General features: G+C 59.8%; 59 protein-coding genes (2 of these 59 running past the window's edge). 23 read left to right on the top strand and 36 right to left on the bottom strand.

Translation table 11 applies throughout. The features are described from left to right. A protein-coding gene (locus CKW09_RS23920; protein WP_095099855.1) for a YicC/YloC family endoribonuclease crosses the window boundary here: on the bottom strand, positions 1-526 show its 5' portion. 338 nt of this gene lie to the left of the window's left edge; only the first 526 of its 864 coding nucleotides appear in the window; it begins with the start codon at positions 524-526; its stop codon lies beyond the left edge, outside the window. A 125-nt stretch (positions 527-651) separates the two neighbouring features. Here CKW09_RS23920 and rph point away from each other — a divergent pair, with 125 nt between their 5' ends. Further along, positions 652-1,368: a ribonuclease PH gene (gene rph / locus CKW09_RS23915; RefSeq protein ID WP_061799627.1), complete on the top strand. Its 717-nt coding sequence runs from the start codon at positions 652-654 to the stop codon at positions 1,366-1,368. Between the two features lie 93 nt (positions 1,369-1,461). After that, complete coding sequence (gene pyrE / locus CKW09_RS23910; RefSeq protein WP_061799625.1) at positions 1,462-2,103, top strand: orotate phosphoribosyltransferase; 642 nt, start codon at positions 1,462-1,464, stop codon at positions 2,101-2,103. A 34-nt stretch (positions 2,104-2,137) separates the two neighbouring features. Here pyrE and slmA read toward each other — a convergent pair whose 3' ends face one another. From slmA to coaBC, 3 genes are all read right to left on the bottom strand, one after another. Further along, positions 2,138-2,734, bottom strand: a complete 597-nt coding sequence (gene slmA, locus CKW09_RS23905; protein ID WP_061799624.1) for a nucleoid occlusion factor SlmA — start codon at positions 2,732-2,734, stop codon at positions 2,138-2,140. Positions 2,735-2,992: 258 nt separating this feature from the next. Continuing rightward, positions 2,993-3,451: a dUTP diphosphatase gene (dut, locus tag CKW09_RS23900; protein ID WP_061799623.1), complete on the bottom strand. Its 459-nt coding sequence runs from the start codon at positions 3,449-3,451 to the stop codon at positions 2,993-2,995. Next, positions 3,429-4,646, bottom strand: a complete 1,218-nt coding sequence (coaBC, locus tag CKW09_RS23895) for a bifunctional phosphopantothenoylcysteine decarboxylase/phosphopantothenate--cysteine ligase CoaBC (protein WP_161990710.1) — start codon at positions 4,644-4,646, stop codon at positions 3,429-3,431. The genes dut and coaBC overlap by 23 nt, the downstream gene beginning before the upstream one ends. 182 nt (positions 4,647-4,828) lie before the next feature. Between coaBC and radC the strand changes: the two genes are divergently transcribed. The 4 genes from radC to mutM all read left to right on the top strand — a co-directional run bounded on the left by radC (position 4,829) and on the right by mutM (position 7,089). Next, positions 4,829-5,512 (top strand): RadC family protein, encoded by a 684-nt coding sequence (gene radC / locus CKW09_RS23890; RefSeq protein ID WP_061799621.1) that lies wholly within the window; start codon positions 4,829-4,831, stop codon positions 5,510-5,512. Between the two features lie 263 nt (positions 5,513-5,775). Next, positions 5,776-6,012 (top strand): 50S ribosomal protein L28, encoded by a 237-nt coding sequence (gene rpmB / locus CKW09_RS23885; RefSeq protein WP_004931195.1) that lies wholly within the window; start codon positions 5,776-5,778, stop codon positions 6,010-6,012. A gap of 11 nt (positions 6,013-6,023) precedes the next feature. Beyond that, entirely contained in the window at positions 6,024-6,191 is a 168-nt protein-coding gene (gene rpmG, locus CKW09_RS23880) for a 50S ribosomal protein L33 (protein WP_004392084.1), read from the top strand. A gap of 82 nt (positions 6,192-6,273) precedes the next feature. Next, on the top strand, positions 6,274-7,089 hold the full coding sequence (gene mutM, locus CKW09_RS23875; protein WP_061799619.1) for a bifunctional DNA-formamidopyrimidine glycosylase/DNA-(apurinic or apyrimidinic site) lyase: 816 nt from the start codon (positions 6,274-6,276) through the stop codon (positions 7,087-7,089). A 5-nt stretch (positions 7,090-7,094) separates the two neighbouring features. Here mutM and coaD read toward each other — a convergent pair whose 3' ends face one another. From coaD to waaA, 3 genes are read right to left on the bottom strand one after another with little or no spacing between them, the layout of a single operon-like run. After that, the gene (gene coaD / locus CKW09_RS23870) at positions 7,095-7,580 is read right to left on the bottom strand and encodes a pantetheine-phosphate adenylyltransferase (RefSeq protein WP_061799618.1); all 486 of its coding nucleotides are present in this window, start codon (positions 7,578-7,580) and stop codon (positions 7,095-7,097) included. Positions 7,581-7,583: 3 nt separating this feature from the next. After that, positions 7,584-8,357, bottom strand: coding sequence for a glycosyltransferase family 2 protein (locus CKW09_RS23865; protein ID WP_061799617.1), 774 nt, complete (start codon positions 8,355-8,357; stop codon positions 7,584-7,586). After that, the gene (gene waaA, locus CKW09_RS23860; RefSeq protein ID WP_061799616.1) at positions 8,358-9,635 is read right to left on the bottom strand and encodes a lipid IV(A) 3-deoxy-D-manno-octulosonic acid transferase; all 1,278 of its coding nucleotides are present in this window, start codon (positions 9,633-9,635) and stop codon (positions 8,358-8,360) included. Positions 9,636-9,760: 125 nt separating this feature from the next. Here waaA and CKW09_RS23855 point away from each other — a divergent pair, with 125 nt between their 5' ends. After that, positions 9,761-10,774: a glycosyltransferase family 9 protein gene (locus CKW09_RS23855; protein ID WP_061799615.1), complete on the top strand. Its 1,014-nt coding sequence runs from the start codon at positions 9,761-9,763 to the stop codon at positions 10,772-10,774. Positions 10,775-10,808: 34 nt separating this feature from the next. On the opposite strand, the gene CKW09_RS23850 is transcribed toward CKW09_RS23855, so the two are convergent. The 3 genes from CKW09_RS23850 to rfaQ are packed head-to-tail and all read right to left on the bottom strand — an operon-like array spanning position 10,809 to position 14,115. Continuing rightward, positions 10,809-11,906 carry a glycosyltransferase gene (locus CKW09_RS23850; protein WP_061799613.1) on the bottom strand — a complete coding sequence of 366 codons (1,098 nt, stop codon included), beginning with the start codon at positions 11,904-11,906 and terminating at the stop codon, positions 10,809-10,811. A 2-nt stretch (positions 11,907-11,908) separates the two neighbouring features. Beyond that, positions 11,909-13,036: a glycosyltransferase family 4 protein gene (locus CKW09_RS23845; protein WP_095099850.1), complete on the bottom strand. Its 1,128-nt coding sequence runs from the start codon at positions 13,034-13,036 to the stop codon at positions 11,909-11,911. After that, the gene (gene rfaQ / locus CKW09_RS23840; RefSeq protein ID WP_061799611.1) at positions 13,033-14,115 is read right to left on the bottom strand and encodes a putative lipopolysaccharide heptosyltransferase III; all 1,083 of its coding nucleotides are present in this window, start codon (positions 14,113-14,115) and stop codon (positions 13,033-13,035) included. The genes CKW09_RS23845 and rfaQ overlap by 4 nt, the downstream gene beginning before the upstream one ends. 210 nt (positions 14,116-14,325) lie before the next feature. Between rfaQ and CKW09_RS23835 the strand changes: the two genes are divergently transcribed. After that, positions 14,326-15,282: a polysaccharide deacetylase family protein gene (locus CKW09_RS23835; RefSeq protein WP_061799609.1), complete on the top strand. Its 957-nt coding sequence runs from the start codon at positions 14,326-14,328 to the stop codon at positions 15,280-15,282. Between the two features lies 1 nt (position 15,283). Then, positions 15,284-16,375, top strand: a complete 1,092-nt coding sequence (locus CKW09_RS23830) for a glycosyltransferase family 9 protein (RefSeq protein ID WP_061799608.1) — start codon at positions 15,284-15,286, stop codon at positions 16,373-16,375. Positions 16,376-16,418: 43 nt separating this feature from the next. Here the strand turns inward: CKW09_RS23830 and CKW09_RS23825 are convergent, their stop codons facing one another. From CKW09_RS23825 to rfaD, 5 genes are read right to left on the bottom strand one after another with little or no spacing between them, the layout of a single operon-like run. Continuing rightward, the gene (locus tag CKW09_RS23825) at positions 16,419-17,588 is read right to left on the bottom strand and encodes an O-antigen ligase family protein (RefSeq protein WP_061799607.1); all 1,170 of its coding nucleotides are present in this window, start codon (positions 17,586-17,588) and stop codon (positions 16,419-16,421) included. After that, positions 17,572-18,474 (bottom strand): sugar glycosyltransferase, encoded by a 903-nt coding sequence (locus CKW09_RS23820; RefSeq protein WP_095099846.1) that lies wholly within the window; start codon positions 18,472-18,474, stop codon positions 17,572-17,574. Before CKW09_RS23820 ends, CKW09_RS23825 begins: the two co-directional genes overlap by 17 nt. Beyond that, positions 18,474-19,445: a lipopolysaccharide heptosyltransferase RfaC gene (gene rfaC / locus CKW09_RS23815; RefSeq protein WP_095099843.1), complete on the bottom strand. Its 972-nt coding sequence runs from the start codon at positions 19,443-19,445 to the stop codon at positions 18,474-18,476. The genes CKW09_RS23820 and rfaC overlap by 1 nt, the downstream gene beginning before the upstream one ends. Positions 19,446-19,447: 2 nt before the next feature. After that, positions 19,448-20,494: an ADP-heptose--LPS heptosyltransferase RfaF gene (rfaF, locus tag CKW09_RS23810; RefSeq protein ID WP_061799603.1), complete on the bottom strand. Its 1,047-nt coding sequence runs from the start codon at positions 20,492-20,494 to the stop codon at positions 19,448-19,450. 22 nt (positions 20,495-20,516) lie between these two features. Beyond that, entirely contained in the window at positions 20,517-21,446 is a 930-nt protein-coding gene (rfaD, locus tag CKW09_RS23805) for an ADP-glyceromanno-heptose 6-epimerase (protein ID WP_061799602.1), read from the bottom strand. Between the two features lie 240 nt (positions 21,447-21,686). Between rfaD and CKW09_RS23800 the strand changes: the two genes are divergently transcribed. Together CKW09_RS23800 and tdh are read left to right on the top strand one after the other, a co-directional pair. Continuing rightward, positions 21,687-22,883, top strand: coding sequence for a glycine C-acetyltransferase (locus tag CKW09_RS23800; RefSeq protein ID WP_095099840.1), 1,197 nt, complete (start codon positions 21,687-21,689; stop codon positions 22,881-22,883). A gap of 9 nt (positions 22,884-22,892) precedes the next feature. Next, positions 22,893-23,918: an L-threonine 3-dehydrogenase gene (gene tdh, locus CKW09_RS23795; protein WP_061799599.1), complete on the top strand. Its 1,026-nt coding sequence runs from the start codon at positions 22,893-22,895 to the stop codon at positions 23,916-23,918. A gap of 41 nt (positions 23,919-23,959) precedes the next feature. Here the strand turns inward: tdh and CKW09_RS23790 are convergent, their stop codons facing one another. From CKW09_RS23790 to gpmM, 3 genes are read right to left on the bottom strand one after another with little or no spacing between them, the layout of a single operon-like run. Then, complete coding sequence (locus CKW09_RS23790) at positions 23,960-24,919, bottom strand: divergent polysaccharide deacetylase family protein (protein WP_061799785.1); 960 nt, start codon at positions 24,917-24,919, stop codon at positions 23,960-23,962. 2 nt (positions 24,920-24,921) lie between these two features. Further along, positions 24,922-26,256 (bottom strand): murein hydrolase activator EnvC, encoded by a 1,335-nt coding sequence (gene envC, locus CKW09_RS23785; protein ID WP_061799783.1) that lies wholly within the window; start codon positions 26,254-26,256, stop codon positions 24,922-24,924. A gap of 9 nt (positions 26,257-26,265) precedes the next feature. Beyond that, entirely contained in the window at positions 26,266-27,810 is a 1,545-nt protein-coding gene (gene gpmM / locus CKW09_RS23780) for a 2,3-bisphosphoglycerate-independent phosphoglycerate mutase (protein ID WP_095099837.1), read from the bottom strand. A gap of 297 nt (positions 27,811-28,107) precedes the next feature. Here gpmM and CKW09_RS23775 point away from each other — a divergent pair, with 297 nt between their 5' ends. The 5 genes from CKW09_RS23775 to cysE all read left to right on the top strand — a co-directional run bounded on the left by CKW09_RS23775 (position 28,108) and on the right by cysE (position 31,299). Continuing rightward, entirely contained in the window at positions 28,108-28,542 is a 435-nt protein-coding gene (locus CKW09_RS23775) for a rhodanese-like domain-containing protein (RefSeq protein WP_061799777.1), read from the top strand. A gap of 28 nt (positions 28,543-28,570) precedes the next feature. Next, positions 28,571-28,819, top strand: a complete 249-nt coding sequence (gene grxC / locus CKW09_RS23770) for a glutaredoxin 3 (RefSeq protein WP_061799775.1) — start codon at positions 28,571-28,573, stop codon at positions 28,817-28,819. A gap of 59 nt (positions 28,820-28,878) precedes the next feature. Further along, on the top strand, positions 28,879-29,349 hold the full coding sequence (gene secB, locus CKW09_RS23765; RefSeq protein ID WP_004953255.1) for a protein-export chaperone SecB: 471 nt from the start codon (positions 28,879-28,881) through the stop codon (positions 29,347-29,349). Next, positions 29,349-30,368 (top strand): NAD(P)H-dependent glycerol-3-phosphate dehydrogenase, encoded by a 1,020-nt coding sequence (gpsA, locus tag CKW09_RS23760; RefSeq protein WP_061799773.1) that lies wholly within the window; start codon positions 29,349-29,351, stop codon positions 30,366-30,368. Before secB ends, gpsA begins: the two co-directional genes overlap by 1 nt. Positions 30,369-30,477: 109 nt before the next feature. Beyond that, on the top strand, positions 30,478-31,299 hold the full coding sequence (gene cysE, locus CKW09_RS23755; RefSeq protein WP_061799772.1) for a serine O-acetyltransferase: 822 nt from the start codon (positions 30,478-30,480) through the stop codon (positions 31,297-31,299). Between the two features lie 69 nt (positions 31,300-31,368). Here cysE and CKW09_RS23750 read toward each other — a convergent pair whose 3' ends face one another. The 4 genes from CKW09_RS23750 to cpxR all read right to left on the bottom strand — a co-directional run bounded on the left by CKW09_RS23750 (position 31,369) and on the right by cpxR (position 34,844). Continuing rightward, a complete protein-coding gene (locus CKW09_RS23750) occupies positions 31,369-32,040 on the bottom strand; it encodes a DUF3313 domain-containing protein (protein WP_061799771.1) in 672 nt (223 codons plus the stop codon). A gap of 197 nt (positions 32,041-32,237) precedes the next feature. Further along, entirely contained in the window at positions 32,238-32,711 is a 474-nt protein-coding gene (trmL, locus tag CKW09_RS23745; protein ID WP_061799769.1) for a tRNA (uridine(34)/cytosine(34)/5-carboxymethylaminomethyluridine(34)-2'-O)-methyltransferase TrmL, read from the bottom strand. 43 nt (positions 32,712-32,754) lie between these two features. After that, positions 32,755-34,149 carry an envelope stress sensor histidine kinase CpxA gene (gene cpxA / locus CKW09_RS23740; protein WP_061799768.1) on the bottom strand — a complete coding sequence of 465 codons (1,395 nt, stop codon included), beginning with the start codon at positions 34,147-34,149 and terminating at the stop codon, positions 32,755-32,757. Then, positions 34,146-34,844 carry an envelope stress response regulator transcription factor CpxR gene (cpxR, locus tag CKW09_RS23735; protein WP_061799767.1) on the bottom strand — a complete coding sequence of 233 codons (699 nt, stop codon included), beginning with the start codon at positions 34,842-34,844 and terminating at the stop codon, positions 34,146-34,148. Before cpxR ends, cpxA begins: the two co-directional genes overlap by 4 nt. Positions 34,845-34,992: 148 nt before the next feature. Here cpxR and cpxP point away from each other — a divergent pair, with 148 nt between their 5' ends. From cpxP to CKW09_RS23715, 4 genes are all read left to right on the top strand, one after another. Next, positions 34,993-35,472 (top strand): cell-envelope stress modulator CpxP, encoded by a 480-nt coding sequence (gene cpxP, locus CKW09_RS23730; protein WP_061799766.1) that lies wholly within the window; start codon positions 34,993-34,995, stop codon positions 35,470-35,472. A gap of 129 nt (positions 35,473-35,601) precedes the next feature. Continuing rightward, a complete protein-coding gene (gene fieF, locus CKW09_RS23725; RefSeq protein ID WP_095099834.1) occupies positions 35,602-36,504 on the top strand; it encodes a CDF family cation-efflux transporter FieF in 903 nt (300 codons plus the stop codon). A 230-nt stretch (positions 36,505-36,734) separates the two neighbouring features. Beyond that, positions 36,735-37,697, top strand: coding sequence for a 6-phosphofructokinase (pfkA, locus tag CKW09_RS23720; RefSeq protein ID WP_061799763.1), 963 nt, complete (start codon positions 36,735-36,737; stop codon positions 37,695-37,697). A 186-nt stretch (positions 37,698-37,883) separates the two neighbouring features. Then, positions 37,884-38,873 (top strand): sulfate ABC transporter substrate-binding protein, encoded by a 990-nt coding sequence (locus CKW09_RS23715; RefSeq protein ID WP_095099831.1) that lies wholly within the window; start codon positions 37,884-37,886, stop codon positions 38,871-38,873. Positions 38,874-38,939: 66 nt separating this feature from the next. Here CKW09_RS23715 and tpiA read toward each other — a convergent pair whose 3' ends face one another. Beyond that, a complete protein-coding gene (gene tpiA / locus CKW09_RS23710; protein ID WP_061799760.1) occupies positions 38,940-39,707 on the bottom strand; it encodes a triose-phosphate isomerase in 768 nt (255 codons plus the stop codon). A 127-nt stretch (positions 39,708-39,834) separates the two neighbouring features. Further along, positions 39,835-40,425 (bottom strand): DUF1454 family protein, encoded by a 591-nt coding sequence (locus CKW09_RS23705; protein ID WP_095099827.1) that lies wholly within the window; start codon positions 40,423-40,425, stop codon positions 39,835-39,837. A gap of 199 nt (positions 40,426-40,624) precedes the next feature. Between CKW09_RS23705 and CKW09_RS23700 the strand changes: the two genes are divergently transcribed. Then, positions 40,625-41,050, top strand: coding sequence for a DUF805 domain-containing protein (locus CKW09_RS23700; protein WP_061799757.1), 426 nt, complete (start codon positions 40,625-40,627; stop codon positions 41,048-41,050). Positions 41,051-41,061: 11 nt separating this feature from the next. Here CKW09_RS23700 and fpr read toward each other — a convergent pair whose 3' ends face one another. Beyond that, positions 41,062-41,808, bottom strand: a complete 747-nt coding sequence (gene fpr / locus CKW09_RS23695) for a ferredoxin--NADP(+) reductase (protein ID WP_061799756.1) — start codon at positions 41,806-41,808, stop codon at positions 41,062-41,064. A gap of 3 nt (positions 41,809-41,811) precedes the next feature. Further along, positions 41,812-42,423, bottom strand: coding sequence for a helix-turn-helix transcriptional regulator (locus tag CKW09_RS23690; RefSeq protein ID WP_061799755.1), 612 nt, complete (start codon positions 42,421-42,423; stop codon positions 41,812-41,814). Positions 42,424-42,720: 297 nt separating this feature from the next. Between CKW09_RS23690 and emrD the strand changes: the two genes are divergently transcribed. After that, positions 42,721-43,905, top strand: coding sequence for a multidrug efflux MFS transporter EmrD (emrD, locus tag CKW09_RS23685; RefSeq protein ID WP_061799754.1), 1,185 nt, complete (start codon positions 42,721-42,723; stop codon positions 43,903-43,905). A 31-nt stretch (positions 43,906-43,936) separates the two neighbouring features. Here the strand turns inward: emrD and glpX are convergent, their stop codons facing one another. From glpX to CKW09_RS23670, 3 genes are all read right to left on the bottom strand, one after another. After that, a complete protein-coding gene (glpX, locus tag CKW09_RS23680; RefSeq protein WP_095099824.1) occupies positions 43,937-44,947 on the bottom strand; it encodes a class II fructose-bisphosphatase in 1,011 nt (336 codons plus the stop codon). 131 nt (positions 44,948-45,078) lie between these two features. Beyond that, positions 45,079-46,587 carry a glycerol kinase GlpK gene (glpK, locus tag CKW09_RS23675; protein WP_061799750.1) on the bottom strand — a complete coding sequence of 503 codons (1,509 nt, stop codon included), beginning with the start codon at positions 46,585-46,587 and terminating at the stop codon, positions 45,079-45,081. A 42-nt stretch (positions 46,588-46,629) separates the two neighbouring features. Next, positions 46,630-47,475, bottom strand: a complete 846-nt coding sequence (locus CKW09_RS23670; RefSeq protein ID WP_061799790.1) for an MIP/aquaporin family protein — start codon at positions 47,473-47,475, stop codon at positions 46,630-46,632. 542 nt (positions 47,476-48,017) lie between these two features. Between CKW09_RS23670 and zapB the strand changes: the two genes are divergently transcribed. Continuing rightward, on the top strand, positions 48,018-48,257 hold the full coding sequence (gene zapB, locus CKW09_RS23665) for a septal ring assembly protein ZapB (protein ID WP_061799749.1): 240 nt from the start codon (positions 48,018-48,020) through the stop codon (positions 48,255-48,257). A gap of 61 nt (positions 48,258-48,318) precedes the next feature. Here zapB and rraA read toward each other — a convergent pair whose 3' ends face one another. The 7 genes from rraA to priA all read right to left on the bottom strand — a co-directional run. Further along, entirely contained in the window at positions 48,319-48,804 is a 486-nt protein-coding gene (rraA, locus tag CKW09_RS23660; protein WP_095099822.1) for a ribonuclease E activity regulator RraA, read from the bottom strand. Positions 48,805-48,879: 75 nt separating this feature from the next. Beyond that, a complete protein-coding gene (locus CKW09_RS23655) occupies positions 48,880-49,797 on the bottom strand; it encodes a 1,4-dihydroxy-2-naphthoate polyprenyltransferase (RefSeq protein WP_061799747.1) in 918 nt (305 codons plus the stop codon). Between the two features lie 96 nt (positions 49,798-49,893). Next, positions 49,894-51,228, bottom strand: a complete 1,335-nt coding sequence (gene hslU, locus CKW09_RS23650) for an HslU--HslV peptidase ATPase subunit (RefSeq protein ID WP_061799746.1) — start codon at positions 51,226-51,228, stop codon at positions 49,894-49,896. Between the two features lie 12 nt (positions 51,229-51,240). Continuing rightward, positions 51,241-51,771: an ATP-dependent protease subunit HslV gene (hslV, locus tag CKW09_RS23645; protein WP_012147466.1), complete on the bottom strand. Its 531-nt coding sequence runs from the start codon at positions 51,769-51,771 to the stop codon at positions 51,241-51,243. Between the two features lie 102 nt (positions 51,772-51,873). Then, entirely contained in the window at positions 51,874-52,791 is a 918-nt protein-coding gene (ftsN, locus tag CKW09_RS23640) for a cell division protein FtsN (RefSeq protein WP_095099819.1), read from the bottom strand. Between the two features lie 65 nt (positions 52,792-52,856). Further along, positions 52,857-53,885: a DNA-binding transcriptional regulator CytR gene (gene cytR, locus CKW09_RS23635; RefSeq protein WP_061799742.1), complete on the bottom strand. Its 1,029-nt coding sequence runs from the start codon at positions 53,883-53,885 to the stop codon at positions 52,857-52,859. Positions 53,886-54,178: 293 nt separating this feature from the next. Beyond that, positions 54,179-54,975, bottom strand: partial view of a primosomal protein N' gene (gene priA / locus CKW09_RS23630; RefSeq protein ID WP_095099816.1) — the 3' portion only. Its footprint extends 1,399 nt past the window's final position; the window shows 797 of its 2,196 coding nt (coding positions 1,400-2,196); its start codon lies off the right edge, out of view; its stop codon occupies positions 54,179-54,181.

Below are 54,975 nucleotides of genomic sequence, written 5' to 3'. Positions count from 1 at the left end.
TCGGCATCTGGGCGCGCACCTTGACCACCTCGGCGCTGACGCCGTCGAGACGCTGCTCGATCAGGGCTTTCAGCGCGGTGCCTTCGCTTTCGCGCGCGGCGATGAAGTCATCCAGCGCGCCGTCCAGCGCCTGCATCAGCTCGGCGCTGATGGCGTCCAGATCCTGTTCCTGAGCGGACATCACGCCCGGCCAGCGCAGTACGTCGATCGGATCGATTTCCCCTTCGTCGCTCTGCATTTTCACCCAGTTGGCGGCTTCGACCAGCTGTTTGGCCAGTTTTTCGTTCAGGATCATCGAGCTTTGCGCGCTCGGGTCCAGTTCGAAGCGCAGGTTGCACTCGACTTTGCCACGGGTCAGACGGCCACGGATACGTTCGCGGATCACCGGCTCAAGGCTGCGGAATTGTTCCGGCAGGCGGATGTAGGTTTCTAAGTAACGCTGGTTAACGGAACGCAGCTCCCAGGCTGCGCTGCCCCATTCACCCTTGATTTCACGCCGGGCGTAGGCGGTCATGCTGCGGATCATTGTGCGTACCCGTAATAGGAAAAGATGGGGCGATTATAGCGTCGCCGCTGCGGGCAGGATAGGCATTACGTCACGAAGCCCGTATAATGCGCAGCCAATAGTTGATTTGAAGCCGGAGAAAGCCCATGCGTCCTGCAGGCAGAGCACCACAACACGTTCGCCCACTGACACTGACCCGTCACTATACCAAACACGCAGAAGGCTCAGTGCTGGTTGAGTTTGGCGATACCAAAGTTTTGTGCACCGCCACGGTAGAAGAGGGCGTTCCGCGCTTCCTGAAAGGCCAGGGCCAGGGGTGGATCACCGCGGAGTACGGCATGCTGCCGCGCTCTACCCACAGCCGCAATGCGCGCGAAGCCGCCAAAGGCAAGCAGGGCGGCCGTACCCTGGAAATCCAGCGCCTGATCGCCCGCTCGCTGCGCGCCGCGGTCGATCTGAAAAAGCTCGGTGAGTTCACCATCACCCTGGACTGCGACGTCCTGCAGGCCGACGGCGGTACCCGCACCGCCTCCATTTCCGGCGCCTGCGTGGCGCTGGCCGATGCGCTGAATGCGCTGGTGGCCAACGGCAAGCTGAAAGCCAACCCGATGAAAGGGCTGGTGGCGGCGGTGTCCGTCGGCATCGTCAACGGCGAAGCGCTGTGCGACCTGGAGTATGTTGAAGACTCCGCAGCGGAAACCGACATGAACGTGGTGATGATGGAAGACGGCCGCATGATCGAAGTGCAGGGCACCGCCGAAGGCGAGCCGTTCAGCCACGATGAGCTGCTGGCGCTATTGGCGCTGGCCCGAGGGGGCATCGAAACCATCTTCCAGGCGCAGAAAGCGGCGCTGGCGGACTGATTTTTCAAGGCGACTGAGAAGTCGCCTTTTTTACGCCCGCAGATCGGGCGGCGGCACCAACAAGACATCAAGACCAGACGAGGAGAAGCAGTAATGAAAGCCTATCAGCGCCAGTTTATCGAGTTCGCGCTTAACAAGCAGGTATTGAAATTCGGCGAGTTCACCCTGAAATCCGGCCGCACCAGCCCATATTTCTTCAACGCCGGCCTGTTTAATACCGGGCGTGATCTCGCGCTGTTAGGGCGTTTTTACGCCGAAGCGCTGATGGACTCCGGCATTGATTTCGATCTGCTGTTTGGGCCGGCGTATAAAGGCATTCCGATCGCCACCACCACGGCGGTGGCGCTGGCGGAACATCACGAGCGCGATGTGCCTTACTGCTTTAACCGCAAGGAAGCCAAGACCCATGGCGAAGGCGGCACGCTGGTGGGCAGCCCGCTGCAGGGCCGCGTGATGCTGGTGGACGATGTGATCACCGCAGGCACCGCGATCCGCGAGTCGATGGAAATTATCGGCGCCAGCGGCGCAACCCTGGCGGGCGTGCTGATCTCGCTCGACCGTCAGGAACGCGGCCGCGCGGATATTTCCGCCATTCAGGAAGTGGAGCGTGACTATCACTGCAAGGTGATCTCTATCGTGACGCTGAAGGATTTGATTACGTATCTGGAAGAGAAGCCGGAAATGGCGGCGAGCCTGGCGGCGGTGCGCGCCTATCGCGAGCAGTACGGCGTCTAAAGTAACAACGCCGGGCGGGCGCCCGGCGTTGTTGTTACTGCAGCTGAGCCGCCAACAGCGGCCAGCGGCCGTCGAATTCCTGCGTGGGGCGGTAGCGGAATTCGGAGCGCACGTAGCGCGACAGCATGCCTTCGCAGAACGCCAGCAGTTGGCTGGCCAGCAGCGTCTCATCGACGATAAAGCCTTTCCCTTCCCTCAGCTTGCGCTCCTTCAGCACCTGGCGCAGCTGCGCCTCGATGCGTTCGAACAGCTGGTTGATGCGGCCCTGCAGGCGGTCCTGCTCAAACATCAGCGCGTGGCCGGTCATGATGCGCGTCAGCCCCGGGTTGCGTTCCGCAAAGCCCAGCACCAGCAGCAAAATCAGGCGCAGGCGGTTAAACGTCTCTTTTTCGTCCTGTAAAATCAGGTTGATGCGGGTGATCAGGCTGTCTTCAATAAACTCGATCAGGCTGTCGAACATCTTCGTTTTACTGGGAAAATGCCGATACAGCGCAGCTTCGGAGACACCGACGTTAGCGGCAAGCTTGGCGGTGGTGATACGCTGGCTGCCGTCGCTGGATTCCAGCATCTGGGCTAACGCCTGCAATATTTCCTCGCGCCGGTTCCTTTTGGTATTTTCTTTTTCTGCCATGTCTGATTAGACCCTTGCTAAAACTGCTTAACTGACGGAAACCCGCGCACCGGCCGCTGCAGAGAAAACTCTGTGCGGCTTATGTGATAGCTTTTTTACGATGCTGGGGTCAGCGGTCTTAACGACCCTTGTTCTCCGCGCTGCCTGCTTGCGCTGTAACCGTTGCCTGACAAACCTTGCCGTGGAGCTGTCCTTCTCTCCGGGGCGGCAAGATTTCAGACGACATTTCCCTGTCGGCCTGCGTTTATCGGGCGGCGCTTAGTGGCGGCCCGAGTGGCCAAAGCCGCCGGCGCCACGTTCGCTGCTGTCGAACTCTTCCACCAGATTGAATTCGGCCTGCACTACCGGCACGAACACCATCTGCGCAATGCGTTCGCCCGGCTCGATGGTGAAGGACTTCTGGCCGCGGTTCCAAACGGACACCATCAGCTGGCCCTGATAATCGGAGTCGATCAGGCCGACCAGGTTGCCCAGCACCACGCCGTGTTTATGACCGAGGCCGGAGCGCGGCAGGATCACCGCAGCCAGGCTGGCGTCGGCGATATGAATCGCCAGGCCGGTAGGCAGCAGCGTGGTTTCACCCGGCGCCAGTTCCACCGCGCTGTCCAGGCAGGCGCGCAGGTCCAGGCCGGCGGAGCCAGGGGTGGCGTAGGTCGGTAGCGGGAAATCCTGACCGATGCGCGGGTCGAGGATCTTAACGTCGATTTTTTTCATCATAACGGCTGACTATCTCGTCTATTAAACGTTGGCCAAGGAGTGCCTTGTCGCTCAGCGCCAGGCGCTTTTCTCCATCCTGCCAAAAAAGGTGCAGCGCATTGGTGTCACTGTTGAACCCATGCTCTGCAAGCGATACATCATTAGCGCAAATTAGATCCAGCTTCTTACGCGCCAGTTTTTGCCGCGCGTATTCTTCCACATTCTGGGTTTCGGCGGCAAACCCCACGACAAACGGTCGATTTTTAGCCATGGCCGCCACGCCGGCGACGATGTCGGGGTTTTTTACCATCTTGAGGACGATCTCATCACCCTGTTTTTTAATTTTTTCATCGGCGATCTGTTCGGGGCGATAATCGGCGACGGCGGCGCAGGAAATGAAAATATTCTGCTGAGCGGCGCGCTGTTGCACCGCCTGCTCCATCTCCAGCGCGCTGGTGACGTTCACGCGGGTGACCCAAGGCGGCGTCGGCAGGTTGACCGGCCCGGCGATCAACGTGACCTGTGCGCCGCGGGCGGCGGCGGCGCGTGCGATGGCGAAGCCCATCTTGCCGGAGCTGTGGTTGCTGATGTAACGCACCGGATCCAGCGCTTCACGCGTGGGGCCGGCGGTGATCATAACCTGCAAATGTTGCAGATCCTGCGGTGTGGAAAAATGGCCGTTCGCCAGCTCGACGATGTCCAGCGGGTCCAGCATGCGCCCCGGGCCGACGTCGCCGCAGGCCTGGCTGCCGCTGTCCGGCCCCCAGAGCAGCATGCCGCGTGCCTGCAGCGTTTGCAGGTTGGCCTGGGTTGCGGCGGCGCGATACATCTGCTGGTTCATGGCCGGCGCGGCCGCGATGGGCGCGTCGGTGGCCAGGCAGACGGTGGTCAGCAGATCGTTGGCCATGCCGGCGGCGACGCGCGCCAGCAGATCGGCGGTCGCCGGGGCCAGAATCACCAGATCCGCCCATTTGCCGAGCTCGATATGGCCCATGGCGGCTTCGGCGGCGGGATCCAGCAGATCGTCGGCGACCGGGTGGCCGGAAACGGCCTGCAGCGTCAGCGGCGTGATGAACGCCTTGGCCGCGCCGGTCATTACCACACGCACCTCCGCGCCCCTGTCTCGCAGGCGGCGCACCAGCTCTGGGCATTTGTAGGCGGCGATGCCGCCGCTGATGCCAAGCACAATATGTTTGCCGGAAAGTCCCGTCATCATGATTGTCCGATTGAAAGCCGAAAGATGCGCCATTTTAGCATAACCGCCGGACAGGTGAGCGATTCCGCAGTATCTGCAGCCCGTTACATCGCACTTTGCGCAGCACTTCGCAATGTTATCAATCACCTGTCGAGGCCCCAACCGGCGCATGGCATGCTGTGACGCTTTCAGGGAGGAGCATGATGAGCAATCAGGCGATCGCATTGTGGCCAGGCGCGTTGGCGCCGCGGGAAAAACTGTTGAGTCATGGCGCGGCGGCGCTGTCCGATGCGGAGCTGCTGGCCCTGTTTCTGCGCACCGGGCTGCCGGGTCTGCACGTGATGCAGTTGGCGGAGCAGCTGCTGCGCCAATTCGGTTCGCTGTATCACCTGATGTCGGCCGACCATCAGCTATTTTGCAGCCAGAAAGGTTTGGGGAACGCCAGCTACGCGCAGCTGCAGGCGATTTCAGAGCTGGCGTTCCGCTTTTTTTCCAGCCATCTGGCACAGGAAAACGCCATGCTCAACCCGCGCATCACCCAGCATTACCTGCAGAGTTTGCTGGCGAACCATGAGCGCGAGGTGTTTTTGGTACTGTTTTTAGACAATCAGCACCGGGTTATTCGCCATCAGGAGATGTTTGCTGGTACCATCAGCAGCGTCGTCGTCTACCCGAGAGAAATTGTGCGCGCAGCGTTGAAGGCTAATGCAGCCGCCATCATTCTGGCGCATAATCACCCCTCGGGTAAGGCTGAACCCAGTCACGCCGACCGTTTGATAACCGAGCAAGTGGTTAATGCCTGCCAGTTATTGGAGATCCGAGTGCTTGATCATTTGGTGATCGGTCGGGGTGAATGCGTCTCTTTTGCCGAGCGCGGATGGCTTTAAGCGATTTTTTCGCGATCCTTGTGGGATCTTTAGCTGTTCGGGACTTGAGCACTTACGCTTCAGAGCGTATACTACGCCACCTTTGAGAATCTTGGGTTTGGCGCAAGAGCCTATCTCAGCAGGTTTCTGACCTGATGTGTGGTTTCTGACCTGATGACGAGAGTCTCCTCAGTATGAAGTTTGCTGAGATGGGCTCTAAAAGCCTGACGAGGCGGCCATACCCTATACGAAGCTCGAGCTGATTTGATTTTTGGAGAATAGACATGTCCCGAGTCTGCCAAGTTACTGGCAAGCGCCCGGTGAGCGGTAACAACCGTTCCCACGCAATGAACGCGACCAAACGCCGTTTTCTGCCTAACCTGCACTCACACCGTTTTTGGGTTGAGGCTGAGAAGCGCTTTGTAACTCTGCGTGTATCTGCTAAAGGTATGCGTGTTATCGATAAGAAGGGTATTGAGACGGTCTTGGCCGATCTGCGTGCCCGTGGTGAGAAGTATTAAGGAACTGCATCATGGCTAAAGGTGTTCGCGAGAAGATCAAGCTGGTTTCTTCTGCTGGTACTGGTCACTTCTATACCACCACGAAGAACAAGCGTACTAAGCCGGAAAAATTGGAACTGAAGAAATTCGATCCAGTTGTCCGCCAGCACGTGATCTACAAAGAAGCTAAAATTAAATAATTTTAGTGGATTAATGAAAAACCCGGCCTCGGCCGGGTTTTTTGTTTTATAAAGGGTAGGAAAAGACCGGGAGGAGCGCCAGATGCCTGAATTACCAGAGGTTGAAACCAGCCGACGCGGTATTGAACCTTATCTTGTCGGCCACAGCATCCAGTACGCGGTGGTGCGCAACGCACGCCTGCGCTGGCCGGTTTCCGAGCAGATCCTGACGCTGAGCGACCAGCCGGTGCTCAGCGTGCAGCGCCGGGCGAAATACCTGCTGATCGAGCTGCAGCGCGGCTGGATCATCGTCCACCTCGGCATGTCCGGCAGCCTGCGCATGCTGCGAGAGGAAAACGAAGATGAGGCCGGCAAGCACGACCACGTCGATCTGGTGATCAGTAACGGCATGATCCTGCGCTATACCGATCCGCGCCGTTTCGGCGCCTGGCTGTGGTGTGAGGACCTGGCGGCCAGCAACGTGCTGGCGCACCTTGGGCCGGAGCCGCTGAGCGAGGCGTTCGACGGCGACTACCTGTATGAAAAATCCCGCAACAAGCGCACCCTGATCAAACCCTGGCTGATGGATAACAAGCTGGTGGTGGGGGTCGGCAATATTTACGCCAGCGAATCGCTGTTTACCGCCGGGATCCTGCCCGATCGTCAGGCGGGATCGTTAAGCAAGGCGGAAGCGGCGCTGTTGGCGGAAACCATCAAGGCGGTGCTGCTGCGCTCCATTGAGCAAGGCGGGACCACGCTGCGCGACTTCCTGCAGTCGGACGGCAAGCCGGGATACTTCGCGCAGGAACTGCAGGTGTATGGGCGGGCCGGCGAACCCTGCCGCACCTGCGGCACGCCGATAGAGTCCGCCAAGCACGGGCAGCGCAGCACCTTCTTCTGCCGGCGCTGCCAGCGTTGAACTGATTATTGGGCGGCGAGCTTTTCCATCAGCGCCCGGGTGACGACATCCGGCAGGAAGGGCGCAATGTCGCCGCCGTGGCGGGCCACTTCCTTCACCAGCGAGGAGGAGATAAACGACCACTCTTCGGACGGCATCAGGAACACGCTTTCCAGCGTCGGCATCAGATGCCGGTTCATGTTCGCCAGCTGCAGTTCGTATTCAAAGTCCGACACCGCACGCAGGCCGCGCACCAGGATATTGGCGTTCTGATGAGCGGCGAAGTGCGCCATCAACTCGCTGAAACCCAGCACTTCCACATTATCCAGATGCGAGGTGACCTGGGTCGCCAGCGCCACCCGTTCTTCCAGGCTGAACAGCGGCTTTTTGCTCGGGCTGGCGGCGATGGCCAGAATCACGTGATCGAACATCAATGACGCGCGCGTCACTAAATCCAGGTGGCCGTTGGTCATGGGATCGAAAGTCCCGGGATAGATGGCTTTGCTGGTCATGATTCACTTCTCTGAGTAGTTGCGGCCCAATGCCCATAATGCGGCATATTTATTGAAGGTATATTGCGCGTTGACCACCGCTAACAGCAACCCCTGTTTACCGTCGAGGAAGCCGGCGCGCAGCAGCCAGGTTTTGCAGAAGGCGCCAAGGGCGTGGGTCAGGATCGACAGATAGCCGCAGCGTTTTCCAGCCTGATGGCGCTGATTGGCCCACTCTTCGGCATAGCGCAGCTGCTTGCGCTGGAAGGCGAAAAAATCGCGGCAGGTCAGATGCAACAGATCGCCGCTGAGCGGGATCACTTTGGCGCTGCCGATATTGAGCGATTCATGCACCAGATCGTCGTTGTAGCGGTAACGACGGTTGGCGTACAGCCGGTTGACCCGATCCGGATACCAGCCGCTGTGGCGCATAAAGCGGCCGAGGAACAGGTTGCGGCGCGCGCAGCTGTAAACGGCTTCGTCGTCCGGCGCGGCCAGCACCCGTTCAATGGATTGGCGCAGCTCGGGGGTCACGCGCTCGTCGGCGTCGATCATCAGAATATAGTCGTGGCTGGCATGGTTTTGCGCCAGCTGACGCTGCTTGCCGAAGCCTTGCCAGTCGGTATGGCTAAAGACTTTCGCGCCCATGCTTTCGGCGATGGCGACGCTGTCGTCCTGGCTGCCGGAATCCAGCACCACTATCTCATCCGCCCAGTCGACCGAGCGCAGGCAATCCGGCAGCAGCCCGGCTTCGTTCTTGGCGATCATCACCACCGACAGGCGTTTGCGGTCGCTCATTCAGTGGCTCCGGGGCGGCAGATGCGGTTCCAGCAGCTGCAGCAGGCGCTGCAGCGCTCCCTGATTTTGATACAGCACTTCCACCGCATGGCGGCCATAGTAACGGCGGTAGTCTTCGTCGGTCAGCAGGGTTTCCACTTCTTTCACCAACGAATCTACGTCGGTCACGGTGATCAGCCCTTCGGCCTGCGACAGCTTGGCGCAGATATCCTTGAAGTTGAAGGTATGCGGGCCCATCAGCACCGGGATGGCGTGAGCGGCGGCCTCCAGCGGGTTATGCCCGCCGCGTTCGACCAGGCTGCCGCCGACAAAGGCCAGATCGGCTATGCCGTACAGCAGCATCAGCTCGCCCATGGTGTCGCCGATCACCACCTGGGTGCTGCCGGAAGGAATTTCGCCGCTGCTGCGCAGGGTGTAGCTGAAGCCGGCTTTCTGCACCAGATCTTTGGCGGTAGGGAAGCGCTCCGGATGGCGCGGCACCAGAATCAGCAACAGGTCAGGGTGTTTTTCCAGCAGTTTGCGGTGCGCCGCCAACAGAATGCTTTCTTCGCCTTCATGGGTGCTGGTGGCGATCCATACCGGGCGGCGCGGCGCCCATTGGCGACGCAGGGTGACGGCGCGGGCAGCCAGTTCCGGCGTGACGGAGATATCGAACTTCAGGCTGCCGGTCACGGTCAGCTGTGAGCGCTTCAGGCCGAGTTCAACGAAGCGATCGCCGTCTTCCTGATTTTGGGCGGCGATCAGCGTAATGCGGCGCAGCATGTCGCGGACAAAACCGCCTATTTTTTTATAGCCGGCGGCCGAACGGGCGGAAAGGCGCGCGTTGGCGATCACCAGCGGAATTTGGCGCTGGTGCAGCGCGTTGATCAGGTTTGGCCACAGCTCGGTTTCCATGATGATCACCAGCTTGGGATTCACCTGGTTCAGAAAGCGATTCATGGCGCCGGGCAGGTCGTAAGGCAGATAGACATGATGTACGTCTTTACCGAAGGCGGACTGCACGCGCTCTGAACCAGTCGGGGTCATCGTGGTCACAGTTATCGGTAAATAGGGGTAGCGGTGGCGCAGCGCCCGCACCAGCGGGATGGCGGCCAGCGTTTCGCCGACGGAGACGGAATGCAGCATGATGCCGCCTGGCACCACTTTGCCGGCGCAGAAGCCATAGCGCTCTGCCCAGCGTTTACGGTAGGCTGGAGCTTTGCGGCTGCGCAGCAGCAGGCGGAGCCAGATCAGGGGTTGGATGAGGTAGAGTAGTACCTGATATAAACGCAGCAACATTCTATCAATTTCATTTATATGGGTTATTCAGAATAGTACCATAACTGGAAGGGAAAGGCGCTAATTTGGTAACCTTGGGTGTCAGTTTCAGACAACGGGCGAGTGATTTCGCTGACAGGCTTGGAATGAAGAATATTTTAATTATCCGCCGCGATAACATCGGCGATCTTGTTTGTACAACGCCCCTGATCGAGGGGGTGAAAATTGCCTATCCGGATGCCAAGCTTTATCTTTTGATCAATAAAGTCAGTCAGGATGTCGTTAAAAACAACCCGCACCTTGAGAAGGTTTTCGTTTATAAGAAGGCCAAGCACAAGGCGAAAAATGAAACCACGTTAGGCGTTTATTTTGAACGGCTGATGATTTTTCTTCGGCTGAGAAAAATAAAGTTTGATGCGGTGATCCTGGCTAACCCGGTGCCTTGCAAATACAGCCTGCGGCTGGCCAAAATGGCCGGCGCCCGCCATATCATCGGCGCCGATCTGGGCACTGCTGAAATTCATCAGCCTTTCCGCAGAGAGGATTTCAGCGGCAAGCATCAGGTTGAGCGCACCTACAGCTATCTCTCGGCCATTACCGACCGGCCGATCCCGATTCCGCCGGTGCGGGTATTTCTGACGCCGGAAGAGCGGCAGCAGGCGGAGCAGCGTCTGCAAAAGCTGTTGCCGCCGGTCAGCCGGGTATGCGCAGTGCATATCAGCAGCCGCAGTCCGAAAAGACGCTGGCCGATTGAGCGTTATGCGGAAATTATCAATCGCTTGGTTGCCGATCCCGATACCGGCGTGCTGATTTTCTGGTCGCCGCAGGGCACGCTGGCGCCGGATGATATCGGCGACCAACGGCGTGCGGAACAGCTGTTGGCGCAATGCCGAAACGCGCGCGTAGCGCTGTACCCGACGGCATCGGTGCGCGAACTGCTGGCCGGTTTCGATTTATGCGACAAGGTGCTGTGCAGCGACGGCGGGCAGATGCATCTGGCCGCGGCGCTGAATAAGGATATGGTGGTGTTCTTCGGCGACACGAATAAAGATGCCTGGCATCCGTGGTCGGGGCGATATCATATTTTGCAAAGCGAGTCGGGCGACTGTGTCGACGTATCCATCGATGAAGTTTGGCAGAAAATGCAAGATTTCGATTGATTGAAAAATAAGGCAGGGCGGTCCCTGCCTTATTTCATTTCTTTAGCGCCAGATATTGCCGGCAAATAGGCTCAAGGCCGTAGCTCAGCAACTGCCGATGATTGATTTCCGGTGGGTCGGCATAAATTTGCGCCATTTTATCCGCCAGCGAATCCGCATTTAATTCCGCCAGCGCGTGGGCCATGCCGGCCTTCTCCAGGATCTCCGCCGGCCCCCCCGGACAACGGGTGCTGACCACCGGCGTGCCGCACAGCAAAGCCTCGACCAGCACGTTGCCGAAGCCTTCGCTGTCGGAGCTGAGCACCAACAAAGACGCATGGCGAATAAACGGATAGGGATTGGCCTGGAAACCGAGGAACCGCACGCGCTCCGCAATGCCCAACTCTGCCGCCAGCCGTTTGGCTGCGGCGATGCCGGCTTCGCTGCCGGCGCCAATCAGCGCCAGCGGCGCCTGAATGCCGGATTGCGCGTAGGCTCTCAGCAGGCGATCGTGCCGTTTGTGCGGGTGGAAGCGGCCGACGTGCACCAGATAATCCTGACCCGCCAGTTCGCAAGGCTCCGCCGCCTGCCGCTGGATGGCGGCGATGTCGAACGGGTTATTGATCACCGCCAGGCGATGTGGGCGAATGGGCAGATTTTGCTGCAGATCGTCGCCGACCGCCTGCGAAACGGCGACGATGTTGCGCCCCTGGTAGACGGCGGCGAGTTTGCGCTGCTTCAGCCAGCGATCCAGCCCCTTGCGGTGGCCAAGGTAGGAGGTGGACAAAATGCCGTGAATGCAGAACCACAGGCGATCCGCGGCCAGCAGCTTGCTGCGGCTGACGATGCGATCGGTCTTGTGCAGGTTGGAGAACGCCAGATCGAAGGCGCCGTGTTGGCGCTCCATCTCGGCGATCGCCCGATCCAGCGCGGCGGCGCGGCGCGGCAGCTCGGTCAGCTTGCGCCACGGCGTTCGGCTGTTATCCGCCACCACGCGGTAGTGGATCCCCTGGGGGATGGGGTATTTGCAGACGTCGCGCAATGAGACCAGGCTCACGTCATGCCCCATTTGCTGCATGCCCTGACACAGGGTCAGCACCACTTTTTCCGCGCCGCCGCCAGGCAGGCCGTCGATAACCATCAGAATACGCATAGCTAGTCCAGTAATCGGTTATACAGGGAAATAAGCTGCTCGGAGAGATGCGCCGGCGTGGCCGACATGATGCGCAGCCTGGCCGCTTCGCCCATGGCAGAGCCGATGGCCTGGCGAGGCAGCACCCGAATCGCTTCGGTGATGGCCGCAACGTCGAGGGCGTCGGTGACGAAGCCGTTCTGCCCAGGGACGATAAATTCGGACCCGCCGCAGGTGGTGCTGGTGATCACCGGCAGGCCGCACGACATCGCTTCCAGGATCACGTTGGGAAAGGGGTCGTACAGCGTCGGCAGCAGCAGCGCGTCCGCCGCCTGATAAAACGGCAACGTTTGTTTCTGCACGCCCATAAAGTGCAGGCGATCGCTGCAGCCCAGCGTCTGCGCCAGCGCCCGGTAGCGTTTTTCGGCCTTATCCTTGCCGACCACCAGCAGGTGGCTGTCGGTCGCCGCCACGGCGCGAATGGCGGCGGCCAGGCCCTTGCGTTCAAAACCGGAACCGACAAAGATCAGGCAGTGAGCCCGTTGAGGGATTTGATACTGCTCGCGCAGCCGCTGGCGTCGTTCGGCATCGGCGGGCAAGAATTTTTGGTTGTCGATGGCGTTATAGATCACCGTGATTTTATCGGCGGGCACGCCAAAGTCATCGATGATTTCCTGTTTGATCATCTCGGCGTTGCAGATCACCGCCTTTAGCTCGGGCGCAGCGTACATCGCGCGCTCCGCGCACATCACATAGCGGTGATAACGGTTGGAGAACAGCCATTTGCGTCGCCATTCCGGCAGCAGGCGCGCGCGCTGCAGCAGCCAGCGGCGATGCACGCCGTCACCGGCGCGGTAAATGTCGCAGCCGGGGATGCGTTCATGGCTTTGCACCAGGTCAAAGCGTTCTTTCTGCCACAGCGCTCTGGCCGCTTCGGCGAAGCCCCGCTCGCGGCTGATGCGGCCGAGTTTCAACGGGTTGCACAGGTGAATGTGCCAGTTGGGATTGGCGTCGCCCTGCCATTCGCGGGTGATGACGTTCAGATCGAGGTCCTGCTGCTCCAGCGCCTCCAGGGCGCGTGAGACGAAACGCTCAGCCCCGCCGTCCGGGCGGTATTTTTGGCGAACGATCGCCAAACGAAATGCTTTCATGCCAGCGTGCTCCGCGCGGCTGCAATCACCGCGTCTGTAGGAATAAGGTCAAGATAACGTTCATCGGTGCCGGTATTGATGGCGTCCGGATCGGGCAGCTCGCCGAAGTCGCCGGCCCAAATCACCTGGCCGATAACCTGCCACGGCCGCCAGAAGGTCAGTTTGGAAGGGCCGAACAGCGCAATGCACGGCGTTTGTAACGCTGCGGCCATGTGCATCGGCACCGAATCCACGCCGATAAACAGTTTCGCATGGTCGATGAGGGCGGCCAGCTGCCGCAGCGTCAGCTGGCCGGCCAGCGACGTCACGCCCTGCGGCGGGCAGAGCGCCAGAATGCGCTCCACCATGGCTTTTTCCCGGGCGTCCGGCCCGGAGGTGATCACCAGCTGGTGGCCGTCGGCCTGCAGCGCGCCGATCGTCGCGGCCATCTTTTCTTCGCTCCAGCATTTGAAGAACCAGCGCGAGGTGGGCTGCACCACGATATAGTCGCCGGTCACGCCCTGCCGGCGCAGCAGCTGCTCGCCGGCCTGCCAATCCTGCGGTTGGTAGCTCATGGTCACCCGTTGGCTGAGCGCCGGCAGATTCAGCGGGGCCAGCAGCGACAGGTTTTGTTCCACGGTGTGCAGCCGAGCGTGATCGCTCACCGGCACCAATTGGGTATGGCAGTGACGCCAAACGAAACCGCGGCGTTTGGGGAAATCGAAGCCCAGCCGAATGCGCGCGCCGGTCAGGCGGGTGAGGATGGCGCTGCGCCACTGATCGGCCAGGTTGACCACCAAGTCGTAACGCTGCGCTTTGAGGCGGCGCAGCAGATCCAGTTCGTGGCGCAGATGCGCCCGGGTGCCCTGCTTTTTCCACTGGCGGTCGATGGCGAAAATCGTCGTCAGCTGCGGATTGCTGGCCAGCATTTCCCGGGTTTCCTGGTACAGCAGCACATCGATCTGCGCCTGCGGGTAGTTTTGCCGCAGGCTGCTGATGACCGGGGTGATCAGCAGCATGTCGCCATGATGGCGCAGTTTTACGATCAGAATACGCTGTACGGATGGGGCAGAATTTGGGGCTGGCGCGTCGTTCATCATGAGTCGCTTTCAGGGAAACCAATCTTTGATTCTAAAGGACCCGATCGCATGTGGCTACTGTTGCACGGCTTTCTTGCCGGCAAGTAAAAAAATAGCCGCGACAGGGGACGAATGTCCCTCAACGTTGTCCAAACCGGCAGTAAAGTCGTTTGCCCTGGCGAAACGGCCTGCGTAACATACTGCATTCTGTTGATATCAGGTTCGATATTCATGACTAAACCGGCATTTCTCATTACCATTGATACCGAAGGCGACAACCTGTGGCAAAACCACGATCGCATTTCTACCGAAAATACGCGTTTTTTGCCGCGTTTTCAGGCGTTGTGCGAGAAATACGCCTTCAAGCCGGTTTATCTCACCAATTATGAAATGGCGATGGATCCGGCCTACGTCGAGTTCGCCCGCGATGTCATCGCGCGCGGCGCCGGCGAAGTCGGCATGCATCTGCATGCCTGGAACAGCCCGCCGCTGACGCCGTTGACCGACGATGACTGGCGGCATAAGCCGTATCTGATCGAATATCCCGCCGACCAAATCCGCGCCAAGGTCGATCATATGACCAAGCTGCTGGAGGACGCGTTCCAGACCAAAATGCTCAGCCACCGCGCCGGCCGCTGGGCTTTCAACGCGTATTATGCGTCGCTGCTGCTGGAGTACGGCTACCAGGTTGATTGCTCGGTCACGCCGCGCGTCAACTGGCAATATTCGCCGGGCAATCCGCAGGGCAGCGGCGGCACGGACTACCGCCATTTCCCGTCGCAGGCTTATTTTATCGATCCGCAAAACATCGCCCAGCCCGGCGACTCGGCGCTGCTGGAAGTGCCGATGAGCATTCAGTACAAGCATTCGGCGCTGATGAACGCCGTCAAGCAGGGTTACGATCGGCTGCGCGGCAAGCGGCGTTCGCCGTCGGTGCACTGGCTGCGGCCCAGCGGCAGCAACCTGGACAAAATGAAACGGGTGGCCGAGAGCGCGTTGGCGCAGGGGCAGGACTACGTCGAATTCATGCTGCACTCTTCCGAGTTTATGCCCGGCGGCAGCCCGACGTTTAAAACCGAACAGGATATTGAAGGGCTGTACCGCGATCTGGAACAGCTGTTTGACTGGTTGCAACAGCGGACGGTTGGCATGACGCTGGCTGAGTATTATCAACTTAAAGTGAATTGAAATGTCGAAGCAATGGAAAGTAAAGCTGGCGAACGCCTGTATCCGGCTTTATACGAAACTTGGCAGTAATTTTAAAGATAAGCGTTCGTTTGATAAAAACCGCGAGTTTGACCGCATTGCTATTTTTTCGACCACCGCGCTGGGCGACTTGATGTTTAATACGCCGGCTATCCGCGCGATCCGGGAACGCTACCCCGCCGCCAGGATCACCCTGGTCTCCAGTTATAAGAACGGCGGTTTGGTCGGCACCTGCAGCTATTTTAATAACGTCATTTACTGGGACCACAAGGCCAAGGATATGCTTGGCGTGATTCGCCAGCTTAGAAAGAATCGGCCGCAGCTGGCGGTGATACTGCATTCAAAGGCGCCGTATGATGTCATCACGGCGATATTTTCCGGCTGCGAGTATGTGTTTAAAGACGCGTATAAAAACGATCTGAGCGGCATGGAGCAGTGGCTTACCGGCATCAGCACCCGAGATACCGGCCATCTGATCCAGCGCAAGCTGAATCTGGTCGGTCAGTTGGGGTGCGATACGCAAAATCGGGAAATGTTTATTCCGGTGGATTTCCCGCTGCAACAGAAACAGCCGGGCCAGGTGGTGGTGGGTTTCCAGATGGGGGCTTCCGAGCCGCTGCGTTGTTGGCCGGTGAGCCGCTTTGTCGGTCTGGCGAAAATGCTGCTGTCGCGCTCGCCGGATTATCGCATCGCCCTGATAGGCACGCCGAAAGAGCAAGTGATCGAGCGTGAGTTTATGGCGGGCCTGACGCCGGAAGAGCAGAGCCGGGTGATTAGCCATATTGGTAAAACGACGTTACCGCAGCTGTTGGGCGTGATGAAAAACATGGATGTGCTGGTGACCGGCGATACCGGGCCATTGCATTTGGCCATCGCGTTGAAAACCAAAACCGTCAGCCTGTTCGTGACGGCCAACCCGCAACAAACCGGCCCTTATCAGAACCCAGAGCTGCACCAGGTGATGTACGTGCCGGCTGAAACGCAGCAGCTGAGTGAAGAACAACGGCATCAGCCCCTGAGCATCATCACCAGCGATGAGGTGATGGCAAGGGTGATCAAGGTGCTTGGCGAATAGCCGAAGCGGCGCCAGCGTGAGGATGGCGCCGCTGCTCGGTGGGTTAATAAAGGTGAGATTTGAGCCTGGTGGTCATAATGACGCCCAGCGGGAACCAGAACAGATACCAGGATTCGGACGGGTTGCCCACCACGAACATGCCCTGTGAGGTATAAAACAGCAGCATGAAGATAAACAGCGCGGCTTCCAGCCGCATGCCGTCGCGCAGACGCCGCACGGCCAACATGCCGCAGTAGCTCAAAACCGCCAATAACATGCCCAATCCCACCAGGCCGCCCTTCAGCAGCGCCCCCCAATAAAGACTGTGGGTAGTGCGAATATGCTCGCCCGAATAGTTGGTGAAGGTCAGCTCGTAGTTGAAGCCGTAGCCGAAATAAGGCGCCTGGCTGACCAGTTCGAAAGTATGGCGCCAGATGCTTAAACGCAGGAAGCTCTGAACGTACATCTCTTCGAAGCGGGCCAGCAGCAACTGCCCCATTTCCGACGACAGCACCGCCGCGCCAATAACGATCAACGCCACGAGGCAATAAGCGATATGCTTCAATCTCAAATGCCTGTAAGGCAGCGTGACGAACAGGGCAATCAGCAAGGACAGCACCGGCCCGCGGCTTTGGGTGAGCAGCATCGTGCCGAATAATATCGGGATGGCGATCAGGATCACCCGGCTCTGCTTCTCGCGAAATACCATCAGGCAGAGTATGACGCCTATTCCCGCCATGCCGGCCAAATCAATCACGTTCTCCGGGCCTGGATTGCTTTTTGACACATGCCGGTTGACCAGCATGTCGTGGTAGTCAAAAGCGATAGAGTAGAGGCACAGGATCGTTAATCCCAAAATAACGCTGGCGAACAACAGATTGCGTTGCGTGCCGTTAAGCACGGTGATCAGCATCGCCAAATAGATCAGCAGATAAACGCTGTGCGTCAGGGTGGATTCGATATTGGCCGGGTCGTTCGTCCACAGGTTGCTGAAGGCGAAGTAAAGCAGCATCGCCGCAATAATGCCCAGCCCGCGTCGGATTTCATCATGGCGAAAAAAAGACAGCCGAAGGTCCTTATCGAAATACAGCGTGATAATGAACAGCATGGCTGACAAATGGAACAGGTTGTTAACTTTGGTATAGCTACAGAAAATAGCGCTGAAAAAGGAAAAAAGGAAAAAAAACGCCACATACAGCTGTTGTATGCGGGCAGCGTTATTTGAAAAGTTCATCAGGATCGACCTTGTCGAAAATGTCATTGCTGATAGCGCTGGTGATGGAAAGATTTTTTATCGTGATATTCCTGGCCTTCATCAGCTGGCTGGCATGGCTGAAAGAAGGCATAACCAACCCGGCAACCTTATCTGCCAGATCGGTCGGCAATTTATTCTCGGCGGCCTCATAAAAGCGCGGCTGGTGGAAATTATTCATATCCAGACCAATGATATACAACCGTTCAAAACCGAGGAAAGTCAGGATCTGAAAAGCCCAATACGCGACGGTTCCGGCGTCAAAGATACCGCTGCGAATATCGTGGCTGAAGGCGATGTCCTTCCGGTCCGCGGCAAAAACGACCGCGGGGTTATCTTGATAGACGGGCCACAGGTCATCGTTGGCGATCTTGGGCTGATAGATTTTAAACGCGGCGTCTTCTATCACCGCGAAACCGCACTTCACCCGCTCCAGGCTGAATGTGTCGATGATTTTGGCTACGCCGTGCACCGTGGTGAACAGCGTCAGCCGCGGATCATCGATAATCTCGCCGATAATTTCCGGTTTCTGGTCGATAAACCCCATATCAACAATGACATAGAACCTGAAATCAACGCGGTCGTGCAGGAAATAGGCGCCATTGACGCCCATTGCCGGCATGGCGGGGAAATTTTCCAGGCAGAGGTTTTTTACCGATGGCCCGGTGGCCGTCAGCAGCACATCACCGGTGAACCCCCCCTGTAAATCGGCCAGCCGCACCAGCGGCACGGGGCGTTTCCGGTAACGCAGCTCGACGATTTCTCCACTGGCGGCGCGCTTAATCTTTACGTAGGGCCAGAGGTTCTCGTTATGTCGGAAGGGGCGGGCATGCGTATAGCGATATATCTGCTTGAAAAATGTTCCCATTACATAGGCATCCTGTCATGAATGAGCGCCGCAACGGTTTGGGCCGAGATGTCCGCCATGCTATTGCCCTGTTCCGGGCGACAGGCGTACTGATTCTGCCCATAGCCGCCGATCAGTCCGGGATCGGTCGGGCCAAACAGCGTGATATTCGGTTTGTCGAGCGCGGCGGTAAGGTGGCTGAGCCCGGTGTCCACCGAAACCACCCCCTTGGCGCCGGCCAACACCTCCGCCACCTGCTGCAGGCTGAGCTTCGGCAGCACTTCGACGTGGGGGAAACCTTTCGCCAACCGCTGTGCGCGTTGGTGTTCATGCTCGGCGCCCCACGGCAATTTGATCTTCAGCCCGCTGGCGGCCGTCAGCTCAATCAGTTCGCGCCAGTTTTGTTCCGGCCAGTGTTTGTCGTCACGGGTGGTGGCGTGCAGGAACACCAGATACCGCCCGGCATCGGCCGGCGGCTGGCTGAGAAACCGCGCGGCGATGGCGTAATCGCCGTCGCTCTCCGGCCGGGCGTAGCCCAGGCTTTTGGCGAACAGTTCGCGCGTGCGCTCCACCGCGTGCTGCCGCTTGTCTATTTCATGACGGTGGTTGTAGAACCAGCTGGCGAAGGGCTCGCGCGCGCTCTTGCAGTCCTGGCCGTGTTTGCTGCCTTTAGCGATGCGGGTAACCAGCGCGGCGCTCTTGATCAGGCCCTGCGCATCGATCACCGCGTCGTAGCTGCGCTGCTGGACCTGGCGTTTGAAATCGCAGCGCTGTTGGCGGGTTTCGCTGCCGAACCAGTTCTTGCGCCAGCGGCGAATGGCCACCGGGATCACGCGGTCCACCGCCGGATGCCAGGTGGGGATTTGGCTGAAGCCTTCCTCCACCACCCAGTCGAAACGAATGCCGGGTATGGCCTGCATGGCGTCGGTCAGGGCGGGAAGCGTGTGGAGTACGTCCCCCATGGAGGAGGTTTTTACAATCAACACCTGCATGGTTATTCCTCGCTGGCGGCAAGCAACGGCGTCAGCGCTTCCAACACCTGCTGCGGCTGAATGTCGATCAGGCTCTGATGGTAACCCTGAGCGGCGTCGCCTTTACGCACCTTGTGATAACCGCTGATTAAGCGGATCACCCTGGCCTTATCGGACAATGGCGGCGTGAAGTCCGGGCTGCTCGGCCCGTACAAGGCGATCAGCGGTTTGTTCAACGCCGCTGCAACGTGCATCAAACCGGAGTCGTTGCTGACCACCGCCTGGCAGGAAGCGATCAGGATCACCGCCTGTTCCAGCTGGGTTTCCCCGGCCAGGTTCATGCAAAAGTCGCGGGCGTCTTCCTGCAGCGCGGCGCGGATCTGCTCACCGGCCTCGTGGTCTTTCGCCGAACCGAACAGCGCGATTTGGTAGCCCTGGTCGATCAGCATCTGCGCCAGCGCGGCGTAGTGATAGTGCGGCCAGCGCTTGGCCGGGCCAAACTCGGCCCCCGGGCAGAAGCCGATAATCGGCCGATGATCGGTCAGGTTGAACGCGGCGGTGGTTTCGGCAATCTCTTCGTCGCTGACCTGCAGCTGCGGCCACAGCAGCGGCTGCGGCAGATCTTCGGCACGCTGAATGCGCCCTTTGTCATAGGCCAGCGCCACATAGCGCTGCACCATCAGCGGGAAGGCGGCTTTGTCGAGCGTGCGCAGGTCGTTCAGCAGGCCGTAGCGCATCTCGCCGCGCCAACCGGTGCGCTGCGGCACCTTGGCGAAGAACGGCACCAGCGCCGATTTGAACGAGTTGGGCAGGACATAAGCGCGATCGTAACGGTTGGCGCGCAGGGCGTGGCCGAGCCGCCGACGTTCGCCGATCGCCAGGGCGCCGTGGCCCAGCGGCATCGACAGCGCCTGGTTCACTTCCGGCATGCGCGCCAGCAAGGGACGGCACCAGGCCGGCGCCATCACGTCGATCTCCGCTGACGGGTGCTCGGCCTTCAGGGTGCGGTAGAGACTTTGCGACATCATCATGTCGCCAACCCATGAAGGGCCGATAACCAGTATTTTCATACTCAGCGTCAATTCCTTCAGCTTATGCGGTGCGGTTCAACCAGGCCATGTACTCTTTGACGCCTTCGGCCACCGTTTTGAACGGGGCATCATAGCCCGCGGCGCGCAGCTTGGTCAGATCGGCCTGGGTATACGCCTGGTAGCGGCCCTTCAGCTTTTCCGGGAACGCGATGGATTCCACCGCGCCTTTCTGATGGAAGTCCACCACCGCATCGGCGACCGCCTGGAAGCTTTCCGCCCGGCCGGTACCGCAGTTGAAAATGCCTGACTTGCCGGTTTCCCAGAACCACAGGTTGACCGCCGCCACGTCGCCGACGTAGATGAAGTCACGCTTGAAGTTTTCGCTGCCGGCGAACAGTTTCGGGTTCTCACCGCGGTTGATCTGGCCATTCAGGTGGAAAGCGACGCTGGCCATGCTGCCTTTGTGGCCTTCACGCGGGCCGTAGACGTTGAAATAGCGGAAGCCGCAGACCTGCGAGTCGGCCTCTGGCAGGATTTCGCGCACGTACTGATCGAACAGGAACTTGGAATAGCCGTAGACGTTGAGCGGCTCTTCGTATTGGCGCTCTTCGATAAACTCTTCCCGGGCGCCATAGGTGGCGGCGGAGGAGGCGTACAGGAATGGGATCTCGCGATCCAGGCAGTAGTGCAGCAGGTCCTTGGAGTACTGATAGTTGTTGTCCATCATGTACTTGCCGTCCCACTCGGTGGTGGCGGAGCAGGCGCCTTCGTGGAATATCGCCTCGATATCGCCCAGATCGTCGCCGGCCATGATGCTGGCGATAAAATCTTCCTTGTCGATATAGTCGGCGATATCAAGATCGACCAGGTTGACGAACTTGGTGCCATCTTTCAGGTTATCCACCACCAGGATATCGCGGTATCCCTTGTCATTCAGTGCCTTAACGATATTGCTGCCGATCATGCCGGCGCCGCCTGTGACGATAATCATTGGGTTACCCCTGTTAATCTGCCCGGTGAGGCACAATGCCTCACGCTCAATGCCGCTTATAATAGCATTTCATGCCGCGGCAAACAGCGGATGGGCTCCTAATATCCCGCATTGCCATTGCAGGCGGCAGTTTGCCGTGATATCTGCTGCAAATTTCATATTCTCTCCCGCGTATTGTCGTCAGTTTGGTTACAAATCAGTAAAATATGCCGGAAATAGTCCAATCCTGGAGATAACCGAATGTCCGCGTCTTTTTATCAGCAGTTGGAACAACAACTTGCCGTCACCCGCAGCGAAGGGCTGTTTAAGGAAGAGCGCATCATCACTTCCGCGCAGCAGGCGGATATCGCCGTCGCCGACGGCAGCCATGTGATCAACTTCTGCGCCAACAACTACCTGGGCCTGGCCAACCATCCGGCGATGATCGCCGCGGCCAAGGCCGGCATGGACAGCCACGGCTTCGGCATGGCGTCGGTGCGCTTTATCTGCGGCACCCAGGACAGCCACAAACAGCTGGAGCAAAAGCTGGCGGAATTCCTGGGAATGGAAGACGCGATCCTGTATTCCTCCTGCTTCGACGCCAACGGCGGGTTGTTTGAAACCCTGCTCGGCCCGGAAGACGCCATTATCTCCGACGCGCTGAACCATGCGTCGATCATCGACGGCGTGCGCCTGTGCAAGGCCAAGCGTTACCGCTACGCCAACAACGACATGGCCGAACTGGCCGCGCAGCTGAAGCAGGCCAAGGCCGACGGCGCGCGGCACATCATGATCGCCACCGACGGCGTATTTTCGATGGACGGCGTGATAGCCAACCTGAAAGGCGTGTGCGACCTGGCGGACGAGTACCAGGCGCTGGTGATGGTGGACGATTCCCATGCGGTCGGCTTTGTCGGCGCTCACGGGCGCGGCACCCATGAATACTGTGAAGTGATGGGCCGCGTCGACATCATTACCGGCACCCTGGGCAAGGCGCTGGGCGGCGCTTCCGGCGGCTACACCGCCGCCAGGAAAGAGGTGGTGGAGTGGCTGCGCCAGCGTTCGCGCCCGTATCTGTTCTCCAACTCGCTGGCGCCGGCGATCGTCGCCGCGTCGATCCAGGTATTGGAACTGCTGGAGCGGGGCGATGCGCTGCGCGATCGCCTGTGGGCCAACGCGCGCCTGTTCCGCGAAAAAATGACCGCGGCCGGTTTTGAACTGGCCGGGGCCGATCACGCCATCATCCCGGTGATGTTGGGTGAAGCCAAGCTGGCGCAGGACTTCGCCAATGCTCTGCTCAAGGAAGGCATTTATGTTACAGGTTTCTTCTATCCGGTGGTGCCGAAAGGCCAGGCGCGCATCCGCACCCAGATGTCCGCCGACCACACGCCGGAGCAAATTGAGCGCGCCGTTGCGGCGTTTATTCGTATCGGTAAGGATCTTGGCGTTATTGCATAAGGTAAAACCATGAAAGCATTGTCAAAACTGAAAGCGGAAGAAGGGATTTGGATGACCGATGTGCCCCAGCCGGAGCTGGGCCACAACGACATCATGATCAAGATCCGTAAAACCGCGATCTGCGGCACCGATGTGCATATCTACAACTGGGACGAATGGTCGCAGAAAACCATTCCGGTTCCGATGGTGGTCGGCCATGAATACGTGGGCGAAGTGGTGGCTATCGGGCAGGAGGTCAAAGGCTTCAGCATCGGCGATCGCGTCTCCGGCGAAGGCCACATTACCTGCGGCCACTGCCGCAACTGCCGCGGCGGCCGCACCCACCTGTGCCGCAACACCATCGGCGTGGGCGTGAATCGTCCGGGCTGCTTCGCCGAATATCTGGTGATCCCGGCGTTCAACGCCTTCAAGATCCCGGATAACATTTCCGACGATCTGGCTTCTATCTTCGACCCGTTCGGCAATGCGGTGCACACCGCGCTGTCGTTTGATCTGGTCGGCGAAGACGTGTTGGTGTCCGGCGCCGGTCCGATCGGCATCATGGCTGCGGCCGTGTGCAAACACGTCGGCGCCCGCCACGTGGTGATCACCGACGTCAACGAATACCGCCTGGAGCTGGCGCGCAAGATGGGCGTGACCCGCGCGGTGAACGTCAGCAAGGAAAACCTCGACGACGTGATGGCCGAGCTGGGCATGACCGAAGGGTTTGACGTCGGCCTGGAGATGTCCGGCGCGCCGCCGGCGTTCCGCACCCTGCTGAATGCGATGAACCACGGCGGCCGCATCGCCATGCTGGGCATTCCGCCGTCGGACATGTCGATCGACTGGAATCAGGTGATCTTCAAGGGGCTGTTTATCAAGGGGATTTACGGTCGAGAAATGTTCGAAACCTGGTACAAGATGGCGGCGCTGATCCAGTCCGGTCTGGATCTGAGCCCGATCATCACCCACCGCTTCTCGATTGACGAGTTCCAGCAGGGCTTCGACGCCATGCGCTCCGGCAAGTCCGGCAAGGTGATATTAAGCTGGGATTAACCCGATAGCCGTGAAAAGGGCCGGAGTTTCCGGCCCTTTTTTTATGCTTTCGGCTTGTCCTGCCCGCTTTGCGTCCAGCGCTGCCACTGGCGTTTGATAAACTCCGCCGGCGGCGAGGTCGCGACGCTGTCGCCAATCACGCCCAGCACGGCGCCCGCGCTGACTTTTTCCTTCGGCGGCTTGACCTTGCACTGCTTGACGCCGCCGCTGAACGGGTTCTTCGGCTGCGGTTTCTGCGGCTTGACCGGAGGCGGCACGTAGCCGCCGCCGTTGCCCTGCGGCTCGTTCAGCAGCGAGCTCGGTTTGACCAGCACGATGTCGGCGGGCAGCGTCGGCAGCATCTGCTGCAGCACTTTCACCGTCGCCGGGCGCGGGTGGCCGATGGCGATGGCGGAACCGTTGCGCCGCGCCAATTCGACCGCGCGGTTGAACTGGCGGCGAATGTCGGCTTCGTTGGCGGTATCGTCGAGGAACACCTTGCGCTTGATCACCTTCACGCCGGTGCCCGCTGCGGCGCGGGTCGCCTGGCTGTTGCCGATGGTCATGCTGTCGAGGAAATAGAGCCGGTAGCTTTCGAGCGCCTGCATCACTTTTTGCATGCCCGGCAGGCTGGAGGTCATGGCGCTGCCCATGTGGTTGTTCATTCCCACGGCGTAGGGCACGTTATTCACCGCATTGCGGATGATGCGCTGGACTTCGTCGCTGCTCATGGAAGGTTGCAGGGTGTCGCGTTCCAGCGGCTGCTTGCTGAGCGGCGCCATCGGCATGTGGATCAGCACTTCCCGGCCCTGGCTGTGGGCGCGGGTGGCCATCAGGCGGGCATGCGGCGCGTTGGGCAGCACGGCGACCGAGATCGCCGTCGGCATCTGCAGCACCGCATTTTCCTCATGCGGGCGGTAGCCTACGTCGTCGATCACGATGGACAGTTTTCCTGCCTGCGCGGCGCAAACCTGCAGCAGACAGCCGATCAATACGGCAGTACGGGTGTTGAAATAGCGCAAATCTATCTTCCCAACCACGGCAGTGGGTTAACCGCCCGACCCTGACGGCGAATTTCGAAGTAAAGCGATGGCGTACCCTGGCCGCCGCTGGTGCCCACTAATGCAATCGGCTGGCCGGCGCGCACCTGCGCCCCGACGTTGACCAGCGCGCTCTGGTTGTAGCCGTACAGGCTCATGTCGCCTTTACCGTGCTCGACCACCACCACCAGGCCGTAGCCCTGCAGCCAGTCGGCCAGCAGGACGCGGCCGTCGGCGATGGCTTTCACCTCGGTGCCTTCCGGCGCGGCGATCACCAGGCCTTTCCAGCGCAACTCACCCTGCAGCTGCTCGCCAAAGCCGTGCAGCGTCCGGCCGCGAACCGGCCAAAACGCCTGACCCGCCGGCCGGCCAAGGCCGCCGGTACGGGCCATCAGCGAACGATCGGCCTCGCTTGGCTTGTAGGTCGTGCCGGTTTTCTTCGCCTGCTGTTCTTTGGCGCGCACCTGCTCGCGCACCCTGGCGGCCTCACGGGCTTCGCGTTCGGCGCGGGCGCGGGCTTCGCGTTCCGCCCGGGCTATCTTGTCGCGCATGCGGGTTTCGTTCTGACGCAGTTCCACCAGCCGCTGCTGATCTTTCTCCAGCGAAGCTTCCAGCGCCGTCAGCGTTTTCTTGCGGGCGCCGCGCGCCTGTTCCAGCTTCTGCTGCTGCGTCTGCTGTTCGCCCAGTAACGTTTTCTGCTGACCCTGTTTGGCCACCAGCGCGGTTTTTTGCTTCGCCAGCTCGGCGCGGGTTTGTTTCAACTCTTCAATGGTTTGCTGACGCGCGTCGTTCAGGTAGCCGAAGTAGGCCAGGATGCGTTCGCTGCGCTGGCTTTCCTCACCGCTGAGGATCAGCTGCACCGCGCTGTGCTGCCCCTGGCGGAAGGCGGCGTCGAGCTGTTTGGCGAGGATATCCTGCTGAGCGGTTTGCTGCTTTTGCAGCTTGGCGATGGAGGCGTTCAGGCCGGCGATGTCTTTGCCCAACCGGCTGAGCGTGCCCTGGGTGTCGCGCAGTTGGCGACTGGCCTGGGCAATGGTTTTTTCCTGCTGCCTGAGCTGATCCTGCAGCGAGCTGCGCTGCTGCTGCTGCTGTTTCACCGCCTTTTCTTTCTCGGCGATGCTCTGCTGGATGTCTTTGAGCCGGGATTTGTTGTCCTCGGCGGCGTGGCTGACGAGCGGCAACAGCAAGACGCCAGCGCAAAATACGCTGGCGCACATGGCGGTCAACTTCCTTGGCGCGGTGCGTTCAGGCAGCGGCTGGCTGCCTGCGTTTGCGCTTCGGGTTACCCTTGATAGTGCAAAAAACGCCTTCTCCCTCATGGAGAAGGATTATTCCACGATGAACAGCGGCTTACCAGTCATCTCTTGCGGGATTTCCATTCCCATCAGCGTCAGCATGGTCGGCGCGATGTCCGAAAGCTTGCCGCCGCCGACCGCCGTCGCCGGTTTGCCGACGTAAATCAGCGGTACCGGCAGGCTGGTGTGGGCGGTGTGCGCCTGGCCGGTGGCCGGATCGCGCATCTGCTCGGCGTTGCCGTGATCGGCGGTGATCAGCAACTGGCCATCGACCGCTTTTACCGCCTCGACCACCTGGGCGATGCAGCCGTCCAGCGTTTCCACCGCCTTTACCGCCGCCTCATAGACGCCGGTATGGCCCACCATGTCGCCATTCGGATAGTTGCAGATGATGGCGTCGTACTTGCCGCTGCGGATGGCGCTCAGCAGTTTGTCGGTCAGTTCCGCGGCGCTCATTTCCGGCTGCAGATCGTAGGTGGCGACTTTCGGCGAGTTGATCAGCACGCGGTCTTCGCCCTTGAACGGCGCTTCGACGCCGCCGTTATAGAAGAAGGTGACGTGAGCGTATTTTTCGGTCTCCGAAATGCGCAGCTGGGTTTTGTCGTGCTTCATCAGCCATTCGCCGAAGGTATTGCTCAGCCCGGCCGGCGGGTAGGCGCAGGCGGTAGCGATATCGGCGGCGTATTCGGTCAGCATCACGAAATCGCCGAACTTCACGACCTTGGCGCGCGGGAAGCCGTCGAAATCGGCGTTGACGAAGGCGCGGGTAATCTGGCGCGCGCGGTCGGCGCGGAAATTCATGAAGATCAGCGCGTCGCCATCCTGCAGTGCGGCGTCGGCTTCGCCGGCGGCCTGAATGACGCTCGGTTTGACGAACTCGTCGTTCTCACCGCGCTGATAGGCGGCCTGCAGCGCGGCTACGGCGCTGTCGGCAGCGTATTCGCCTTTGGCTTCGGTCAGCAGATCGTAAGCCAGCTGCACGCGCTCCCAGCGGTTGTCGCGGTCCATGGCGTAGTAACGGCCGATCAGGGTGGCGATGCGCCCGACGCCCAGTTCGGCGAAGGCTTCGCTGCAGCGCTGCAAAGACGCTTCGGCGCTTCGCGGCGGCGTGTCGCGGCCGTCGAGGAAGGCGTGCAGATAAATCGCCTTGGCGCCGCGCTGGGCGGCCAGCCGGATCATCGCCAGGATATGCGCTTCGTGGCTGTGAACGCCGCCCGGCGACAGCAGGCCCATGATGTGCACCGCCTTGCCCGCCTGCGCCGCCTTCTCCACCGCGGCAATCAGGGTAGGGTTGCTGAAGAAGTCGCCGTCGGCGATGGCTTTGTCCAGCCGGGTGAGATCCTGATACACGATGCGCCCGGCGCCGAGGTTGACGTGGCCCACCTCCGAATTGCCCATCTGCCCGTCCGGCAGGCCGACGTCCAGACCGGACGCCGCGATAAGCTGGTGCGGCTGCCGTTGCCACAGGCGGTCCATCACCGGAGTGCCGGCGTTCAGGATAGCATTGTCCTGCGGCTCCTCACGGTGGCCGTAGCCGTCCAGGATCACCAGTACCATCGGCTTTTTGTTGCTCGACATCGCATTAACCTCTCAGGGAATTTCAAGTTGTGAATAGCGCTCCTCCCCGGCGAGAAGGACGGCTATTCACCCTCAGAAACCGGCTGATTTTACACCGTGGCCGGCGGCGAATAGCCCGGAGAGATCAAAGTTGCGGCGAACTGCGCGGGCTTTTATGCTCTGACACTGAAAATTTCTCAGCGTAGCCCGCAGTTTCTGCATTAGCGCTTGCTTATTGGCTGTATTTGCCGCACTCGGCAGGTATACTCTGGAGCCTTGACTTATTTTTCCCTTAACTGACGGGAGTTGTTACACCCCATGCTGCAAGAAATTATGCCATTCGTTAGCAGACATCCCATCCTGAGCCTGGCCTGGATCGCCCTGCTGGTTGCCGTGATCGTCATGACCTTCAAAAGCCGTTTCTCCAAGGTTAAAGATATTTCTCGCGGCGAAGCTACCCGCCTGATCAACAAAGAAGACGCCGTGGTGGTCGATACCCGCAGCCGTGACGATTTCCGCCGGGGCCACCTGGCCAACGCCATCAACCTGACGGCCAGCGAAATCAAAAGCGGCAGCCTGGGCGAGTTGGAAAAGCACAAGGCACAGCCGATCATCGTGGTGTGCGCCAACGGCACCGCCTCGCGCGAGCCGGCGGAAAACCTGAGCAAGGCCGGTTTCGAAAACGTGGCCACGCTGAAAGACGGCATCGCCGGCTGGAGCGGGGAAAACCTGCCGTTGGTACGCGGCAAGTAATTATTTAACCTATTTGAGGTGGTAATCCATGGCTAACATTGATATCTACACCAAGGCGACCTGTCCGTTCTGCCATCGCGCCAAGGCGCTGCTGAACAGCAAGGGCGCGGCGTTTAACGAAATCGCCATCGACGGCGATAGCGCAAAACGCGAAGTGATGATTGAGCGCAGTGGGCGCACCACCGTGCCGCAGATTTTCATCGACGGCCAGCATATTGGCGGCTGCGATGATTTATATGAACTCGATGCTCGTGGTGGTTTGGACCCGTTGCTTTAAGCGGGCGCCACCGGTTTGCCGAGTATCAATAAGGACGTTTAACCAAGGGTATTACACACATGTCAGAACAAAACAGCACAGAGATGGCTTTCCAGATCCAGCGCATTTACACCAAGGACATTTCCTTCGAAGCGCCGAACGCGCCGCAGGTTTTCCAGCAGGAATGGCAGCCGGAAGTTAAACTTGATCTGGATACCGCTTCCAGCCAACTGGCTGATGAAGTGTATGAAGTCGTACTGCGCGTAACCGTGACTGCGTCCCTGGGCGAAGAAACCGCGTTCCTGTGTGAAGTGCAGCAGGCGGGCATCTTCTCCGTAGCGGGCATCGACGGCACGCAGCTGGCGCATTGCCTGGGCGCATACTGCCCGAACATTCTGTTCCCGTATGCGCGCGAGTGCATCACCAGCCTGGTTTCCCGCGGTACATTCCCGCAGCTGAACCTGGCACCGGTCAACTTTGACGCGCTGTTCATGAACTATCTGCAGCAGCAGGCGGAAGGCGAAGGTGCCGCACCACATCAGGATGCCTGATGAACACCGTCAATGCTTCAATGACCGTAATCGGTGCCGGCTCGTACGGCACCGCATTAGCCATTACGCTGGCGCGTAACGGCCACCCCGTGGTGCTGTGGGGGCATAACCCCGCGCAAATTCAAAAACTGCAGCAAGACCGCTGCAATCAGGCGTTCCTTCCCGACGTGCCCTTCCCGGATTCATTGTTGCTTGAGGCCGATCTGCCGCGTGCGCTGGCCGCCAGCCGCAATGTGCTGGTGGTGGTGCCGAGCCACGTGTTCGGCGACGTGTTGCGTCAGCTGAAACCGCATCTGCGCCCGGACGCGCGCATCCTGTGGGCGACCAAGGGCCTGGAAGCGGAAACCGGTCGGCTGTTGCAGGACGTGGCGCGCGAAGCGCTGGGCGAAGACATCCCGCTGGCGGTGGTGTCCGGGCCGACGTTCGCCAAAGAGCTGGCCGCCGGATTGCCGACGGCGATCGCGCTGGCGGCCACCGATACGCAGTTTGCCGAAGATCTGCAGCAGCTGCTGCACTGCGGCAAAAGCTTCCGCGTCTACAGCAATCCTGACTTTGTCGGCGTGCAGCTGGGCGGCGCGGTGAAAAACGTCATCGCCATCGGCGCCGGCATGTCCGACGGCATCGGTTTTGGCGCCAACGCCCGCACCGCGCTAATCACCCGCGGGCTGGCGGAAATGAGCCGGCTGGGTTCTGCGCTGGGCGCCGATCCTTCGACCTTCATGGGCATGGCGGGGCTGGGCGATCTGGTGTTAACCTGCACCGATAACCAATCGCGCAATCGTCGTTTCGGGATTATGCTGGGGCAAGGCAAGGGCGTGCAGGAAGCGCAGGACAGCATCGGCCAGGTGGTCGAAGGCTATCGCAATACCAAAGAGGTATTGGCGCTGGCGCAGCGCCACGGCGTGGAAATGCCGATTACCGAACAGATTTATCAGGTGCTGTACTGCAACAAGGATGCCCGCGAAGCGGCGTTGAGCCTGTTGGGCCGTACCCGGAAAGACGAAAAGCACGGCGCGTGACCTAAAAAAACGATATGCCGGGGCAGCATGCTGACCCTGGCAATTGAACGGGGCCGCCTGACCGCATAGCCGGTCAGGCGGCCTGTTTGGCAAGGCAGAGAGGAATGTGATGTCGTCTGAAGAGTTGGAGCAGGTCTGGAATAGCATTAAATCAGAAGCGAGAGCGCTGGCTGACTGTGAACCGATGCTGGCTAGCTTTTTCCATGCGACGTTGCTCAAGCATGAAAATCTGGGCAGTGCGCTCAGCTATATTCTGGCCAACAAGCTGGCCAATCCGATCATGCCCGCCATCGCGGTGCGTGAGGTGGTAGAAGACGCCTACCTGGCCGATAAGCAGATGATCGTCTCGGCGGCGCGCGATATTCTGGCGGTACGCCTGCGCGACCCGGCGGTAGACAAATACTCCACGCCGTTGCTGTACCTGAAAGGCTTCCATGCGCTGCAGGCCTACCGCATCGGCCATTGGCTGTGGCTGCAGGGGCGGCAGGCGCTGGCTATCTATCTGCAGAACCAAATTTCGGTCGCCTTCGGCGTCGATATCCACCCGGCGGCCACCATCGGCTGCGGCATCATGCTCGACCATGCCACCGGCATCGTGATCGGTGAAACCGCGGTGGTGGAAAATAACGTTTCCATCCTGCAGTCGGTCACTTTGGGCGGCACCGGTAAAACCAGCGGCGATCGCCACCCGAAAATCCGCGAAGGCGTGATGATCGGCGCCGGCGCTAAAATTCTCGGCAACATCGAAGTGGGCAAGGGCGCGAAAATCGGCGCGGGTTCGGTGGTGCTGCAGGCGGTGCCGCCGCATACCACGGCGGCAGGGGTGCCGGCGCGCATCGTCGGCCGGCCGGAAAGCGACACGCCTTCGATGGACATGGATCAGTACTTCAACGGCGCCAACCACGGCTTCGAGTACGGCGACGGCATTTAATTCGTTCGCCTCACGCAGAGCAAAAAAACAGGGGGAGCTTCGGCTCCCCCTGTTTACTTATCGCGCTGATTAACCCTGTCTCGGGAAATTGGTGATATCGGTGACCATGTCGTCGATCGCCGCCTTGACGTCCGCTTCGGTGACCGGCGTGCTGTCGTTGCTGACGGTTTTGCCGTAGGCCTTGCGCGCCACTTCCAGCACCGTTTTGCCGGTGTCCTGGTCGATCAGTTCGCCTTCAAGATACAGCGTGGTGTTTTGCGTCCGGTGACCGGTGGCCGCCATGGTGCTGGCTACGACCGCCGCAACCGGCACCACCTCATAGAATTTCATGTCTTCGTCTTCGGCGGATACCGCGGTGATGGCGATCTTGGCGATCAGCACGCGCGAACCGGCCGGGCTTGGCAGAATGGTGAAACGATCCTGAAGGGCGGTTTTAATCCGCTGGGTCGCATAGGCCTTAATCTTGTTCAAGGTTTCCTGGCTGACGCGCGCCGTCGGTTTCTCCGTCGGGAAATAGACCACCGGCTGGAAATACAGGCCGCGATAGTTGGATTCTTTGTAGCTTGGATCGATCCAACGCAGCGTTTTGTGGCCGCTTGGCGAGGTGGTTTCTCGCAGCTTGCTGTAGTCAGACAGGAAGCCGGAGTACTGATCCGTTTTCGTTACTTTGGACGAACAACCCGCCAGCAACAGGCCCGCCGCCAGAACCGCCATGGCAACGCACAAGCGTTGTTTTTGCATACGATTTCCTATGATGAATGGTGATTACCCTTACAAAACATAGCTTATTATCGGCGCTGCCAACGAAAGTTTTCGGTGCAGGATGTGGCATGCTTCAGACGCGTCGCTCAGGATTGTGATGCGCCGCCGGTTTTGCTGGCGCCAAGCGTCGCCGCCAGCGCCCGTTCCGCGTCTTTCAGGGGCCGGTGGCCGGTCGCTTACGCCTTGATCAGCGCGCCGGCGTAATCCAGCTGTCGCCAGGCTTCGTATACCACCACCGCCACGGCGTTCGACAGGTTCATGCTGCGGCTTTGCGCCTGCATCGGGATGCGGATTTTTTGCCGTGTCGGCAGTGCGTCGAGGATATCGGCGGGCAGCCCGCGGGTTTCCGGCCCGAACAGCAGGTAATCGCCGGCCTGATAGCTGACCGCGCTGTGCGCCGGCGTGCCCTTGGTGGTCAGGGCAAACAGCCGCTGCGGGTTTTCGCTGGCGATAAAGGCGGCGTAATCGGCATGGCGACGGATGCTGGCGAACTCATGATAGTCCAGCCCGGCGCGGCGCAGGCGTTTGTCGTCCCACGGGAAACCCAGGGGTTCGATCAGATGCAGCTGGAAGCCGGTGTTGGCGCACAGGCGGATGATGTTGCCGGTATTGGGTGGAATCTCGGGTTCAAATAAAACGATGTTCAGCATGTAAAAAGCCCCTCGTGAACGAGGGGCGCAGGATAGCAAAATCTTATTGCTCTGTCTTAGCCGATCGGCGCTGGTGATGCAGCGGCAGCCACAGCACCAGACGCAGGCCGCCGAGCGGGCTGTCTTCCGCCTTCACCCAGCCGCGGTGCTGGTTGACCGCCGCCTCGACGATCGCCAGGCCCAGGCCGGTGCCGCCGGATTCGCGGTCGCGCGCTTCGTCGGTGCGGTAGAACGGCCGGAAAATCTGCTCGCGGTCTTCCGCGCTGACGCCGGGGCCATCGTCGTCAACCACAATGGTGACGCCCTGATTGTCGGCGCTGAACGCCACCGCGATGCGGGTATGCGAATAACGCAGGGCATTGCGCACGATATTCTCCAGCGCGCTGTCCAGGGCGCCGGCGTTGCCGAACAGCGTCCAGGACCCCGGCGGGGAAGTGACCTCCAGCTGTTTGCCCATCTGTTCGGCTTCGAAGCTGGCGTTGTCCAGCACGTCGGCCCACAGTTCGTTGGCTTTCAGCTGCTCGCGCGCCAGCTCGCTTTTCTGCTGCCCGCGCGACAGCACCAGCAGATCGTTGATCATCGAGTCCAGCCGCTGCGCTTCGGTTTCGATGCGCGCCAACTCATGGCCTTCGCCGTGGCGGCGGCGCATCAGCGCGGTGGCCAGCTGCAGGCGGGTCAACGGCGTGCGCAGCTCGTGCGAGATGTCGGATATCAGGCGTTGCTGGGCGGTCATCATGCGCTCCAGCGCGCTGACCATCTGGTTGAAGCTGGCGCCGGTGGCCAGGAACTCTTGCGGGCCGGCCTCCAGTTCCGGATGCTGCTTCAGGTTGCCGCGCGCCACGTCATCGGCGGCGTTTTTCAGCTTGCGCGCCGGTTTGGCCAGGCTCCAGGCCAGCCACAGCAGCAGCGGGGCGCTGATCAACATGGTGACGATCAGCAGCAGCAGCGGCCGGTCGAACATCAGGTTGATGAAATCGGATTGCGGGCTGTTGGCGGGGCGGATCAGATACAGCTGGTAGTTGTCTTCACCGTCGCGCACCGAGAACGGGCCGACCAGCTCGACGCGGCCGTATTTCTTCTTCTTCGGATGATCCGAGTTGTCGGATTGGCCAATAAAGTTGCGCACGATCTGCATTTCGTTGCGCTGCGCGCCGATCACCCGGCCTTCGCTGGTGACCAGAATCAGGCGCTGCCCCGGCGGGGCCCATTTATCTATCGCCCGAAACAGGCGCCGCCACCACATCAGGTCGTTGGCCGGATCGTTTTGCAACTCGGCCTCGACGTGTTGTTCCAGCATCAGTCCCTGCCGCTGCTCGCTGTCCAGCAGCGAGGTCATTTGGCGGGAGTCGAGCTTGGGCACCATCAACACCAGCATCAGCACCAGGGCTAACGTAAACCAGAAAATGGCGAAGATTCGTGCCGTCAAACTGTTGATCATGTTGCAGATACCATCAAATAACCGCGTCCGCGCAGGGTTTTGAACCAGGGGTGGCCGTCTTTGCGATCCGGCAGTTTGCGCCGCAGGTTGGAGATGTGCATATCGATGGCGCGGTCAAACGGCGTCAGGCGTTTGCCCAGCACTTCCTGGCTCAGCAGTTCGCGGGAAACCACCTGGCCCAGATGCTGCGCCAGCAGGTAAAGCAGGGTGAACTCGGTGCCGGTCAGATCCAGCACCTGGCCGTCGAAGCTGGCTTCCTGGCGGCCGGGATTCAGCTGCAGGCCGTCGACGTCCAGCGTCGGCGCGCCGCTGTCCACTTGCTGTTGCTGTTCGCTCCAGTTGGAACGACGCAGAATAGCGCGAATGCGCGCCACCAGTTCACGATCGTTGAAAGGCTTGGGCAGGTAGTCGTCGGCGCCCAGTTCCAGGCCCAGCACGCGATCCAGCTCGCTGCCGCGCGCGGTCAGCATGATGACCGGCGTCTGGTGATGCTGGCGCAGCTCTTTCAGCGTATCGATGCCGTTTTTCTTCGGCATCATGATATCGAGCAGCAACAGATCGATGGAGCTGTCCAGCAGCGACAACGCCTGCTCGCCATCGTGAGCGACGACGATAGTAAAACCTTCCATTTCAAGCAGTTCTTTTAATAGCGAGGTCAACTCGCGGTCGTCGTCAACTAACAGAATCTTGTTCATTATGATTTACCTCCTGACGCAAAATACGTCATCAACTGTTGGCATTCCATGACTTTACGTAGTTTTACATGCACTGACGCATGTTTGCAGCTGCAGCAGTACACTGCTCCTCGTTGATTCGCAAAATGAGAAAGCACGAGGGGTTGAAATGCGTAAGGTGACCGCATTAGTTATGGCATCAATGCTGGCGATAGGTTCTAGCGCCGTGTTCGCTGCCGATACTACATCGGAAACTGCTCAGACTCCCGGCGACGATGCGATGACCCGAACACCCGGCCAGCACCACATGTTCGACGGTGTCAGCCTGAACGAACAGCAGCGCCAGCAAATGCGCGATTTAATGCGCCAGGCCCGCCACGATCTGCCTGGTGTCACTGTAGCTGAAATGGAAGCCATGCATAAACTGGTGACCGCAGACAAATTTGATCAAGCCGCCGTTTACGCCCAGGCGGAGAAGATGGCCCAGCAACAGGTCAAGCGCCAGGTCGAAATGGCCCGGGTACGCAATCAGATGTATAACCTGCTGACGCCAGAGCAAAAAAGTGTTTTAGACCAGAAACATCAGCAGCGCATGCGGCAGATGGAGCAACAAATTTCTGGTTTGCAGCAAACTTCTGCCCAGAAGTGAGTACGACTGAGTAGTCCCCTGTTTTTCCTTGCCATAGACACCATCCCTGTCTTCCCCGCCATGATGGCGGGGCTTTTTTTGCCCGTCATTCCGCTATACTGAGCGCCTCACGTTTAACCGGGGTTCGTTATGGAACAGCAATATGCGCGCCTGGTAAAGTCCGCCGCGCTCGCTGCCACCGCGCTGGCGTCCACGCTTCTGCTGATAAAAATCATCGCCTGGTATCACACCGGCTCGGTCAGCCTGTTGGCGGCGCTGGTGGATTCACTGGTCGATATCGCCGCCTCCCTGACCAATCTGCTGGTGGTGCGCTATTCGCTGCAGCCGGCGGACGAAGAACACACCTTTGGCCACGGCAAGGCGGAGTCGCTGGCGGCGCTGGCGCAAAGCATGTTTATTTCCGGCTCGGCGCTGTTTCTGTTCCTCACCGGTTTTCAGCATCTTTATGCGCCGCAAACGCTGCGCGATCCCGGGGTCGGCATCGTCGTGACGGTGGTGGCGCTGATCAGCACGCTGATCCTGGTCACCTATCAGCGCTGGGTGGTAAGAAAAACCCGCAGTCAGGCGGTGCGTGCAGATATGCTGCATTATCAGTCAGATGTCATGATGAATGGTGCTATTCTTATTGCTCTTGGGCTAAGCTGGTACGGTTTCCAACGGGCGGATGCGCTGTTCGCGTTGGGCATCGGCGTCTACATCCTCTATAGCGCGCTGCGCATGGGTTATGAGGCGGTGCAGTCGTTGCTGGATCGGGCGCTGCCGGATGAAGAACGCCAGGCGATTATCGAGGTGGTGTCTTCCTGGCCTGGCGTGAAAGGCGCGCACGATTTGCGCACCCGCCAATCCGGCCCGACGCGTTTCATTCAGCTGCATCTGGAGATGGAGGATTCGCTGCCGCTGCGGCAGGCGCACAGTCTGGCGGAGCAGGTGGAGCAGGCGCTGCTGCATCGTTTCCCGGGGGCGGACGTCATCATCCACCAGGATCCCTGCTCCGTGGTGCCGCCGGGCCGGCAGGGGCATTGGGAGCTATAATCAGATCGAGGCACAGATCGAAGCGCGACAACAAATGCCTGAGTTAGCTCAGCGTGCCATGCGGTTTTTTTACCGTTATATTGCGTGACTTGAATCAATTCAGCTGGGTGTTTTTGATATAATATCCAGCAATAAAGCCGTAAAGCTGGTTTTCTGCAGCCGGAGAGGTTCCAAAGCAATCGGCGAAGACAGAATTCTTAAGAAATTGCATCTACAGTTCAGAGGTAGTCATGATCAAGAAAATCGGTGTACTGACGAGTGGCGGTGATTCGCCGGGTATGAACGCTGCGATCCGTGGCGTTGTGCGTGCTGCACTTTCGGAAGGTCTGGAAGTTTTTGGTATTTACGATGGCTACCTTGGCTTGTACGAAGATCGCATGGAGCAGCTGGACCGCTACAGCGTGTCCGATATGATCAACCGCGGCGGCACCTTCCTGGGCTCGGCGCGTTTCCCTGAGTTCAGGGATGAAAACGTGCGCGCCAAGGCGATTGAAAACCTGCAAAACCGCGGCATCGATGCGCTGGTGGTGATCGGCGGCGACGGTTCCTACATGGGCGCCAAGCGCCTGACGGAAGAAGGCTTTCCTTGTATCGGCCTGCCAGGCACCATCGATAACGACGTGGCCGGCACCGACTACACCATCGGCTACTTCACCGCGCTGGAGACCGTAGTGGAAGCGATTGACCGCCTGCGCGACACCTCATCTTCACATCAGCGCATTTCCATCGTCGAAGTCATGGGCCGTTACTGCGGCGACCTGACGCTGGCGGCGGCGATCGCCGGCGGCTGCGAGTTCATCGTGTTGCCTGAAATCGAGTTCAACCGTGAAGATCTGGTGTGCGAGATCAAGGCCGGCATCGCCAAGGGCAAAAAACACGCCATCGTGGCGATCACCGAACACATCTGCGATATCGATGAGCTGGCGCGCCATATCGAGCAGGAAACCAAGCGCGAAACCCGCGCGACCGTGCTGGGCCACATTCAACGCGGCGGCTCGCCGGTCGCTTACGACCGCATCCTGGCCTCGCGCATGGGCGCTTACGCCATCGAGCTGCTGCTGCAGGGTTACGGCGGCCGCTGCGTCGGCATCCAGAACGAAAAGATGGTGCATCACGACATCATCGACGCTATCGAGAACATGAAGCGTCCGTTCAAGGGCGACTGGTTGGATACGGCGAAAAAGCTGTACTGATCCGCCGTTTGCCTCGCCGACAAGAGCCTCCGTTGCGGGGGCTTTTTTTATGCCCGTCGGCGTTATATTCCAGAATCGTCTAGCCCAAAATTTTTTATTCTTTAATTGCCGGGAGAGTTTCTGGCAGGCTCTGATGCTATATCAACCGATTGAGGTTGCGCTTAATTTTCCTGGGAGAGCCTGTCGATGCGTAAATGGGGTGTAGGTCTGACATTGGTGCTGTTGGCGTCCGGCGCCATGGCGAAAGATATTCAATTGCTGAACGTCTCATACGATCCGACGCGCGAGTTCTATCAGGAATATAACACCGCGTTCAGCAAGCACTGGCAGCAGCAGACCGGCGATAAGGTCACGGTGCGCCAGTCGCACGGCGGCTCCGGCAAGCAGGCGACGTCGGTGATTAACGGCATCGAGGCCGACGTGGTGACGCTGGCGCTGGCCTACGACGTGGACGCCATCGCCGAGCGCGGCCGCATCGACAAGAACTGGATCAAACGCCTGCCGGACAACTCGGCGCCATACACTTCAACTATCGTGTTCCTGGTGCGCAAGGGCAACCCGAAACAAATCCATGACTGGCCGGACTTGGTCAAATCGGGCGTCTCGGTGATCACCCCGAACCCGAAAACCTCCGGCGGGGCGCGCTGGAACTATCTGGCGGCCTGGGGTTACGCGCTGCATCACCACGACAACGATAAAGCCAAGGCGCAGGAATTCGTCAAGAGCCTGTACCGGAACGTCGAGGTGCTGGACTCCGGCGCTCGCGGCGCGACCAATACCTTCGTGGAGCGCGGCATCGGCGACGTGTTGATCGCCTGGGAAAACGAAGCGTTGCTGGCGGAAAAAGAGCTGGGCAAAGACAAGTTTGAAATCATCACCCCGAGCGAATCCATTCTTGCCGAGCCGACCGTGTCGGTGGTGGACAAGGTGGTGGACAAGCGCGGTACCCGCGACGTGGCCAATGCCTACCTGAAGTATCTGTATACGCCGGAAGGCCAGACCATTGCGGCCAAGAACTACTACCGTCCGCGCGATGCGGCGGTGGCGGCCAAGTTTGCCGAGCAGTTCCCGAAACTGAAGCTGTTTACCGTGGATGACACCTTCGGCGGCTGGACCGAAGCGCAGAAGGTGCACTTCGCCACCGGCGGCGTGTTCGACGAGATCAGCAAACGCTGATCACGGCCAAGCGGCAATAAAAAACCCCGGCAAGCCGGGGTTTTTTTATGGGCAAGCCGAATGAAATCAGGCTTTTTTCGCAGCGGCGGCGGCTTTGACGATCACGGCGAAAGCGTCGGCTTTCAGTGATGCGCCGCCAACCAGCGCGCCGTCGATGTCCGGCTGAGCAAACAGCTCTGCGGCGTTCTTGTCGTTGACCGAACCGCCGTACTGGATGATCACTTCAGCGGCAACGGCCGCATCATGCTTGGCGATGTGATCGCGGATAAATTTGTGTACTGCCTGAGCCTGCGCCGGGGTGGCTGACTTGCCGGTACCGATGGCCCACACGGGCTCATAGGCGATCACTGTGCCTTTCATGGCCGGCGCGCCCAGGGTTTTCAGCACGGCGTCGATCTGGCGAGCGCAAACTTCTTCGGTTTTACCCGCTTCGTTTTCCGCTTCGGTTTCGCCGATGCACAGCACCGGGATCAGGCCGGCTTCTTTCAGCACGGCGAATTTCTCGGCGATCGCTTCGTCGGTTTCTTTGTGGTAGGTGCGGCGTTCGGAGTGGCCGATGATGATGTACCTGGCGCCGACGTCTTTCAGCATATTGGCGGAAACTTCGCCGGTGAAGGCGCCGGACAGGTTGATGTCCACGTTCTGCGCGCCCAGGGCGATGCGGCTGCCGGCCAGCGCGTGATTGGCCTGATCCAGATACATTACCGGCGGTGCGATAGCGACGCCGCAACCGTCAACGCTGCTCAGCTCCTGGCGCAGGCCGGCGATCAGTTCGTTGACCATGTGGGTGCTGCCGTTGAGCTTCCAGTTACCCATAACTAATGGATGACGCATGTTTTTTCCTCCAACAAGGGAACGCGAGAGTCGAAATGACAACTGCCGGACCGGCAGTTTACCTGCCCAACAGTATAGAGATGATTAAGCGCGAAGGCTTTGCTTTTCGTCATTAAATACCCTGCCGCTAAGGCTCGGAAAGCGCCAGCTTAACCGGTTCAACCGCGAAGGTTACCCCTTTATCGCCGCTGTCCGACACCACGTAGCGAATGGCGCCGACCTGTTGTTGATAAAAGCGCGATCCTTTGCCTTTTTCCAGCAGGTTGTTCACTTTGCTTTGGCTCCGCTCTACCGTCAGCGCCGGCTCGAACTGGCGCATCAGCGCCGCCATATAGCTGACGGCGATGGCGCGAGCGGCCTTTTCTTCGTTGCTCTGCTGCAGCGGCAGGTGAGTGATCTGCAGCGTTTTGATTTTACCGGTGCCTTTTTCCAGCGCGGTGGAGGCATAGAGGTTTTCATTGAGCTTGCTGGCGGCGCGGGTCAGCAGCGGCGAGTCGTCTTCGGCGGCCGCGATGGCGCGAAACTCGCCGATCGGCAGCGTCGGGTTATCGCGGTTGTATTTTTCGCGAAATTTCACCACCGTCAGATCGAAGGTCGGCGCCCCGGCCAACAGGTAGGGCGCAGCGGGGGATGCGTCTGCGGCGGCATCCGGCGGATCGGCCCAGGCGCTGGCGGCGGCCAGCAGCAGGCAGGCAATGGCGGTGATTTTTCTCAGCATGGCGTATGACATCAACAACAAAGATGGCTCCGATTAAAGCGATAACCGGGGGGCGTTGTCAAAGATCCCACACCCCGATCGGCTTGCTGAAGGAAAAGCTGTGCGGCGTACCGCGTTATGCGAGGCGGAAATCTCGGCCCGACGGCGCCTATGTTACACTGCGGCGCAGAATATGGGCAGGCTTAGAGCGCAGGAATCGATGACGTTACAGCAGTGGTGTTTTTCTTTTAAGGGCCGCATCGGGCGGCGCGAATTCTGGATCTGGATGGGCGCCTGGCTGGCGCTGATGGCGGCGGCCTTTACGCTGGCGAATTATCAGCTGGTGGCCATTCAGTCGATCGCGTTCTTTATCGTCGCGCTGTTGTGGCCGACGGCGGCGGTGTTGGTTAAGCGTCTGCACGATCGCAACAAGGCCGGCTGGTGGGCGCTGCTGTTGATCCTGGCGTGGATGCTGGCGGCGGGCAACTGGCAGATGCTGGCGCCGATCTGGCAGTGGGGCGTCGGGCGTTTCGTTCCGACGCTGATTATCGTGATGATGCTTATCGATCTCGGCGCCTTTGTCGGCACGCCGGGGAATAACCGTTTCGGCCCGGAGGCCGAGCCGGTAAGGTTCCGCGCCAAATAGGCCCGAAGGTATTACCAGTAGTGTTCGCTGGTGATATGGCCCGGCTTGCGGCGCAGGTGCTTGCGCATCTGGCGCTGGTCTTTCAGGGTTTGCTGGGTATCCCGCACCATCTGCGGGTTGCCGCACAGCATCACGTGGTCGGTTTCGGCGTTGAGGATCAGGCCCGTCGCCGCCTCCAGCCGGCCATCTTCGATCAGCGCGGGTACGCGCCCGGTCAGGGAGCCGGCAAGATCTTCGCGGCTGACGACGGTCTGAATGCGCAGCTTGCCGTTGTAGCGCTGCTGCAATTGCTGCATCAGCGGCAGGTAGCTCAGATCGCGCGCAAAACGGGCGGCGTGCACCAGCACCAGATTTTTGAAGCGGTCCAGCCCGGCGCCTTGCTGCAAGATTGACAGGTAAGGGCCGATGGCGGTGCCGGTCGCCAGCATCCACAAGGTTTCACACTCGGGCACTTCATCCAGCACGAAGAACCCGGCGGCCTCTTTGGTGATCATCACCTCCGAGCCGGGGCGCAGCTGGTTGAGCCTTGGGCTCAGCTTGCCTTCCGGCACGGTAACCAGATAAAACTCCAGGTTCGGGTCGCTGGGGGCGTTGACGTAAGAATAGGCGCGCTGCACGCGTTCGCCGTCGATTTCCAGCGCCAGCTTGGCAAACTGCCCGGCGGTAAAGGGATCAATGGGGGCGTCGACGATGATGCTGAACAGCCCGTCGGTCCATTGTTTTACCTGTGTAACTTTGCCGTTAACCCATTCAGCCATACTCTAAAGCTCCCGTGGTCGAATCAAATAAGCGCAATGTCGTGAGCCGGAAATGGCATGCGCGGTGCGTTCTATTCGGTAGCCGTTGCCGAACAGGCGATGAAACAGCCGCAGCTCCGAATTGCACAGGCTGCTGCAGGCGGTGGCGGCCACGCCAATCGGGCACGGGTTCTCTACCAGCAGCATGCCGTGCGGATGTTCCAGCAGTTCGGCCATATAGCCGTCATGCTGCCGCAGGCGCACCAGGCGGGCAAGCCTGTCCCGATGCGTGGTTTCCGCAGACAGCTGTTCGACATAGCGCAGATACAGCTTGTCTTCGCGCGCGTTGATCAACGGCTCGGCGCCGGCGGCGCCAAACAGCTGAATGGCGGATCCCCGCAGCCTGTCCTGGTCATCGGCCAGACGGGCGTGCCCCCGGTCGGTCAAAGACCAATAACGGGTCGGGCGGCCAACCTTGGTGCGCGCCTCTTCGTAACAAACCAGCTCACGTCTTTCCAGGGATTGCAGATGTTGTCGGATACCCATCGGCGTCATGCCCAAACGCTCGGCCAGCATTTTGGCCGAATGCGGGCCGAGGGTATTCAACTGCAATAAAATCAGCTCTGGCGTTTTCATTAACCCAATCCCTATGGTGTTATTTTATTTTAAGTTGCTGAAAATAATTATCGATTAAATGCTAAAGCCACACTACTGCTGTTTAGGCTTTTTTCGTCCCCCGGGCGTGAGTCGTACAGTTTAATTTACGAGGCTGGTTGCGTTTGCTGCCAGTGTGACCTGGATCAATATCTCGCTGAAACTCGCTTAAAAAATCAGATTTGGTAGCTTATGCCGCCATAGAGGGCTGCTCGCCGTTCTGGCTGCTTCAACGGCCATACCGGGACGCTGTGACGAGTTGATACGTTAACGAAGATAATGAGAAAAATTGAAAACTTTCACCTGTTGGTGATGCTGATCCTGCTGGTTGCCGTCGGTCAGATGGCGCAAACCATCTATGTTCCCGTCATTGCCGATATCGCGCACGACCTGTCGGTCCGTACCGGCGCCGTGCAGCGTGTGATGGCGGCCTATCTGATGACCTACGGCTTTTCCCAGCTGATTTACGGCCCGCTGTCGGACCGCATCGGCCGCCGGCCGGTGATCCTGGCCGGGATGATGATCTTCCTGATCGGCGCGCTGGGGGCATTGCTGTCCAACAGCCTGACGATGCTGGTGGCCGCCAGCGCCATCCAGGGCATGGGTACCGGCGTGGCGGGGGTGATGGCGCGCACCATGCCGCGCGACCTGTATGCCGGCACCGCGCTGCGCTACGCCAACAGCCTGCTGAATATGGGCATTCTGGTCAGCCCGCTGCTGGCGCCGGTGATCGGCGGCGCGCTGGCGATGCTGTTTGGCTGGCGCGCCAGCTATGCCTTCCTGCTGGCGTTGTGCGCCGGCGTCGCCTTCGCCATGTTCCGCTGGTTGCCGGAAACCCGGCCGGCGTTGACGGAGAAGCGTCGCATGCTGGCCAGCTTCCGCCAACTGCTGACGGACGGCACCTTCAGCTGTTATCTGGTGATGCTGATCGGCGCGTTGGCGGGGATTGCGGTGTTTGAGGCCAGCTGCGGCGTGCTGATGGGCGGCGTGCTGGGGCTGAGCGGCCTGACCGTCAGCATTCTGTTTATCCTGCCGATCCCGGCGGCGTTCTTTGGCGCCTGGTACGCCGGGCGCGACGGCAAAACCTTCCACAGCCTGATGTGGCATTCGGTGATCAGCTGCCTGTTGGCGGGGCTGATGATGTGGATCCCGGGCTGGTTCGGGGTGATGAACATCTGGACGCTGATCGTGCCGGCGGCGCTGTTCTTCTTCGGCGCCGGCATGCTGTTCCCGTTGGCCACCACCGGCGCGATGGAGCCGTTCCCTTATCTGGCGGGCGCGGCGGGCGCGCTGGTGGGCGGCATGCAGAACATGGGCTCCGGCCTGGCGACCTGGCTGTCCGCCATGCTGCCGCAAACCGGGCAGTTCAGCCTGGGGTTGCTGATGTTCGCGATGGCGGTGCTGATTTTGCTGTGCTGGTGGCCGTTGTCCAATCGGATGCAGCATCAGGGGCATACCGCATAAAACGCAGGGCGCCAAACGGCGCCCTGATTCATTACAGCAGGAACGGGTGCAGCGCCGGGTCCTTGCGGTCCAGATAGTGGGTGGAGCGAATGCGGCGGATGGTGCGCGACTTGCCGCGGATCAGCAGGGTTTCGGTGGTGGCCACATTGCCCTGGCGGCTGATGCCGTCCAGCAGGTCGCCCTTGGTGATGCCGGTGGCGGAGAAGATCACGTTGTCGTTGCGCGCCATTTCGCCCAACTGCAGCACCCTGCCGGCCTCAATGCCCATCTCCCGGCAGCGCGCCAGCTCTTCTTCGCCGATGCGGCGGTTTTCGGCGCTGTCGCCCTTCACCTGATGGCGCGGCAGCAGGCGCGCCTGCATGTCGCCGTCCAGCGCGCGGATCACCGCGGCGGAAATCACCCCTTCGGGCGCGCCGCCGACGCCGTACATCAGATCGACTTCGCTTTCCGGCATGCAGGTCAGGATCGAGGCCGCCACGTCGCCGTCAGGAATGGCGAACACCCGCACGCCGAGCTGCTGCATCTGCGCGATCACGCCGTCGTGGCGCGGCTTGGCCAGCACGATCACCGTCAGCTGCGTCAGCGGCTTGCCGAGGCGCGCGGCGACGTTTTTCAGGTTTTCCGCCAGCGGCAGGTTGAGATCGATGGCGCCGCGCGCCGCCGGGCCGACCACCAGCTTTTCCATATACATGTCGGGCGCGTGCAGGAAGGTGCCGCGATCGCCCACCGCCAGCACCGCCAGCGCGTTGGACTGGCCCATGGCGGTCATGCGGGTGCCTTCGATCGGATCGACCGCGATGTCTACCGCGTCGCCCCGGCCGCTGCCGACCTGCTCGCCGATATACAGCATCGGCGCTTCATCAATTTCACCTTCGCCGATCACGATGCGGCCATCGATATCCACTTTATTGAGCATGATGCGCATGGCGTGGACCGCCGCGCCGTCGGCGGCATTTTTGTCGCCGCGCCCCAGCCATTGGTAGCCCGCCAGCGCGGCGGCTTCGGTTACGCGGGAAAATTCGATGGCTAATTCACGTTTCATGGCAAAAACCTGTCTGTGAGAAGGGAAGGAAATATCGACAAAGTTTATCACAGCGCGCCGGCGGCGGGGCGGGGCAAAAAAAAGCGCCGCCCGTGGGCAGCGCAATTCAGGGGGTAAACGGCAACGCGGGCTTAGTCGTGTTCTTCCCACGCCTGAGCGCGGGCCACCGCTTTTTTCCAGCCGCTGTAACGGTAGTTGCGCTCGGTGGTTTCGATGCTTGGGCGGAATTCGCGTTCGATCACCGCCTTGCTTTTCACCTCATCCAGGTCGTTCCAGTAGCCGATGGCCAGGCCCGCCAGGAAAGCGGCGCCCAGCGCCGTCGATTCGCGCACTTCAGGGCGCTCTACGCGGGTGCCGAGGATGTCGGACTGGAACTGCATCAGGAAGTTGTTGGCGACCGCACCGCCGTCCACGCGCAGCGACTGCAGGCGGGTATTGGAATCGGCCTGCATGGCGTCCAGCACGTCGCGGGTCTGATAGGCGATAGACTCCAGGGTGGCGCGGATGATGTGGTTGCTGTTGGCGCCGCGGGTCAGGCCGAAGATGGCGCCGCGGGCATACGGGTCCCAGTAAGGCGCGCCGAGGCCGGTGAAGGCCGGCACCACGTAGACGCCGTTGCTGTCTTTCACCTTGGTGGCGAAGTATTCGGAGTCGGCGGCGTCGCTGATCAGCTTCAGTTCGTCGCGCAGCCACTGGATTGACGCGCCGCCGATGAATACCGCGCCTTCCAGCGCGTAGTTCACTTCACCGCGCGGCCCGCAGGCGATGGTGGTCAGCAAGCCGTGGCTGGAGCGCACCGCTTCCTTGCCGGTGTTCATCAGCAGGAAGCAGCCGGTGCCGTAGGTGTTCTTCGCCATGCCCGGTTGGACGCACAGCTGGCCGTACAGCGCCGCCTGCTGGTCCCCGGCGATGCCGGCGATAGGAATACGGGTGCCGCCCTTACCGCCGATGTTGGTCTGGCCGTACACTTCTGAAGACGGGCGCACTTTCGGCAGCATGGCGCGCGGGATATCCAGCACTTCCAGCATGCGTTCGTCCCAGTCCAGCTCATGGATGTTGAACATCATGGTGCGCGAGGCGTTGGTGTAATCGGTGACATGCACCCGCCCCTGGGTCATCTTCCACACCAGCCAGGTGTCGACGGTGCCGAACAGCAGCTCGCCGCGCTTGGCGCGCTCGCGGGCGCCTTCCACGTTGTCCAGGATCCACTTGACCTTGGTGCCGGAGAAGTAAGGGTCAACCACCAGACCGGTGTTGTGACGAATATACTCTTCCAGACCGTCGCGCTTGAGCTTCTCGCAGATCTCGGCGGTGCGGCGGCACTGCCAGACGATGGCGTTGTAAATGGGTTTGCCGGTCTCTTTTTCCCAGACGATGGTGGTTTCGCGCTGGTTGGTGATGCCGATGCCGGCGATCTGGTCGGAATTGATGTCGGCTTTCGCCAGCACTTCCACCAGGGTGGAGCTTTGCGATGACCAGATCTCCATCGGGTCGTGTTCAACCCAGCCGGCTTTCGGGTAAATCTGGGTGAATTCACGCTGCGACACCGCAACGATGTTGGCATCGTGATCGAGCACGACGGCGCGAGAGCTGGTGGTCCCCTGGTCGAGAGCGACAATGTATTTTTTTTCTACTGTCATGATCTTAGTCCTGCTGTTGTTAACCGGTTAAAACTGCGCCAATCACGCTTTGCGCTGCTGGGTCTTGGCGGCGGACTCTTCATCCGTTACGCAGACGTCGCAAGGCAGATGGCGGCCAATCAGTGCGCGGTAGCCGAAGGCACCCAGGCCTGCGCCGATGATTGGGCCAAAGATCGGCACCAGGAAGTACGGGATGTCGCGGGCGCCGGTAAAGGCCACTTTGCCCCAGCCGGCCAGGTAAGCGAACAGTTTCGGGCCGAAGTCGCGCGCCGGGTTCAACGCAAAGCCGGTCAATGGTCCCATAGAGGCGCCGATGACCGCAATCAGAAGACCGATCAGCAGCGGCGCCAGCGGGCCGCGCGGAATGCCGTTGCCGTCGTCGGTCAGGGCCAGGATCAGACACATCAGGATGGCGGTGATCACCGTTTCCACCAGGAACGCCTGGCCGACGGAGATATGCGGATTAGGGTAGGTCGAGAAGATGCCGGCCAGATCGAGGCTTTCGTTGCTGCCGCGCACCATATGATGCGCCGCTTCGAAGTCGAAGAACAGGTTGTAGTACAACCCGTAGACCAGAGCCGCCGCGCAGAAGGCGCCGGCGATTTGCGCCAGGATGTAAGGCAGCACCTTGCGGCCGTCGAAGCAGGCGAACAGCCACAGGGCCAGGGTGACCGCCGGGTTGAGGTGTGCGCCGGAGATTGCCGCGGTCATATAAATGGCCATGGCGACGCCCAGGCCCCAAATGATGCTGATTTCCCACTGACCAAAGCTGGCGCCCGCCAGTTTCAGCGCGGCAACGCAGCCTACGCCAAAGAAGATCAGCAGCGCGGTGCCGAGAAACTCCGCGATGCACTGGCCTTTTAATGTCGGACTGGTGGTTTGGCTCATAATGTTGTTGTCCTGCAAAACGGCGGTTATAGGTTTATAGGCTCAGGTTTTTGGTATCCGTCTGGCCTATGGGTACAGTTTTTTTCATCTCGTCCAATTATCGAATGAGGACGTGATGTAAATTTATCGTTAACGAACATAAACGAGAAATAGCGAAATCAAAATGTGTGTGCTTCGTCATAAAATTGAGCGAATTCGCGTCGTTCTGTGTTCTTTCTGAGCCATGAAAGTGTGATCTGACCAGTGCTTCACCCGGCGATTGTTAACAACCCGGTGAAGGGAGGCGACGGCATTTTCAGTTTTTACTGATGGTGGCGACAGGAAAATTGCAACAGACTGCGCGATGAGCCGGTATGTTGCTAGACAGTCGGGGACAGGCTACTTACAATCGTTTTTATCGAAAGAAACGTTTTATCGAGACAGGCGCGTTATTTTCACAACAACGCGTGTCACTTGGCGCGATGCATATTCGCAGCAGTTGCAACCTGAGTTGCGGCCGTTACCTATAGATGTACGCCTTGCTATCATGAGGGGACTGAAGAATGTCATTTGAAGTATTTGAGAAACTGGAAGCAAAAGTTCAGCAGGCGATTGATACCATCACCTTGTTGCAGATGGAAATTGAAGAGCTGAAAGACAAAAACAACGCTCTGTCGCAGGAAGTTCAGGCTGCCTCCGGCAACCACGAGTCGCTGGTGCGCGAGAACCAGCAGCTGAAAGAAGAACAGCACGTATGGCAAGATCGCCTGCGCGCGCTGCTGGGCAAAATGGAAGAAGTCTGATTCCACGCCGCCACGCAGCAACGAAAAGGGCGCCTCAGGCGCCCTTTTTCATGTCTGACGATCACTCGATATCGAGCGGATCCTCGGCAAGTATCATGCCGGTATTGTCGGCATACAGATGGTCGCCGGAGAAGAAGGTGACGCCGCCGAAGTTAACGCGGATATCGCTTTCGCCCACGCCTTCGCTGATGGCCCCCACCGGGATCGCCGCCATCGCCTGAATGCCGATGTCCAGCTCTTCCAGATCGTCCACCTGGCGCACCGCACCGTACACCACGATACCTTCCCATTCGTTCTGGGTGGCCAGGCGCGCCAGTTCGGCGTTGATCAGCGCGCGACGCACCGAGCCGCCGCCGTCGATCAGCAACACGCGGCCGCGGCCGTTTTCTTCAAGCAGGTCGAACAACAGGCCGTTATCCTCAAAGCATTTCACCGTGGTGATCTGCCCGCCAAATGAAGTACGCCCGCCAAAATTGGAGAATAGAGGTTCAACAACGTTCACCTCTTCATGATAGATGTCGCAAAGTTCGGAAGTATCGTATTTCATAGGATTTTACGTCTGTTTGCCGCTGGAATAACCAGTATATCCCTTTATTCGCCCCGTTGGCAAAATCATCGGTTTTTAACTGAGCGCCACGCCGATGGCGAACAGCAGATTGGCCAGCAGCGCCGCCTTCACCATGTGCTCCAGCATCGGGCGCATGCCGACCGGCGTCGGGTCGCGCAGCACGCGCAGCGCATGGCGAACCAGCAATGGGATCGCCAACACGAACAGCCAGCCCCACAGGCTGCGCAGGTTGAACAGCGTAAACAGCGCGAAGCACAGCACGGCGCCGCCCAACAGCAGGGCATGGTAGACCCGCGCCTTCTGCGGCCCGAGCCGCACCGCCAGAGTATTCTTACCGTTTTCGCGGTCGCTCTCGATATCGCGCAGGTTGTTGATATTGAGCACCGCCGTCGCCAGCAGCCCGCAGGCGGTGGCCGGCAGCATCACCACGCTGTCGAAGGTGTGCGTCTGCAAATAATAGGTGCCGGCCACGCTCAGCCAGCCGAAGAACACCAGCACCGAAATGTCGCCCAGCCCCAGATAGCCGTAGGGTTTGGTGCCGACGGTATAGGTAATGGCGGCGACGATCGACAGCCCGCCCAGCACCAGGAAGCCCACCACGTCGCTGGGCTGCTCGCAGGCGACGGCGATCAGTGAACCGCCGGCGATGGCGATCAGCACCACCGTGAGCACCAGCGCCCGTTTCATCTGCGCCTGGGTGATCATGCCTTTCTGCATGCCGCGCAAGGGCCCGATGCGGTCTTCTTTGTCGCTGCCCTTTACCGCATCGCCATAGTCATTAGCCAGATTGGAGAGGATTTGCAGCAGGCCGGCGGTCAACAGCGCCAGCAGCGCTACGCCGGGTTTCAGGCTGCCATGCCAGGCGGCGATGGCCGAGCCGACCACGATGGAGGCAAAGGCCAGCGGCAGGGTGCGCGGGCGTAAACTTTCCAGCCAGGCGCTGATAGGGGTGGTGGGGGTTGATGAGCTCATGTTTCGCTTCTGTCAGTAAGTTGCTGTGTCCATTGGAAATAATTGTGGGAGGCAAGGCCTCCCACACAGATGACTGACAGGACAGTGATAGAGCGATTATAGGATAAAACGACTCAAATCTTCATCCGCAACCAGTTCATCCAGATGACTACGCACGTAATCCGCATCAATTGTAATGGATTGGCCGTTAATTTCACTCGCATCGTAGGAAATATCTTCCATCAGACGCTCCAGCACGGTGTGCAGGCGACGCGCGCCGATGTTTTCGGTGCTTTCGTTTACCTGCCATGCTGCTTCGGCGATGCGGCGGATGCCGTCGGCGGTGAAGTCGATATTGACGCCTTCGGTGCCCATCAGCGCTTTGTACTGTTCGGTCAGCGACGCGCTCGGCTCGGTCAGAATGCGCTCGAAATCTTCGGTGGTCAGCGCCTGCAGCTCAACGCGGATCGGCAGACGGCCCTGCAGTTCAGGGATCAGATCCGACGGGTTGGCGGTCTGGAAGGCACCGGAAGCGATGAACAGGATGTGATCGGTTTTCACCATACCGTGCTTGGTGGAGACGGTACAGCCTTCCACCAGCGGCAGCAGGTCGCGCTGCACGCCTTCGCGCGAGACGTCCGGGCCGGAGCTCTGGCCGCCGCGCTTACAGATTTTGTCGATCTCGTCGATAAACACGATGCCGTGCTGCTCAACCGCTTCGATCGCCTGCTCTTTCAGCTCTTCCGGGTTCACCAGCTTGGCGGCTTCTTCTTCCACCAACAGCTTGAAGGCTTCCTTGATCTTCAGCTTGCGCGGCTTCTGCTTCTGGCCGCCGAGGTTCTGGAACATCGACTGCAGCTGGTTGGTCATCTCTTCCATGCCCGGAGGGGCCATGATTTCCACGCCCATCGGCGCGGCGGCCAGGTCGATTTCGATCTCTTTATCGTCCAGCTGGCCTTCACGCAGTTTTTTGCGGAACGCCTGGCGGGCGGCCGATGGCTCCTGATGCTCTTCCGGCTGGCCCCAGTTGTTCTTGGCCGGCGGGATCAGCACGTCGAGAATGCGCTCTTCGGCCAGTTCTTCGGCGCGCGTGCGGTTTTTCTCGATCGACTGCATGCGCACCATTTTGATGGCGGCGTCGGTCAGGTCGCGGATGATGGAGTCCACTTCTTTACCCACATAGCCCACTTCGGTGAACTTGGTGGCTTCAACCTTGATGAACGGCGCGTTGGCCAGCTTCGCCAGACGGCGGGCGATTTCGGTTTTACCGACGCCGGTCGGGCCGATCATCAGAATGTTCTTTGGTGTCACTTCGTGACGCAGCATCTCGTTGAGCTGCATCCGGCGCCAGCGGTTGCGCAGGGCAATGGCGACAGCGCGTTTGGCCTTGTTTTGGCCAATGATGTAGCTGTCCAGTTCGCTGACGATCTCGCGCGGGGTCATTTCAGACATGGTATTCGATCCTTACGCTTTGGAAGGCAATTCTTCAATGGTGTGGAAATGGTTGGTGTAAATACAGATGTCACCGGCGATGTTGAGAGATTTATCAACGATTTCGCGGGCGCTCAGCTCGGTATTTTCCAACATCGCGCGGGCGGCTGCCTGGGCGTAGGGGCCGCCGGAGCCGATGGCAATCAGATCGTTCTCAGGCTGAATCACGTCGCCGTTGCCGGTGATGATCAGCGAGGAGTTTTCATCGGCGACGGCTAGCAGCGCTTCGAGTTTGCGCAGCATGCGGTCGGTGCGCCAATCTTTCGCCAGCTCGACGGCGGCTTTCACCAGATGCCCCTGGTGCATTTCCAGCTTGCGCTCAAACAGCTCAAACAGCGTGAAGGCGTCAGCGGTGCCGCCGGCGAAACCGGCAATCACTTTGTCGTTATACAGGCGACGCACTTTCTTGACGTTGCCCTTCATCACCGTATTGCCCAGGGTAGCCTGGCCATCGCCACCGATCACTACCTGGCCGTTGCGGCGTACGCTTACAATTGTTGTCACGAGCAGACCCTCGTTGAAGACGGAAAGAAGCCCTCGCAGCTTCTGCTTGCGCAGAGGCTACGAGGCATATTGAGAGTATAGATGGGGGGGGATTGACGCTTTTCAACCCCCAACGGAGAGGGGAATGCAACTCGACATGCCGACGCCCTTCAGGCGAGAGAGGGTTTTGTCCGCCGCTGCGCGGCTGCTGTACGGGCCGAGTACCACGCGGTTCCAACCGCCGCCGGCGGTAATCCGGCTTTCGATGCCTTCAAACGCCAGGCGCGCGCGCACGGATTCAGCCTGATCGGTAGCGCGGAACGAACCGCACTGCACCATCCATTTCTGCTTGGACTCCGGCTTGGCCGTTTCCTGCTTCACTTCCGGCTTAGGCTGCGGCTTGGGTTCAGGCTGCTTGACCTGCGTCGGCGGCGGCGCGGCCGGTTTTGGCTGAGCCGCCGGCTGATGCTGTTGCACCGGCGCGGTTGTCGCTCCGCTGTTGAACGGATTGCGCGGTTGGGCCACCTGCTGCGGTTGCTGAATTTGTTGCTGTTGCATCTGCTGCTGTTGCATCTGCTGCTGGCGGCTATTGCTGCGCGCGGCGGCTTGCGAAGGGTCGTTGTACGGCACTTCATTCAGCTGCGTCGGGCGCTGTTGCATATCGGCCTGCATTTGCTCCAGCAGCTGGCGCTGCTCGGCGGTCAGCTGGGTTTTGGAGTTCACTTCGCCGCCGGCCGTCGGTTCGGTCGGCGTCTGCACGCCAATCTGGCGGTTCTCCAGTTCTTTGATGTAGCGCCAGCGCTCTTCCGGCTTCGGCGGCAGCCCGTTGCCCGGGCGGTTGGTATGCGCAGGCAGCAGCGGCGCGTCGTCCGGCTTATTGTGCGTGATGAAATAGAGGCCACCGATAAAGATCACCAACAGCGCGGCGGCCAACGCCAGCACGGTTTTGGAGACCTTCGGAGAACTGCGTTTTTTACGGCTGGGGGTTTTACGCTTAGCTCCTGCTGCGCGCCCACGGCTTACATAGTCTTTTTGTGCCACTATTATTCCGCTGTGTCCTGATGAGGGGATAAGTCCGTCATGTTACTGAACCCTAAAATATTTGACTAGCGTTTAGGGGCAGCCGTGCTGCCTCTGATAATCAACTCGCTGTCCAACAACCGCGAGCCGCTTGCCACCGTGTGCCCATGCAACTGCTCTAACAGCAGCAGCATCGCCTGCTGGCCAATCTCGTAGCGCGGCTGAGCCACCGTGGTTAACGGCGGATCGCAATACTGCGCCAGCTTGATGTCGTCGAAACCCACTATCGACAGATCCTGCGGTACCCGCAGGCCCATTTTTTTCGCCTGCGACAGCACGCCGATCGCCATTACGTCGCTGTGGCAGAAGACGGCCGTAGGCGGTTTAGGCTGAGCCATCAACGCCGCCAGCGCCTGAGCGCCGGCTTCGTAAGTAAAATCACCCCGGGTAATATAGCTGCTTTCGACGCTAATGCCATTACGACGTAGCGCCTGAATGTAACCTTGCAGCCGATAATGGCTCAGCGGCATCTGTTCCGGCCCGGCGACACAGGCGATCTGCTTGTGGCCCAGCTGGTGTAAATAATGCACGGCCTCGAAGGCGGCGGTCAGGTTATCGATATGCACCGTCGGCAGTTCCAGCTCGGGGGCGAACTCGTTGGCCATCACCATCGGCGGCAGATTGCGCTGCTCTTCCTTGCTGGCGTCGAACGGCAGGTTGGAGCCCAGCAGCAGCATGCCGTCGATCTGTTTGGTGATGATCAGATTGACGAAGGTGCGCTCCTGCTGATTTTGCTGCGCGCAGTCGCCGATCAGCACCAGATAGCCCTGCTGCGCGGCGGTCTGCTCGATCCCCTGGATCACATCGGCGAAAAACGGATCGCAGATGTCGGGAACGATCACCAGGATGGTGCGAGATTCATTGCGCTTGATATTGCGTGACAGGGCATGAGGAGAATAACCCACGGCCAGGACGGCCTGTTCCACTTTCTGACGCGTCGGCGTTGACACCTTTTCCGGGTTCATCAGCGCGCGCGATACGGTAGCCGTTGAAACGCCCGCCATTTCGGCGACGTCTTTCATGGTCGCCATGGATAAATCTTTCTTGTGTTCCAACGCCTTTCTCCTTGCGTCAGCCCCATGCCAACGCGACTACTGCAGTTTGCTCACAATTTTCGGCGTGCGGTGAGGGTGTTGTTATCATTTCTCGTCATCCGCGCTTGAGCCTTTCTGTACGCCGCGACTTTCGGCGACAAAATTTCTCTTGGCAGACATTCTAAACAGAATATGTCTCGCCTTTGTTACCTAATTTGCATAAAAAATGTGACTTGAGAAGGTTTTTTAGCGTTCGCTCGCAATTTCAAGGGTAAACGTTTGCCTCAAGGCAACTGAATCAGACTTTTCTGGGATCAACTGTCTATCGGATCGACGTCCAGGGTCCACTTCACCTTCCGCGCCTGCGGCAGGGTGCCGATCAACGGCAGCGAGCTCTTCATTAACTGTTGCAACGCCCGCCGGGAAGGATGCTGCAGCAGCAGCTGCCAGCGGAAGCGGCCGCCGCGTTTGGACTGCAGCGCCGGCACCGGCCCCATCACCCACAGCGCGTCGTCCTTCAGCGGGCTGGCCTCCAGCAGGTTGCGCAGCTGCTGCAGGAACAGCGGCGCCTGCTGATTATCATGATCTTCCGAACGCACGATAATGTGGCTGGTGTAGGGCGGCAGGAATACGCTGTTGCGCTCCGCCAGGGTCTGCGCGGCGAAGGCGTCGTAACCCTGTTGCAGCAAAATTTGCAGCAACGGATGCTCAGGGTGGTGGGTTTGCAACAGCACCTCGCCCTGTTTGCCCGCCCGCCCGGCGCGCCCGGAGACCTGGGTATACAGCTGGGCGAAGCGTTCGGCGGAGCGGAAGTCGGCGGAGAACAGCGCGCCGTCGACGTCCAGCAGCGCCACCAGCGTGACGTCCGGGAAGTGGTGACCCTTCGCCAGCATCTGGGTGCCGATCAGAATGCGCGATTCGCCGCGGTGGATATCCGCCAGATGTTGTTCCAGCGAGCCCTTGCGGCTGGTGGTGTCCCGATCGATGCGGGTGATCGGGGTGTCGGGAAACAGCGGCGCCAGTTCGTTTTCCAACTGCTCGGTGCCGACGCCGACCGAGACCAGGTGCGTGGAGCCGCACTGCGGGCACTGGTGCGGCACCGGCCGCTGGC

Source organism: Serratia ficaria (genome assembly GCF_900187015.1).
Taxonomy (GTDB): domain Bacteria; phylum Pseudomonadota; class Gammaproteobacteria; order Enterobacterales; family Enterobacteriaceae; genus Serratia; species Serratia ficaria.
The sequence above is the reverse complement of the archived record's forward strand: the minus strand, read 5'-3'. Positions and strand labels throughout refer to the sequence as shown.

Bases quoted from the DNA above. Each gene is read 5' to 3' on its own strand.
- rfaQ (WP_061799611.1), bottom strand. From the start codon at position 14,115: ATGATGAACGACGCGCCAGCCCCAAATTCTGCCCCATCCGTACAGCGT.
- tdh (WP_061799599.1), top strand. From the start codon at position 22,893: ATGAAAGCATTGTCAAAACTGAAAGCGGAAGAAGGGATTTGGATGACC.
- CKW09_RS23855 (WP_061799615.1), top strand. From the start codon at position 9,761: ATGAAGAATATTTTAATTATCCGCCGCGATAACATCGGCGATCTTGTT.
- grxC (WP_061799775.1), top strand. From the start codon at position 28,571: ATGGCTAACATTGATATCTACACCAAGGCGACCTGTCCGTTCTGCCAT.
- rpmB (WP_004931195.1), top strand. From the start codon at position 5,776: ATGTCCCGAGTCTGCCAAGTTACTGGCAAGCGCCCGGTGAGCGGTAAC.
- gpmM (WP_095099837.1), bottom strand. From the start codon at position 27,810: ATGTCGAGCAACAAAAAGCCGATGGTACTGGTGATCCTGGACGGCTAC.
- coaD (WP_061799618.1), bottom strand. From the start codon at position 7,580: ATGACCAGCAAAGCCATCTATCCCGGGACTTTCGATCCCATGACCAAC.
- glpK (WP_061799750.1), bottom strand. From the start codon at position 46,587: ATGACAGTAGAAAAAAAATACATTGTCGCTCTCGACCAGGGGACCACC.
- CKW09_RS23800 (WP_095099840.1), top strand. From the start codon at position 21,687: ATGTCCGCGTCTTTTTATCAGCAGTTGGAACAACAACTTGCCGTCACC.
- CKW09_RS23670 (WP_061799790.1), bottom strand. From the start codon at position 47,475: ATGAGCCAAACCACCAGTCCGACATTAAAAGGCCAGTGCATCGCGGAG.
- emrD (WP_061799754.1), top strand. From the start codon at position 42,721: ATGAGAAAAATTGAAAACTTTCACCTGTTGGTGATGCTGATCCTGCTG.
- rph (WP_061799627.1), top strand. From the start codon at position 652: ATGCGTCCTGCAGGCAGAGCACCACAACACGTTCGCCCACTGACACTG.
- fpr (WP_061799756.1), bottom strand. From the start codon at position 41,808: ATGGCTGAATGGGTTAACGGCAAAGTTACACAGGTAAAACAATGGACC.
- rfaF (WP_061799603.1), bottom strand. From the start codon at position 20,494: ATGAAAATACTGGTTATCGGCCCTTCATGGGTTGGCGACATGATGATG.
- zapB (WP_061799749.1), top strand. From the start codon at position 48,018: ATGTCATTTGAAGTATTTGAGAAACTGGAAGCAAAAGTTCAGCAGGCG.
- secB (WP_004953255.1), top strand. From the start codon at position 28,879: ATGTCAGAACAAAACAGCACAGAGATGGCTTTCCAGATCCAGCGCATT.
- rfaC (WP_095099843.1), bottom strand. From the start codon at position 19,445: ATGCAGGTGTTGATTGTAAAAACCTCCTCCATGGGGGACGTACTCCAC.
- cpxR (WP_061799767.1), bottom strand. From the start codon at position 34,844: ATGAACAAGATTCTGTTAGTTGACGACGACCGCGAGTTGACCTCGCTA.
- CKW09_RS23835 (WP_061799609.1), top strand. From the start codon at position 14,326: ATGACTAAACCGGCATTTCTCATTACCATTGATACCGAAGGCGACAAC.
- rfaD (WP_061799602.1), bottom strand. From the start codon at position 21,446: ATGATTATCGTCACAGGCGGCGCCGGCATGATCGGCAGCAATATCGTT.
- glpX (WP_095099824.1), bottom strand. From the start codon at position 44,947: ATGAAACGTGAATTAGCCATCGAATTTTCCCGCGTAACCGAAGCCGCC.
- cysE (WP_061799772.1), top strand. From the start codon at position 30,478: ATGTCGTCTGAAGAGTTGGAGCAGGTCTGGAATAGCATTAAATCAGAA.
- pyrE (WP_061799625.1), top strand. From the start codon at position 1,462: ATGAAAGCCTATCAGCGCCAGTTTATCGAGTTCGCGCTTAACAAGCAG.
- CKW09_RS23715 (WP_095099831.1), top strand. From the start codon at position 37,884: ATGCGTAAATGGGGTGTAGGTCTGACATTGGTGCTGTTGGCGTCCGGC.
- CKW09_RS23705 (WP_095099827.1), bottom strand. From the start codon at position 40,425: ATGCTGAGAAAAATCACCGCCATTGCCTGCCTGCTGCTGGCCGCCGCC.
- CKW09_RS23655 (WP_061799747.1), bottom strand. From the start codon at position 49,797: ATGAGCTCATCAACCCCCACCACCCCTATCAGCGCCTGGCTGGAAAGT.
- CKW09_RS23820 (WP_095099846.1), bottom strand. From the start codon at position 18,474: ATGGGAACATTTTTCAAGCAGATATATCGCTATACGCATGCCCGCCCC.
- CKW09_RS23845 (WP_095099850.1), bottom strand. From the start codon at position 13,036: ATGAAAGCATTTCGTTTGGCGATCGTTCGCCAAAAATACCGCCCGGAC.
- mutM (WP_061799619.1), top strand. From the start codon at position 6,274: ATGCCTGAATTACCAGAGGTTGAAACCAGCCGACGCGGTATTGAACCT.
- tpiA (WP_061799760.1), bottom strand. From the start codon at position 39,707: ATGCGTCATCCATTAGTTATGGGTAACTGGAAGCTCAACGGCAGCACC.
- CKW09_RS23750 (WP_061799771.1), bottom strand. From the start codon at position 32,040: ATGCAAAAACAACGCTTGTGCGTTGCCATGGCGGTTCTGGCGGCGGGC.
- dut (WP_061799623.1), bottom strand. From the start codon at position 3,451: ATGATGAAAAAAATCGACGTTAAGATCCTCGACCCGCGCATCGGTCAG.
- gpsA (WP_061799773.1), top strand. From the start codon at position 29,349: ATGAACACCGTCAATGCTTCAATGACCGTAATCGGTGCCGGCTCGTAC.
- rraA (WP_095099822.1), bottom strand. From the start codon at position 48,804: ATGAAATACGATACTTCCGAACTTTGCGACATCTATCATGAAGAGGTG.
- radC (WP_061799621.1), top strand. From the start codon at position 4,829: ATGAGCAATCAGGCGATCGCATTGTGGCCAGGCGCGTTGGCGCCGCGG.
- CKW09_RS23830 (WP_061799608.1), top strand. From the start codon at position 15,284: ATGTCGAAGCAATGGAAAGTAAAGCTGGCGAACGCCTGTATCCGGCTT.
- trmL (WP_061799769.1), bottom strand. From the start codon at position 32,711: ATGCTGAACATCGTTTTATTTGAACCCGAGATTCCACCCAATACCGGC.
- slmA (WP_061799624.1), bottom strand. From the start codon at position 2,734: ATGGCAGAAAAAGAAAATACCAAAAGGAACCGGCGCGAGGAAATATTG.
- CKW09_RS23690 (WP_061799755.1), bottom strand. From the start codon at position 42,423: ATGAAAACGCCAGAGCTGATTTTATTGCAGTTGAATACCCTCGGCCCG.
- coaBC (WP_161990710.1), bottom strand. From the start codon at position 4,646: ATGATGACGGGACTTTCCGGCAAACATATTGTGCTTGGCATCAGCGGC.
- envC (WP_061799783.1), bottom strand. From the start codon at position 26,256: ATGAGGGAGAAGGCGTTTTTTGCACTATCAAGGGTAACCCGAAGCGCA.
- cpxA (WP_061799768.1), bottom strand. From the start codon at position 34,149: ATGATCAACAGTTTGACGGCACGAATCTTCGCCATTTTCTGGTTTACG.
- pfkA (WP_061799763.1), top strand. From the start codon at position 36,735: ATGATCAAGAAAATCGGTGTACTGACGAGTGGCGGTGATTCGCCGGGT.
- rpmG (WP_004392084.1), top strand. From the start codon at position 6,024: ATGGCTAAAGGTGTTCGCGAGAAGATCAAGCTGGTTTCTTCTGCTGGT.
- cpxP (WP_061799766.1), top strand. From the start codon at position 34,993: ATGCGTAAGGTGACCGCATTAGTTATGGCATCAATGCTGGCGATAGGT.
- CKW09_RS23775 (WP_061799777.1), top strand. From the start codon at position 28,108: ATGCTGCAAGAAATTATGCCATTCGTTAGCAGACATCCCATCCTGAGC.
- CKW09_RS23825 (WP_061799607.1), bottom strand. From the start codon at position 17,588: ATGAACTTTTCAAATAACGCTGCCCGCATACAACAGCTGTATGTGGCG.
- CKW09_RS23700 (WP_061799757.1), top strand. From the start codon at position 40,625: ATGACGTTACAGCAGTGGTGTTTTTCTTTTAAGGGCCGCATCGGGCGG.
- CKW09_RS23865 (WP_061799617.1), bottom strand. From the start codon at position 8,357: ATGAGCGACCGCAAACGCCTGTCGGTGGTGATGATCGCCAAGAACGAA.
- waaA (WP_061799616.1), bottom strand. From the start codon at position 9,635: ATGTTGCTGCGTTTATATCAGGTACTACTCTACCTCATCCAACCCCTG.
- CKW09_RS23850 (WP_061799613.1), bottom strand. From the start codon at position 11,906: ATGCGTATTCTGATGGTTATCGACGGCCTGCCTGGCGGCGGCGCGGAA.
- fieF (WP_095099834.1), top strand. From the start codon at position 35,602: ATGGAACAGCAATATGCGCGCCTGGTAAAGTCCGCCGCGCTCGCTGCC.
- hslU (WP_061799746.1), bottom strand. From the start codon at position 51,228: ATGTCTGAAATGACCCCGCGCGAGATCGTCAGCGAACTGGACAGCTAC.